52 protein-coding genes and 2 pseudogenes (2 of these 54 running past the window's edge) are annotated in these 57,211 nt (G+C 61.1%); 27 read left to right on the top strand and 27 right to left on the bottom strand.

All coding sequences use genetic code 11. The features are described 5' to 3' along the window. A protein-coding gene (locus BFQ03_RS00610; RefSeq protein WP_032856725.1) for a DUF3299 domain-containing protein crosses the window boundary here: on the top strand, positions 1–382 show its 3' portion. Its footprint begins 155 nt before the window's first position; only the last 382 of its 537 coding nucleotides appear in the window; the start codon falls outside the window, past its left edge; its stop codon occupies positions 380–382. Positions 383–414: 32 nt separating this feature from the next. Here BFQ03_RS00610 and BFQ03_RS00615 read toward each other — a convergent pair whose 3' ends face one another. After that, positions 415–1,302, bottom strand: a complete 888-nt coding sequence (locus tag BFQ03_RS00615) for a D-hexose-6-phosphate mutarotase (protein WP_065942309.1) — start codon at positions 1,300–1,302, stop codon at positions 415–417. Between the two features lie 57 nt (positions 1,303–1,359). Then, positions 1,360–1,764 carry an acyl-CoA thioesterase gene (locus BFQ03_RS00620; RefSeq protein WP_003176975.1) on the bottom strand — a complete coding sequence of 135 codons (405 nt, stop codon included), beginning with the start codon at positions 1,762–1,764 and terminating at the stop codon, positions 1,360–1,362. Between the two features lie 562 nt (positions 1,765–2,326). Between BFQ03_RS00620 and BFQ03_RS00625 the strand changes: the two genes are divergently transcribed. The 10 genes from BFQ03_RS00625 (at position 2,327) to BFQ03_RS00670 (ending at position 13,547) form a co-directional block, all read left to right on the top strand. After that, the gene (locus tag BFQ03_RS00625) at positions 2,327–3,607 is read left to right on the top strand and encodes an MFS transporter (protein WP_175403868.1); all 1,281 of its coding nucleotides are present in this window, start codon (positions 2,327–2,329) and stop codon (positions 3,605–3,607) included. Positions 3,608–3,851: 244 nt separating this feature from the next. Then, a complete protein-coding gene (locus BFQ03_RS00630; protein ID WP_032856729.1) occupies positions 3,852–4,838 on the top strand; it encodes a phosphate ABC transporter substrate-binding protein PstS in 987 nt (328 codons plus the stop codon). 486 nt (positions 4,839–5,324) lie between these two features. Next, complete coding sequence (locus BFQ03_RS00635; protein WP_175403869.1) at positions 5,325–7,358, top strand: ABC transporter permease subunit; 2,034 nt, start codon at positions 5,325–5,327, stop codon at positions 7,356–7,358. 15 nt (positions 7,359–7,373) lie between these two features. Next, positions 7,374–9,044: a phosphate ABC transporter permease PstA gene (pstA, locus tag BFQ03_RS00640; protein ID WP_065942311.1), complete on the top strand. Its 1,671-nt coding sequence runs from the start codon at positions 7,374–7,376 to the stop codon at positions 9,042–9,044. A 204-nt stretch (positions 9,045–9,248) separates the two neighbouring features. Then, entirely contained in the window at positions 9,249–10,082 is an 834-nt protein-coding gene (pstB, locus tag BFQ03_RS00645) for a phosphate ABC transporter ATP-binding protein PstB (RefSeq protein WP_029289934.1), read from the top strand. 70 nt (positions 10,083–10,152) lie between these two features. Beyond that, complete coding sequence (phoU, locus tag BFQ03_RS00650) at positions 10,153–10,914, top strand: phosphate signaling complex protein PhoU (RefSeq protein ID WP_029289933.1); 762 nt, start codon at positions 10,153–10,155, stop codon at positions 10,912–10,914. Positions 10,915–11,084: 170 nt separating this feature from the next. Then, on the top strand, positions 11,085–11,984 hold the full coding sequence (locus BFQ03_RS00655) for a response regulator (protein WP_032856733.1): 900 nt from the start codon (positions 11,085–11,087) through the stop codon (positions 11,982–11,984). A 190-nt stretch (positions 11,985–12,174) separates the two neighbouring features. Continuing rightward, positions 12,175–12,498 carry a type II toxin-antitoxin system RelE/ParE family toxin gene (locus BFQ03_RS00660; protein ID WP_032856735.1) on the top strand — a complete coding sequence of 108 codons (324 nt, stop codon included), beginning with the start codon at positions 12,175–12,177 and terminating at the stop codon, positions 12,496–12,498. Between the two features lie 3 nt (positions 12,499–12,501). Continuing rightward, entirely contained in the window at positions 12,502–12,801 is a 300-nt protein-coding gene (locus BFQ03_RS00665) for a helix-turn-helix domain-containing protein (RefSeq protein ID WP_032856736.1), read from the top strand. A 65-nt stretch (positions 12,802–12,866) separates the two neighbouring features. Further along, positions 12,867–13,547, top strand: coding sequence for a M23 family metallopeptidase (locus BFQ03_RS00670; RefSeq protein ID WP_032856738.1), 681 nt, complete (start codon positions 12,867–12,869; stop codon positions 13,545–13,547). Between the two features lie 6 nt (positions 13,548–13,553). Here the strand turns inward: BFQ03_RS00670 and BFQ03_RS30440 are convergent. The 4 genes and pseudogenes from BFQ03_RS30440 to phoB form a co-directional block, all read right to left on the bottom strand. Beyond that, a pseudogene (locus BFQ03_RS30440) lies at positions 13,554–13,640 on the bottom strand (outer membrane lipoprotein carrier protein LolA); the annotation flags it as partial. 24 nt (positions 13,641–13,664) lie between these two features. Continuing rightward, the gene (locus BFQ03_RS00675; protein ID WP_032856740.1) at positions 13,665–15,005 is read right to left on the bottom strand and encodes a hemolysin family protein; all 1,341 of its coding nucleotides are present in this window, start codon (positions 15,003–15,005) and stop codon (positions 13,665–13,667) included. Between the two features lie 258 nt (positions 15,006–15,263). Next, positions 15,264–16,550 (bottom strand): phosphate regulon sensor histidine kinase PhoR, encoded by a 1,287-nt coding sequence (gene phoR / locus BFQ03_RS00680; protein WP_229689200.1) that lies wholly within the window; start codon positions 16,548–16,550, stop codon positions 15,264–15,266. A gap of 81 nt (positions 16,551–16,631) precedes the next feature. After that, on the bottom strand, positions 16,632–17,321 hold the full coding sequence (gene phoB, locus BFQ03_RS00685) for a phosphate regulon transcriptional regulator PhoB (RefSeq protein ID WP_003176964.1): 690 nt from the start codon (positions 17,319–17,321) through the stop codon (positions 16,632–16,634). Between the two features lie 152 nt (positions 17,322–17,473). On the opposite strand from phoB, the gene BFQ03_RS00690 reads away from it, so the two are divergent. Continuing rightward, a complete protein-coding gene (locus BFQ03_RS00690) occupies positions 17,474–17,854 on the top strand; it encodes a COG4315 family predicted lipoprotein (RefSeq protein ID WP_032856744.1) in 381 nt (126 codons plus the stop codon). 31 nt (positions 17,855–17,885) lie between these two features. Here BFQ03_RS00690 and ubiA read toward each other — a convergent pair whose 3' ends face one another. Both ubiA and BFQ03_RS00700 read right to left on the bottom strand, forming a co-directional pair. After that, complete coding sequence (ubiA, locus tag BFQ03_RS00695; protein ID WP_032856746.1) at positions 17,886–18,776, bottom strand: 4-hydroxybenzoate octaprenyltransferase; 891 nt, start codon at positions 18,774–18,776, stop codon at positions 17,886–17,888. Next, the gene (locus tag BFQ03_RS00700; RefSeq protein WP_032856747.1) at positions 18,776–19,339 is read right to left on the bottom strand and encodes a chorismate--pyruvate lyase family protein; all 564 of its coding nucleotides are present in this window, start codon (positions 19,337–19,339) and stop codon (positions 18,776–18,778) included. The genes ubiA and BFQ03_RS00700 overlap by 1 nt, the downstream gene beginning before the upstream one ends. A gap of 196 nt (positions 19,340–19,535) precedes the next feature. Here BFQ03_RS00700 and BFQ03_RS00705 point away from each other — a divergent pair, with 196 nt between their 5' ends. From BFQ03_RS00705 to BFQ03_RS00715, 3 genes are all read left to right on the top strand, one after another. Next, a complete protein-coding gene (locus BFQ03_RS00705; RefSeq protein WP_032856748.1) occupies positions 19,536–19,703 on the top strand; it encodes a rubredoxin in 168 nt (55 codons plus the stop codon). Between the two features lie 38 nt (positions 19,704–19,741). Next, the gene (locus BFQ03_RS00710; protein WP_032856749.1) at positions 19,742–20,890 is read left to right on the top strand and encodes an NAD(P)/FAD-dependent oxidoreductase; all 1,149 of its coding nucleotides are present in this window, start codon (positions 19,742–19,744) and stop codon (positions 20,888–20,890) included. Between the two features lie 190 nt (positions 20,891–21,080). Then, complete coding sequence (locus BFQ03_RS00715) at positions 21,081–21,356, top strand: HU family DNA-binding protein (RefSeq protein ID WP_003213368.1); 276 nt, start codon at positions 21,081–21,083, stop codon at positions 21,354–21,356. 220 nt (positions 21,357–21,576) lie between these two features. Here BFQ03_RS00715 and BFQ03_RS00720 read toward each other — a convergent pair whose 3' ends face one another. The 16 genes from BFQ03_RS00720 to BFQ03_RS00795 form a co-directional block, all read right to left on the bottom strand. Next, positions 21,577–21,891, bottom strand: a complete 315-nt coding sequence (locus tag BFQ03_RS00720; RefSeq protein WP_032856750.1) for a hypothetical protein — start codon at positions 21,889–21,891, stop codon at positions 21,577–21,579. Between the two features lie 41 nt (positions 21,892–21,932). After that, entirely contained in the window at positions 21,933–22,619 is a 687-nt protein-coding gene (locus tag BFQ03_RS00725) for a hypothetical protein (protein WP_065942312.1), read from the bottom strand. Between the two features lie 126 nt (positions 22,620–22,745). Then, positions 22,746–23,393 (bottom strand): hypothetical protein, encoded by a 648-nt coding sequence (locus BFQ03_RS00730; protein ID WP_032856754.1) that lies wholly within the window; start codon positions 23,391–23,393, stop codon positions 22,746–22,748. 21 nt (positions 23,394–23,414) lie between these two features. Then, positions 23,415–27,812: an RHS repeat-associated core domain-containing protein gene (locus tag BFQ03_RS00735; RefSeq protein WP_083204781.1), complete on the bottom strand. Its 4,398-nt coding sequence runs from the start codon at positions 27,810–27,812 to the stop codon at positions 23,415–23,417. A gap of 12 nt (positions 27,813–27,824) precedes the next feature. Continuing rightward, positions 27,825–28,259, bottom strand: coding sequence for a DcrB-related protein (locus tag BFQ03_RS00740; RefSeq protein WP_065942313.1), 435 nt, complete (start codon positions 28,257–28,259; stop codon positions 27,825–27,827). Positions 28,260–28,274: 15 nt separating this feature from the next. After that, positions 28,275–30,215: a type VI secretion system Vgr family protein gene (locus BFQ03_RS00745; protein WP_065942314.1), complete on the bottom strand. Its 1,941-nt coding sequence runs from the start codon at positions 30,213–30,215 to the stop codon at positions 28,275–28,277. Positions 30,216–30,373: 158 nt separating this feature from the next. Then, positions 30,374–33,037 (bottom strand): type VI secretion system ATPase TssH, encoded by a 2,664-nt coding sequence (gene tssH / locus BFQ03_RS00750; RefSeq protein ID WP_065942315.1) that lies wholly within the window; start codon positions 33,035–33,037, stop codon positions 30,374–30,376. Further along, positions 33,030–34,073 (bottom strand): type VI secretion system baseplate subunit TssG, encoded by a 1,044-nt coding sequence (gene tssG / locus BFQ03_RS00755; protein ID WP_032856760.1) that lies wholly within the window; start codon positions 34,071–34,073, stop codon positions 33,030–33,032. The genes tssH and tssG overlap by 8 nt, the downstream gene beginning before the upstream one ends. Beyond that, a complete protein-coding gene (tssF, locus tag BFQ03_RS00760) occupies positions 34,037–35,893 on the bottom strand; it encodes a type VI secretion system baseplate subunit TssF (RefSeq protein ID WP_065942316.1) in 1,857 nt (618 codons plus the stop codon). The genes tssG and tssF overlap by 37 nt, the downstream gene beginning before the upstream one ends. Further along, the gene (gene tssE / locus BFQ03_RS00765; protein ID WP_032856764.1) at positions 35,890–36,405 is read right to left on the bottom strand and encodes a type VI secretion system baseplate subunit TssE; all 516 of its coding nucleotides are present in this window, start codon (positions 36,403–36,405) and stop codon (positions 35,890–35,892) included. The genes tssF and tssE overlap by 4 nt, the downstream gene beginning before the upstream one ends. Further along, positions 36,399–36,833: a hypothetical protein gene (locus tag BFQ03_RS00770; protein WP_065942317.1), complete on the bottom strand. Its 435-nt coding sequence runs from the start codon at positions 36,831–36,833 to the stop codon at positions 36,399–36,401. Before BFQ03_RS00770 ends, tssE begins: the two co-directional genes overlap by 7 nt. After that, positions 36,833–37,282: a type VI secretion system amidase effector protein Tae4 gene (locus tag BFQ03_RS00775; protein WP_032856767.1), complete on the bottom strand. Its 450-nt coding sequence runs from the start codon at positions 37,280–37,282 to the stop codon at positions 36,833–36,835. Before BFQ03_RS00775 ends, BFQ03_RS00770 begins: the two co-directional genes overlap by 1 nt. 3 nt (positions 37,283–37,285) lie before the next feature. Beyond that, entirely contained in the window at positions 37,286–37,573 is a 288-nt protein-coding gene (locus BFQ03_RS00780; RefSeq protein WP_065942318.1) for a hypothetical protein, read from the bottom strand. After that, entirely contained in the window at positions 37,567–38,016 is a 450-nt protein-coding gene (locus BFQ03_RS00785; RefSeq protein WP_032856771.1) for a hypothetical protein, read from the bottom strand. The genes BFQ03_RS00780 and BFQ03_RS00785 overlap by 7 nt, the downstream gene beginning before the upstream one ends. Beyond that, positions 38,013–38,471 carry a type VI secretion system amidase effector protein Tae4 gene (locus BFQ03_RS00790; protein ID WP_032856772.1) on the bottom strand — a complete coding sequence of 153 codons (459 nt, stop codon included), beginning with the start codon at positions 38,469–38,471 and terminating at the stop codon, positions 38,013–38,015. Before BFQ03_RS00790 ends, BFQ03_RS00785 begins: the two co-directional genes overlap by 4 nt. An 81-nt stretch (positions 38,472–38,552) precedes the next feature. Further along, on the bottom strand, positions 38,553–39,041 hold the full coding sequence (locus tag BFQ03_RS00795) for an Hcp family type VI secretion system effector (protein ID WP_029289879.1): 489 nt from the start codon (positions 39,039–39,041) through the stop codon (positions 38,553–38,555). Positions 39,042–39,073: 32 nt separating this feature from the next. On the opposite strand from BFQ03_RS00795, the pseudogene BFQ03_RS30445 reads away from it, so the two are divergent. Then, positions 39,074–39,193, top strand: a pseudogene (locus BFQ03_RS30445) (outer membrane lipoprotein carrier protein LolA); the annotation flags it as partial. A 23-nt stretch (positions 39,194–39,216) separates the two neighbouring features. Here the strand turns inward: BFQ03_RS30445 and tssC are convergent. From tssC to tssA, 3 genes are read right to left on the bottom strand one after another with little or no spacing between them, the layout of a single operon-like run. Beyond that, positions 39,217–40,713: a type VI secretion system contractile sheath large subunit gene (gene tssC / locus BFQ03_RS00800; protein ID WP_032856774.1), complete on the bottom strand. Its 1,497-nt coding sequence runs from the start codon at positions 40,711–40,713 to the stop codon at positions 39,217–39,219. 2 nt (positions 40,714–40,715) lie between these two features. Then, on the bottom strand, positions 40,716–41,222 hold the full coding sequence (tssB, locus tag BFQ03_RS00805) for a type VI secretion system contractile sheath small subunit (protein ID WP_010207547.1): 507 nt from the start codon (positions 41,220–41,222) through the stop codon (positions 40,716–40,718). 54 nt (positions 41,223–41,276) lie between these two features. After that, a complete protein-coding gene (tssA, locus tag BFQ03_RS00810) occupies positions 41,277–42,296 on the bottom strand; it encodes a type VI secretion system protein TssA (RefSeq protein ID WP_032856776.1) in 1,020 nt (339 codons plus the stop codon). A 402-nt stretch (positions 42,297–42,698) separates the two neighbouring features. Between tssA and tagH the strand changes: the two genes are divergently transcribed. The 11 genes in view from tagH to BFQ03_RS00865 are tightly spaced (at most 43 nt apart) and all read left to right on the top strand, a layout consistent with a single transcriptional unit that may run on beyond the window. Next, the gene (gene tagH, locus BFQ03_RS00815; RefSeq protein WP_065942319.1) at positions 42,699–44,030 is read left to right on the top strand and encodes a type VI secretion system-associated FHA domain protein TagH; all 1,332 of its coding nucleotides are present in this window, start codon (positions 42,699–42,701) and stop codon (positions 44,028–44,030) included. A gap of 43 nt (positions 44,031–44,073) precedes the next feature. Continuing rightward, positions 44,074–44,580 carry a type VI secretion system lipoprotein TssJ gene (gene tssJ, locus BFQ03_RS00820; protein WP_032856780.1) on the top strand — a complete coding sequence of 169 codons (507 nt, stop codon included), beginning with the start codon at positions 44,074–44,076 and terminating at the stop codon, positions 44,578–44,580. Positions 44,581–44,598: 18 nt separating this feature from the next. Then, positions 44,599–45,933, top strand: a complete 1,335-nt coding sequence (gene tssK / locus BFQ03_RS00825; protein ID WP_032856782.1) for a type VI secretion system baseplate subunit TssK — start codon at positions 44,599–44,601, stop codon at positions 45,931–45,933. Between the two features lie 6 nt (positions 45,934–45,939). Next, positions 45,940–47,229 (top strand): DotU family type VI secretion system protein, encoded by a 1,290-nt coding sequence (locus tag BFQ03_RS00830; RefSeq protein ID WP_032856783.1) that lies wholly within the window; start codon positions 45,940–45,942, stop codon positions 47,227–47,229. Then, positions 47,226–50,726, top strand: a complete 3,501-nt coding sequence (gene tssM, locus BFQ03_RS00835) for a type VI secretion system membrane subunit TssM (protein WP_032856785.1) — start codon at positions 47,226–47,228, stop codon at positions 50,724–50,726. The genes BFQ03_RS00830 and tssM overlap by 4 nt, the downstream gene beginning before the upstream one ends. After that, entirely contained in the window at positions 50,723–51,376 is a 654-nt protein-coding gene (gene tagF / locus BFQ03_RS00840; protein ID WP_032856786.1) for a type VI secretion system-associated protein TagF, read from the top strand. The genes tssM and tagF overlap by 4 nt, the downstream gene beginning before the upstream one ends. Further along, the gene (locus BFQ03_RS00845) at positions 51,377–52,096 is read left to right on the top strand and encodes a PP2C family protein-serine/threonine phosphatase (protein ID WP_032856788.1); all 720 of its coding nucleotides are present in this window, start codon (positions 51,377–51,379) and stop codon (positions 52,094–52,096) included. Continuing rightward, positions 52,093–55,068: a serine/threonine-protein kinase gene (locus BFQ03_RS00850; protein ID WP_032856789.1), complete on the top strand. Its 2,976-nt coding sequence runs from the start codon at positions 52,093–52,095 to the stop codon at positions 55,066–55,068. The genes BFQ03_RS00845 and BFQ03_RS00850 overlap by 4 nt, the downstream gene beginning before the upstream one ends. Further along, entirely contained in the window at positions 55,068–55,772 is a 705-nt protein-coding gene (locus tag BFQ03_RS00855; protein WP_032856791.1) for an ABC transporter ATP-binding protein, read from the top strand. Before BFQ03_RS00850 ends, BFQ03_RS00855 begins: the two co-directional genes overlap by 1 nt. Next, complete coding sequence (locus BFQ03_RS00860; protein ID WP_032856792.1) at positions 55,772–56,956, top strand: ABC transporter permease family protein; 1,185 nt, start codon at positions 55,772–55,774, stop codon at positions 56,954–56,956. The genes BFQ03_RS00855 and BFQ03_RS00860 overlap by 1 nt, the downstream gene beginning before the upstream one ends. Further along, positions 56,949–57,211, top strand: partial view of a formylglycine-generating enzyme family protein gene (locus BFQ03_RS00865; protein ID WP_032856794.1) — the beginning only. The gene runs 1,450 nt beyond the window's last position; the window shows 263 of its 1,713 coding nt (coding positions 1–263); it begins with the start codon at positions 56,949–56,951; its stop codon lies beyond the right edge, outside the window. The genes BFQ03_RS00860 and BFQ03_RS00865 overlap by 8 nt, the downstream gene beginning before the upstream one ends.

A 57,211-nucleotide genomic window follows, 5' to 3' on the forward strand; every position in this document is an offset into this window, starting at 1 on the left:
GGGCACCTTTACCGAAAAGGGTGGCCTGAAGCAGAGCAAGGGGTTGCCGGCGGTAATGTATTCGACCAAGACCGTGGCTGCCATGAATGGCAAGCACATCCGCCTGGGTGGCTACCCGGTGCCGCTGGAAACCGATGCCAAGGGGCGCAGCACCCTGTTCTTCCTGGTGCCTTACCCGGGCGCCTGCATCCACGTGCCACCGCCGCCGCCCAACCAGTTGGTGCTGGTGCGCTATCCCAAGGGCTTGAAGCTGGACGATATCTATACGCCGCTGTGGGTGACGGGCACGTTGAAGGTGGAGACGGTCAACAACGACCTGGCGGATGCGGCGTATGCGCTGGATGCGGGGGTGGTGCGGGTGGTGCAGGAGTCAGACCTGTAACCAGCGCCACAAATCCCCCTGTGGGAGCAGGTCTACAGGGGCAGGCTGGCGATACTCACGCCCATGGTGTGGCTCGCGCCAGGTGCCAGCACCACTACATCGTCCAGCACATTGGCCGTCTCGATGCACAGCATGCCCTGCCAGCCATCGTCGGCCATGTCATCGAGCGCCTTGGCGCGTTCAGTCCAGGGGTTCCAGATCACCGTCGATTTCGACCCTTCGCTGGTGAGCTGGATACGGCGCTGCCAGTCTTTATCAACGATGTTCAATTGTGCCGGGGTGTCGAGGTAGATGCGGTCGGTCTCGGCGCTGAAGTTCAGCGCTCCAGACTGTTGTTTGGTCTGCCAGCCGTCGGCGGTATCGATATAGTCCAGCCCGTCCAGGCCTTCGACCTGCACAGTGCGCACATCGCTGACGGCGAAGTAGCTGTGCAGCGCCTGGCTGATGGTCACGGTATCGCTGCCACGGTTGTGGCTGCTCAGGCGGATCTGCAGTTGATCATCCAGCAGGATGCTCATTTTCAGGTCGACCTGGTGTGGCCAGCCCGGGAACCCGCCCGCCGGCGCCGGTAGCACCAGCTCAACCCGGTTGTCTTCGACGCCGGCCAAGGTCCAGAGGGCGGTGCGCGCAAAACCATGGGCACCCGCTGGCTGATCACTCTGGCGCATCGCTTTCACGCTCTGCGGGTTGCGGTCGAACACGCCAAACCACGGCCAGCACACCGGCACGCCAGTACGGATGCCTTTGCCTTGCTTGAACAGCGCCTTGTCATTGGGCCAGATCACCGGTTTTGCGCCAGCAGGCTGGTAACTGAAGAGGTGCGCACCCTGTTGGGCCACCAGCACTTGGGCGCCGTTGTGGCGGATGCGCCAGCAGTCCAGCTCATCCATTTTCACGGTTTCAATGTGGGGCATAGGCATACAAGGCTCTCTCAATCACAGGCAATGGGGCAATGGACCGTCAAACCGCCGCGAGGTTTAACGCGCCCGCGATGGAACCGACCGGGTGCGACCGCTACCATCAATGGCAACGAACACAAACACCGCTTCGGTGACTTTTCGCCATTCGCTGGACAGCGGGTCATCGCTCCACACTTCGACCATCATCTGGATCGAGCTGCGGCCGATTTCCAGGGCCTGGGTGTAGAAGGACAACTGCGCGCCCACCGCCACCGGCACCAGGAAAGCCATGCGATCGATCGCCACGGTAGCCACGCGGCCACCCGCGACCTTGCTGGCCATTGCCGTGCCGGCCAGGTCCATCTGTGCGACCAGCCAACCGCCGAAAATATCGCCGAAACCGTTGGTTTCACGGGGCAGTGCGGTGATTTGCAGGGCGAGATCGCCTTGCGGGATAGGATCTTCTTGTTCGAGTTCGATCATGCCGGGGGTGCCTCTGACCCGTGACTCTTGGACTATGTAATCGGTGAATAGCCGTCTTGGAAAAACGATTCAGCCCCGAACATACTACGTTCGTCACGTTTTTCGAAAGGCGCCTTGAGGGAAACTCTGCGAAATCGGCTGGTCGGTGCCAACGACGTTTTCGCGCAACTTCCACTATAAGCAGGTGCAAGCTGGGCAGTATATCGGTCGGTAGCCTGTACGACGACTGTCGGTTCCTGATTTTGTACATCTATCTACATGGCTTTACAGGCGTCAAGAAAATGGCCAAAACAGTCAGGCAACTTGAGGGGTTTGACCATTGTTTCTTTTTAACGCTGGCCGCCAGTATTTGCAGGCGTTTTCGGGCCCCGACAATAATTCGAAGAGGGAACAGGCGGGCCTCGCAAGGGGGTGACTTTGCGAGTCGGCGCTAACCGCGGTGCAGGTGTTTAGACTGTGCTTTTCCAGGCAATTTGTTATCTTGCCGGACCTGCCTGGCGCAAACCCACGCTGTTGCGGATTCCTGATCTGACCTAATAAGAGAAGCCTTGCCATGACCACAGTGCCTTCAAGCATTGCGCCTCCCGCACGACCGCTGAACCGCAACGATTATAAAACCCTGTCGCTGTCTGCCTTGGGCGGGGCGCTGGAGTTCTACGACTTCATCATTTTTGTGTTCTTCGCCACGGTGGTCGGGAAGCTGTTCTTCCCCGCCGACATGCCTGAATGGCTGCGCATGATGCAGACCTTCGGTATCTTCGCTGCCGGCTACCTGGCCCGGCCGCTGGGCGGGATCATCATGGCGCACTTCGGTGACCTGCTGGGCCGTAAGAAGATGTTCACCCTGAGCATCTTCATGATGGCCGTACCGACCCTGATCATGGGCCTGCTGCCAACCTACGCGCAGATCGGCCTGTGGGCGCCGATCCTGTTGCTGCTGATGCGCGTGATCCAGGGCGCGGCGATTGGTGGCGAGGTGCCCGGCGCGTGGGTCTTCGTTTCCGAACACGTACCGCCACGCCATATCGGCTACGCCTGCGGCACCCTGACCAGCGGCCTGACCGGCGGGATTTTGCTGGGTTCGCTGGTCGCCACCGCGATCAATACGGCCTATACCCCGGAGCAGGTCTCCGATTACGCCTGGCGGATCCCGTTCCTGCTGGGCGGTGTATTCGGCCTGTTTTCGGTGTACCTGCGCCGCTGGCTGCACGAAACGCCGATCTTCGCCGAGATGCAGCAGCGCAAGACCCTGGCGGCCGAGTTGCCGTTGCGTGCGGTATTGCGCGACCACCGTGGCGCCATCGTGCTGTCGATGTTGCTGACGTGGCTGCTGTCGGCCGGCATCGTCGTCGTCATCCTGATGACCCCGACGGTGCTGCAGACCATTTACCACTTCAGCCCGACGGTGTCGTTGCAGGCCAACAGCCTGGCGATCGTCACCCTGAGTTTGGGTTGCATCGCGTCCGGCGCCCTGGCTGATCGTTTTGGTGCGGGCCGCGTGCTGGTCGCCGGTTGCGCGTTGCTGCTCGCGACCTCGTGGACGCTGTATCACAGCCTGCTGGATCACCCGGACTGGCTGTTCCCGCTGTACGCCTTGACCGGTTTGTTTGTCGGCACCATCGGCGTGGTGCCCTACGTGATGGTCAAGGCCTTCCCGCCAGTGGTGCGCTTCAGCGGCCTGTCGTTCTCCTACAACGTGGCCTACGCCGTGTTCGGTGGCCTGACGCCGCTGGTGGTGTCGCTACTGATGAAAGAAAGCCCGATGGGCCCGTCTTACTACGTTGCCATCCTTTGTGTGATGGGGATGGTGGTGGGCGGGTACCTGTGGAAGCGCGGGCGCTGAGCCCCCTGTAGGAGCCGGCAAGCCGGCTCCTACAAGGTTTTGTAGGCAATCAACGTTTACAGGGTGTTTCTGAATTACCGCAATCCCGCGCTTCACCCCCGCATTTACTCAGCCTCTCCCCGCGCCTGCCTGTTCTTCCAATACTGGCCTTTCATCTAATTGTCATATTCCAGACATAGAGTGTTCACACGGCCTACCGATACTTGGCCCCGATCCAACTATCCCTATCTGCTAGGAGTAAGGCATGAAACTGAAGCGTTTGATGGCGGCAATGACCTTTGTCGCTGCTGGCGTTGCGACTGCCCACGCGGTGGCCGCTGGTGTTGACCCGGCAATTGCGGCCTATACCAAAACCACTGGTGTATCGGGCAACTTGTCCAGCGTCGGTTCCGATACCCTGGCCAACCTGATGACCTTGTGGGCCGAGAACTACAAGAAAGAATACCCGAACGTAAACATCCAGATTCAAGCCGCCGGTTCCTCTACCGCGCCGCCTGCACTCACCGAAGGCACCGCCAACCTGGGCCCGATGAGCCGCAAGATGAAGGACAACGAACTGCAGGCTTTCGAGCAGAAGTACGGCTACAAGCCGACTGCAATCCCGGTGGCCGTGGACGCCCTGGCGGTGTTCGTACACAAAGACAACCCGATCAAGCACCTGACCATGGCCCAGGTCGACGCAGTGTTCTCGTCGACTCGCCTGTGCGGCGCCAAGGCTGATGCCAAGACCTGGGGCGACCTGGGCGTGACCGGTGACCTGGCCAACAAGCCAGTGCAACTGTTCGGTCGTAACTCGGTATCCGGCACCTACGGCTACTTCAAGGAAGAAGCCCTGTGCAAAGGTGACTTCAAGCCAAACGTCAACGAACAACCAGGCTCGGCTTCGGTCGTGCAGTCGATCAGCTCTTCGCTCAACGGCATTGGTTACTCGGGCATCGGCTACAAGACCGCCAGCGTGAAAACCGTGGCCCTGGCCAAGAAAGAAGGCGGCGAGTTCGTCGAAGACACCGAAGAGAACGCCCTGAACGGCAAGTACCCGCTGTCGCGCTTCCTCTACGTGTACATCAACAAAGCCCCGAACAAGCCTCTGGCCCCGCTGGAAGCCGAGTTCGTGAAACTGGTTCTGTCCAAGCAGGGCCAGGAAGTTGTAGTCAAGGACGGCTACATCCCACTGCCAGCCAAAGTTGTCGCAAAGGCACTGGCTGACCTGGGTCTGAAAGAAGGTAAATAAGCTACGGGGCCGGGTAAAACCGGCCTTTTCTGTAGGAGCGAGCTTGCTCGCGAAAAGCGTTAACGATAACGCGCCGTATCTGAGTCAACGCGGTGCCTTGACGTTTTTCGCGAGCAAGCTCGCTCCTACAGAAACTCCTAATTTTTCGGTCCGCTGCCAGCCCTGCTACGCGGCGGATTTCTTGCGTCACTGCATTGTCATCTTTCTGTCATACAGGATCGCTAGGGTGTGCGCATGAATGATCTGGCCAATTCCACCATGACGACGACTTCTCCCCCCAAGCGCATTGATTTCAATACGCCTGAGCTGCAACGCAAGCGCCGCATCCGCGCGCTCAAGGATCGCCTGACCCGCTGGTACGTGCTGGTCGGCGGCCTCGCCGTTCTCGGCGCTATCACGCTGATTTTCTTCTTCCTGGCCTACGTGGTCGCGCCGCTGTTCCAGGGTGCCAGCCTGACCAAGGACGACGCCCTGAGCCCGGCCTGGATGCAGGATGCCGGCAAGCCGTTGCTGATCTCGCTGGAAGAGCAGAACCAGGTCGCCATGCGGGTTTCCGACAAAGGCCAGGCATTGTTCTTCACGGTTGATACCGGCGCTGAACTCAAGCGTGTCGACCTGGCCCTGCCAGCCGGCGCCAGCGTGGTGTCCATCGGTAAAGATCAGCCGGGCAGCCCGTTGGTGATCCTCGGTCTGTCCAATGGCCAGTCCCTGGTGTTCCGCCACTCCTATAAAGTGACCTACCCGGACGGCAAGAAGACCATCTCGCCCGAGATCGAATACCCCTACGGCGAAGCGCCGATGGTGCTCGATGAAGCCGGTCGTCCGTTGGAACACGTTGCCCTCAACGCCACTGACACCTCGCTGATCATTGCCGGCTCCGCAGGTTCGCACCTGAACGTGCTGTCGGTGAGCCGCGAAGAAAACATGATGACCGGCGAAGTGGTCAGCGAGCAGAAGCGCATCGAACTGCCACAAATGACTGAGCCGGTGAAAGCGATCTTCGTCGATCCGCGCCAGCAATGGCTGTACGTGATCAACGGTCGCGCCCTGGCCGATGTGTTCAGCCTGCGGGACAACAGCCTCAACGGTCGCTACAAATTGCTGGAAGATGGCAGCGCCGAAATCACCGCCAGCACCCAGTTGGTGGGCGGTATCTCGCTGATCGTCGGTGACTCCAAGGGCGGCCTGGCCCAGTGGTTCATGGCCCGCGACCCGGATGGCGAGCAACACCTCAAGCAGATCCGCACCTTCCAGATGGGCACCACGCCTATCGTTGAAATCACCGCCGAAGAGCGTCGCAAAGGCTTCGTCGCCCTCGATGCCTCCGGTAAGTTCGGTGTGTTCCACAGCACCGCGCACCGTACCTTGCTGGTGGACCCGGTGGTCGAAGGCCAGGGCATCTTCGGCATGTCGCCACGGGCCAACCGTGTGATCGTCGAGGCCGGCGGCAAGCTGCAGCCGTTGGCGCTGGACAACCCGCACCCGGAAGTGTCCTGGAGCGCGTTGTGGAGCAAGGTCTGGTACGAAAACTACGACGAGCCTAAATACGTCTGGCAATCGACCGCCGCCAACAGCGACTTCGAACCCAAGATGAGCCTGGCGCCACTGACCTTCGGTACGCTCAAGGCCGCGTTCTACGCCATGCTGCTGGCCGCACCCCTGGCCATCGCCGCCGCAATCTACACCGCCTACTTCATGGCTCCGAGCCTGCGCCGCAAGGTCAAGCCGGTGATCGAGTTGATGGAAGCGATGCCGACGGTGATCCTCGGTTTCTTCGCCGGCCTGTTCCTGGCGCCGTATGTCGAAGGGCATCTGCCGGGGATTTTCAGCCTGCTGATGTTGTTGCCGATTGGCATTCTGCTGGCGGGCTTCATTTTCAGCCGCCTGCCTGAGTCGATCCGCCTGCGGGTGCCGGATGGCTGGGAAAGCGCGATCCTGATCCCGGTGATCCTGTTTGTGGGCTGGCTCTCGCTGTACATGAGCCCGTACCTGGAAACCTGGTTCTTCGGTGGCGACATGCGCATGTGGATCTCCCATGACCTGGGAATTACCTACGACCAGCGCAACGCCCTGGTAGTCGGCCTGGCCATGGGTTTTGCGGTGATCCCGAACATCTACTCCATCGCCGAAGACGCCGTGTTCAGCGTGCCACGCGGCCTGACCCTGGGCTCCCTGGCATTGGGCGCCACGCCATGGCAGACCATGACGCGGGTTGTGTTGCTCACCGCAAGCCCGGGGATTTTCTCGGCGCTGATGATCGGCATGGGCCGTGCGGTCGGGGAAACCATGATCGTGTTGATGGCCACCGGTAACACCCCGGTCATGGAAATGAACCTGTTCGAAGGCCTGCGCACCCTGGCAGCCAACGTCGCGGTGGAAATGCCCGAGTCGGAAGTGGGCGGCAGTCACTACCGGGTGCTGTTCCTCTCGGCACTGGTGCTGCTGTTGTTCACCTTCATCATGAACACCCTCGCCGAGCTGATCCGTCAGCGTCTGCGCAAGAAATACTCGTCGCTTTAAGAAAGGTAGAAGTCTGTGAAACAGAACTCCCTGAATGGATGGTTCAAGAGCGGCGCCCCAGGCGTCTGGATCAGCGGTGGCGCGGTGGCCATCGCGGTCATCATGACCATTGGCCTGCTGGCTGTGATCGCCGTGCGCGGCTTGGGTCACTTCTGGCCGGCCGACCTGATCCAGGCCAACTACAACGTGCCGGGCCAGGCCAACCACATCGTCATCGGCGAAGTGGTGCAGAAAGAACAAGTGCCACGCGAGCGCCTGAAAAGCGCGGGCTTGCCGGTACCGGACGAAGGTCCGGAGTTCATGACCCGTGAGCTGATCAAGGTCGGCAACCGCGATTTGAACGGCAACGACTTCACCTGGATCGTCGGCGAGTGGCTGACCGACCAGACCACGCCTGCCGAGTTGATGGCTATCGAGCGTCGTGAGTGGGGCAACTTCTACGGCACCCTGGTCAACGTCAAGCAAGACGGCAAGGTGATCGCTGAAGGCCAGGCTGCATGGCCCGAGCTGCAAGCGCGGGTTGACCGGGTGAACCGGTTGGCCGCTGATCTCAAGAGCCTTGAGAAGAGCGACATCGGTGCGATCAACGCAGGTCTTGAGCGTATCCGCCTGCACGGTCGCAAACTGGAACTCAGCGGCAAGCTCGACGCCGCCGCCCAGGCCGACATGGATGCCGATCGCGCTGAACTGAATGCGCGTTACCAGGCTGTGGAAGCGCGCCTGACCGACCTGCATGCCCAGTTCAACCGCGACAGCCTGACGGCCCGCGATGCCAACGGCAAAGAGCTTGAAATCAATATCGGTCATGTGGTGCATGCGTTCCAGCCGAACGCCATGGGCACCATGACCAAGATCGGCTTCTACATCAGTAAGGTCTGGGAGTTCTTGAGCGACGACCCACGGGAAGCCAACACCGAAGGCGGGATCTTCCCGGCGATCTTCGGCACCGTGATGATGACCCTGATCATGGCGATGATCGTGACCCCGTTCGGCGTGCTGGCGGCGGTCTACCTGCGTGAATACGCCAAGCAGAACACCTTGACCCGCATCATCCGCATCGCGGTGAACAACCTGGCGGGCGTCCCGGCGATTGTCTACGGTGTGTTCGGCCTGGGCTTCTTCGTCTACGTGCTGGGTGGTTCGGTGGACCGGTTGTTCTTCCCCGAAGCCCTGCCGGCGCCGACCTTCGGTACACCGGGCCTATTGTGGGCCTCGTTGACCCTGGCGCTGCTGGCGGTACCGGTGGTGATCGTGGCCACCGAAGAAGGCCTGGCGCGGATCCCTCGCACCGTGCGTGAAGGTTCCCTGGCACTGGGTGCGACCAAGGCGGAAACGCTGTGGAAAATCGTCCTGCCCATGGCCAGCCCGGCGATGATGACCGGCATGATCCTCGCCGTGGCCCGCGCCGCTGGTGAAGTGGCACCGCTGATGCTGGTGGGTGTGGTGAAGCTGGCACCGTCGCTGCCGCTGGACGGCAACTACCCGTACTTGCACCTGGACCAGAAGATCATGCACCTGGGCTTCCATATCTACGACGTCGGCTTCCAGAGCCCCAACGTTGAAGCAGCACGTCCGCTGGTGTACGCCACCGCGTTCCTGCTGGTGCTGGTGATCGCCACGCTGAACCTGTCGGCGGTATGGATTCGTAACCACCTGCGCGAGAAGTACAAGGCGCTGGATAGCTGATTGAATTGAACGCGGACCCAATGTGGGAGCGGGCTTGCTCGCGAATGCGGTGTATCAGTAACAGATGGGTCGACTGACCTGACGCTTTCGCGAGCAAGCCCGCTCCCACAGGGAACCGGGTTGGAAACAGATTTGAGGTAAACCGCAAGGCCCACTATGAAGCCGCGGTTCAACGAAACGAATTGGTAGCACAGGGAGCATCCCATGCAACATGAAACCCATTCCCACGGCATCAACATGTCAGCCCTGGGTCGCGACAAGCAGAGCCTGAGCCTGGCCGAAGAAACCGTAGCCATCGAAGTCCCGGGCCTGAGCCTGTACTACGGTGAGAAGCAGGCGCTGTTCGACGTCAGCATGAACATCCCCAAGCAGCGCGTGACCGCCTTTATCGGCCCGTCGGGCTGCGGCAAGTCCACGCTGCTGCGTACCTTCAACCGCATGAACGACCTGGTGGACGGTTGCCGTGTGGAGGGTGCAATCAACCTCTACGGCAGCAACATCTACCGCAAGGGCGAAGACGTGGCCGAGCTGCGTCGCCGTGTGGGCATGGTGTTCCAGAAGCCCAACCCGTTCCCCAAGACCATCTACGAAAACGTGGTCTACGGCTTGCGCATCCAGGGCATCAACAAAAAACGCATCCTCGACGAAGCCGTCGAGTGGGCCCTTAAAGGCGCGGCGCTGTGGGACGAGGTCAAGGACCGCCTGCACGAATCGGCCCTCGGCCTGTCTGGCGGCCAACAGCAGCGTCTGGTGATTGCCCGTACCATCGCCGTGGAGCCGGAAGTGCTGTTGCTCGACGAACCGTGCTCGGCACTCGACCCGATTTCGACGCTGAAGGTCGAAGAGCTGATCTACGAGCTCAAGTCCAAGTTCACCATCGTCATCGTGACCCACAACATGCAGCAGGCGGCACGGGTTTCGGACTACACCGCGTTCATGTACATGGGCAAACTGGTGGAATTCGGCGATACCGATACCCTGTTCACCAATCCGGCGAAGAAGCAGACCGAAGACTACATCACCGGTCGCTACGGCTAGGAAGCTGTGGTTCTGATTGCACTGACGCTGCGGTTCTCCGCACCTTACCGGACGCTCCAAGGACGCCAACATGATTAGCAAAGAAGGCCTTACCCACCACATCTCCGCGCAGTTCAACGCCGAGCTTGAGGAAGTGCGCAGCCACCTCCTGGCCATGGGCGGGCTGGTGGAGAAGCAAGTCAACGATGCAGTGACCGCGCTGATCGAGGCTGACTCGGGCCTTGCCCAGCAAGTGCGCGAGATCGATGACCAGATCAACCAGATGGAACGCAATATCGACGAGGAATGCCTGCGCATCCTCGCTCGTCGCCAGCCGGCGGCTTCCGACCTGCGCTTGATCATCAGCATCTCCAAGTCGGTGATCGATCTGGAGCGTATCGGCGACGAAGCCACCAAGATCGCCCGTCGTGCCATCCAGTTGTGCGAAGAAGGCGAAGCGCCGCGGGGTTACGTCGAAGTGCGCCACATCGGCGACCAGGTGCGCAACATGGTCCGCGATGCGCTGGATGCGTTTGCCCGCTTCGACGCCGACCTGGCGTTGTCGGTGGCCCAGTACGACAAGATCATCGACCGCGAATACAAGACCGCGCTGCGTGAGCTGGCGACCTACATGATGGAAGACCCGCGCTCTATCTCGCGGGTGTTGAGCATCATCTGGGTACTGCGCTCCCTGGAACGGATCGGCGACCACGCGCGCAATATCTCGGAATTGGTCATTTACCTGGTGCGCGGCACCGACGTACGGCACATGGGCCTCAAGCGCATGAAAGCCGAAGTTGAAGGCACGGCCGATCAAATCCCTAATGTTCCGGACGAATCTGACGATAAGTAAGATTGCCCGAGAAATAAACGCCCGGCCTCTGGTCGGGCGTTTTCGTTTGTGGCGTATGAGTTTTGCGCTGCGGGCAGCCATAAAGTCCCGGCGTGACTGATGAGTTTTTGGCAAAATGCCATCATTGTGAAGCGTTTTGCTTGCCGGGGTTTTGAGAGGATGAAGGGTCGATGAGTAAAGTCAGTGTGTTGGTGGTGGATGACGCCTCGTTTATTCGCGACTTGGTAAAGAAGTGCCTGCGTAACTACTTCCCCGGCATCAAGATTGAAGATGCGGTAAACGGCAAAAAGGCCCAGGCCATCCTGATGCGCGAAACCTTCGACATGGTTTTGTGCGACTGGGAAATGCCGGAAATGTCCGGCCTGGAACTGTTGACCTGGTGCCGCGAGCAGCCGCAGCTCAAGGCCATGCCATTTGTCATGGTCACCAGCCGTGGCGACAAGGAAAACGTGGTCCAGGCGATCCAGGCCGGGGTCTCCGGCTACGTCAGCAAGCCATTCACCAACGAGCAGTTGCTGAACAAGGTCAAGCAGGCCCTGAACAAGATCGGTCGCCTCGACGCCTTGCTGGCCAGTGCACCGACCAAGATGAACTCGGCCTTTGGCAACGACTCCCTCAGCGCCCTGACCGGCGGCAAGCCCGAAGCCGTCAAGCCAGCCCCGGTGGCCGCGCCGAGCAAAGGCCTGCTCAACAGTCCGCCTGTGCAAGCCGCCGTCGCCCCCTCGGCCGCCAGCGGTCGTGGCCAGGGCCAGTTGCGCCTGTCCAGTGGCACCCAGCAATGTGTGATCAAGGCCCTGAGCATCAAGGAGGCGCTGCTGGTGGTGCGCCGTGGCGACGTCCTGCCCCAAGTGCTGGAAAGTGCGGTGCTCGACCTGGAGCAAGGCGAGAACGCTGAAACCGCGCGCCTCAATGGCTACCTGCATGCAATCGTCGCCTACGAACCGCGCCCCGACAGCGACTGGCTGCAACTGACCTTCCGCTTTATCGACCAGGACGCGCAGAAGCTCGACTACATCTCCCGGCTGATCGCCCGGGGTACGGCGCAGAAGCATTTTGTGCCGGGTGCATAACCTGGGCAAAAATGCCGTGGATCGACCAATTGTCTGATTCTCGGCGCCCGTCTTGATTTATATCTGTTTCGATATAATCTCTCGATAGCGCTTCGGTGCTGTCGAGTGCCCGCCATGCCTTGAAACACACCGCTGCTGCTGTTGACTGAATCGTCGATTACGCTTTTTCTTTCCAGGAAAGGAGAAGTGAATGCCCAGGCACAAGGATGTGGTGTTTGTGGGAAGTGCACTCAAGGATCTCAGGTCGTTCCCGATTGAGGCGCGAAGAGCCGCTGGTTTTCAATTGGATCTTTTGCAGCAGGGCGAACAGCCTTTTGACTGCAAGCCGATGAAAACCATTGGGCGCGGGGTCAATGAGATTCGTATCACCGATGAGTCAGGAGCGTTTCGGGTGTTCTATGTGGTCAATCGGCCCGAGGCGGTTTATGTGTTGCATGCGTTTCGCAAAACCACGCAAAAAGCTGAAACGCGGGATATCGAACTGGCTCGCGCCAGATTGCAGGAGTTAGGTTAAGCCATGACTGACCAAAAGCTTCATACCGAACGCTTCGCCAGTGTTTGGGACGCCCTGGAAGACGCTCCCCAAGAGGCCGCAAACATGCGTTTGCGCTCAAAGTTGCTGCTGGAATTGTGCAAAGCCATTCGTGGCTGGAAGCTCTCCCAGAAGGACGCGGCCCAGCGGCTTCATATAAGCCAGCCACGACTCAACGATGTACTCAGTGGCAAGATCGACAAGTTCTCCCTCGATGCCTTGGTCAATCTGTCCGCCGCCGCCGATATGAACGTAGATATTTGCTTCTCGACGCAACCGGCCTGATCCACACAACACTGTCATGAACCCTTGCTAGCCTGCCGTTCGGTCATACCCGGCAGGTTTACCCCATGCTTGTGCGTTTTATGTTGTTTTGTGGCCTGTGCGCGGTCGCTTCATCGTCCCTGGCCATGACCCTCTATCGTTCCACCGATGCCCGTGGCGTGGTGTTTTTCAGCGACCAGAAAACCCCTGGCGCCCAGGCGTTTGTGTTCCAGGAGCGCCGGGTCGTGCCGGTGAAGCGCCAGGTGCTTGATCCCCTGCCGCCGCGTAACCTGCGGCCAGCGCAGTTTCAGCGCTACCCGTTGCCCTGGCGCGGTGGCCCCTTCCGCCTGACCCAGGGGCCTGGCGGCACGTTCAGTCACTCTGACGTCAAGAGTCGCTACGCCATGGATATCGCCATGCCTGAAGGCACGCCGATCATCGCTGCGCGAGGCGGGGTGGTGGTGAAGACCGAGAACAGCCAATCGGGGCGGGGCAGTGACCCGTCGGGCAACTTCGTGCGGGTGTTACACGATGACGGCACCCAGAGTGTGTATCTGCACCTCAAGCTGGGGTCGGTCAGTGTCAGGGAAGGGCAGCGGGTGGCGGTGGGCAGCCCATTGGCGCTGTCGGGCAATACCGGCAACAGCAGTGGGCCACACCTGCACTTTGTGGTGCAGCGCGATACGGGGGCGGGGTGGGTGTCGATTCCGTATGAGTTCACGCAGCCGGTACAGGCGTTGCCCAACTTTGCGTCGGGCACGCGGTAAGGCTTTTGTAGGAGCGAGCTTGCTCGCGAAAAACCTGAGGGCGCTGCCGGGTGTCAGGATCCCAGCGTTATCGTTAACGTCCTTCGCGAGCAAGCTCGCTCCTACAGGGGGTGTGCCCTAGTCGAGCATCAAGACCTTGGCCAGCACGATTTTCGGGCCTTTCATCTTCTTGATGATGATCCGCAGGCCTTCCACTTCCAGCACTTCTTCCTCTTCCGGCACCCGGTTCAGGGTTTCGTAGATCAAGCCAGCGAGGGTTTCGGCTTCGATGTGATCCAGGTCGATACCCAGCAGGCGTTCGATCTTGAACAGCGGCGTATCGCCACGTACCAACAGCTTGCCCGGCTGATAGGCGAGGATGCCGCGTTCGGCCTTGCGGTGTTCGTCCTGGATATCGCCCACCAGCACTTCGAGCACGTCTTCCATGGTCAGGTAGCCGATGATGTTGCCGTCGGCTTCTTCAACCAGCGCAAAGTGCGCGCCGCCCTTGCGAAATTGCTCCAGCAGTTGCGATAGCGGCATGTGCCGCGAAACGCGCTCCAGCGGGCGGGTCAGCTCGGCCAGGTTGAACGACTCGGGAATATGGTCCAGGGCCGCCAGTTCCAGCAGCAGGTCCTTGATGTGCAGCAGGCCGACAAACTCACCGCGCACGGCGTCGTACACCGGATAGCGACTGAATTTGTGGCGGCGGAACAGCGCGAGGATTTCCTTGAGTGGCGCGTTGAAGTCCAGCGTCACCAGGTCTTCTCGGGAGTTGGCCCAATCCACTACTTCCAGCTCGCCCATTTCCACGGCCGAGGCCAGTACACGCATGCCCTGGTCGCTCGGGTCCTGGCCGCGGCTGGAGTGCAGGATCAGCTTGAGTTCTTCACGGCTGTAATGGTGCTCGTGGTGCGGGCCTGGCTCGCCTTGGCCGGCAATACGCAGGATCGCGTTGGCGCTGGCGTTGAGCAGGTAGATCGCCGGGTACATCGCCCAGTAGAACAGGTACAGCGGCACGGCGGTCCACAGCGACAGCAACTCGGGCTTGCGAATGGCCCAGGACTTGGGGGCCAGCTCACCGACCACGATGTGCAGGTACGAAATCACAAAGAAGGCGGCAAAGAACGACACGCCCTTGATCACTTCAGGCGATTCGACGCCCATCGCGCCCAGCAGCGGCTCCAGGATGTGCGCGAAAGCCGGCTCGCCGACCCAGCCCAGGCCCAGGGACGCCAGGGTGATACCCAGTTGGCAGGCCGACAGGTAAGCGTCGAGCTGGCTGTGTACGGTGCGCAGGATCTGCCCGCGCCAGCCATTGGTATGGGCGATTGCCTCGACCCGGGTGGCGCGCAGTTTGACCATAGCAAATTCCGCCGCAACGAAGAAACCGTTGAGCAGTACCAGGATCAGTGCAAAAAGAATCATGCCGAAATCGGCGAAGAGTGTCGCGAGGGTGATACCAGGGGAAGGGTCCATGATGGGGTTTTGCGAGTTCCGTGTGTTCAAAAAGGGGTGATGGCTGTGCCTCAAGGGCGGGCACAAGTCAGGCAATGTAGCGGCTGAAGGAGCGCTTGCCTAGTGGCGGCTGCCGGGTGGGCGCGCGAATGCATGCTGCATAGGGCTTATGTGGGAGCTGGCTTGCCTGCGATGCAGACGCCTCGGTCTTACAGAAGCACCGAGGTGATGCTATCGCCGGCAAGCCAGCTCCTACATGGGATGGAGGGGATTTTCAGATTAATCCTTCGCCGCGATTGCCGGCGAGCGGCTGACCTGTGCTGGCGCAAAGTGGCAGGTAAAGGTACTGCCGTGGCCCAGTACGCTGCTGATTTCCAGGCGGGCCCGATGGCGCAACAGCACATGCTTGACGATCGCCAGGCCCAGCCCGGTGCCGCCGGTGTTGGAGTTGCGGCTGGAGTCGACACGGTAGAAGCGCTCGGTCAGGCGTGGCAAATGCTTGCTGTCGATACCGATCCCCGAATCCTGCACGCTCAGGTGCGCGCCGTGCTGATCGGCCCACCAGCGGATGCGGATCGTGCCTGTGTCCTGGGTGTATTTCACGGCGTTGAACACCAGGTTGGAAAAGGCGCTGCGCAACTCGCCCTCGCTGCCTTTGAGCAGCACCGACGGGTCGGCCTCCAGGGTGATGTACTGGCCGCGTTCGCCGGACAGGGCCTGGGCATCGTTCTTGATGGTCTGCAGCAGGCTCTGTACGGCCACGGGATGGTTGTCCGAGGGGTAGTCGGTGGCTTCCAGCTTGGCCAGCAGCAGTAGGTCGTTGAGCAGAGTCTGCATGCGCGAGCCTTGTTGCTGCATTTGCTGCAAGGCACGGCTCCAGCGCGGGTTGACCTCTTCGACGTTGTCCAGCAGCGTCTCCAGGTAGCCGCAGATCACCGTCAGCGGGGTACGCAGCTCATGGGAGACGTTGGCGACGAAATCCTTGCGCATCTGTTCCAGCTGATGGATACGGGTCACGTCGCGCACCAGCATCAAGTGTTCGTTGTTGCCGTAGCGCGTGAGGTACAGCTGGATACGCACCCGGTCGTTGGTGGGCGACGGGATTTCCAGGGCTTCTTCGTAGTTATCCTGTTCGAAGTATTCCTTGAAGCGCGGGTGGCGCACCAGGTTGGTCACCGGCTGGCCGCTGTCCTGGGGCGTCTTGAGGCCCAGCAGAGTCTCGGCGGCGCGGTTCCACCATTCCAGGTTGCCGTCGCTGTCGAGCATGATCACCGCGTCCTTGAGCGCGGCGGTCGACTCCTGGACCCGGTCGATCACCGCTTGCAGGCGGCCACGTACCCGTTGGTCGCGGCGTTGCAGGTGGTAGATGCTGTCGAACACCTCACCCCACAGGCCGTAGCCGTCGGGTGGTGCCTCATCGGGTTTGTGCTGGCGCAGCCACTCGTGCAGGCGCAGCAATTGCTTGAGGGTCCAGCCCAGGTAGAGGCCCAGGCCGATGGCCAGGCTCCAGCCGTAGTAGCCGCTGATAAGGCCGACCAACAGGCAGCCGGTGACCAGCAGGAGCATGTGGCGGATCAGGGTGCCATGCCAGTTTTGATTCACTTGAACATGCGTCCTTGTCGGCTGTTAAGTCTGGATAGGGCTGGCTCAGCCTTTGGTTGAAAACCTATAACCGGTACCGCGCACGGTTTGTACCAGATTCTCGTAGGCATCGCCCAAGGCTTTGCGCAGGCGGCGGATATGCACGTCAACGGTGCGCTCCTCGACATACACGTTGCCGCCCCACACCTGGTCGAGCAATTGCCCACGGGTATAGGCGCGTTCCTGGTGGGTCATGAAGAACTGCAACAGGCGGTATTCGGTGGGGCCCATCTCGGCCGGCTTGCCATCGATGGTTACGCGGTGGCTGATCGGGTCCAGCAGCAGGCCGCCGACTTCAATCGGCGCCTCGCCATCGGTCGGACCGGCGCGGCGCAGTACGGCCTTCAGACGTGCGACCAATTCCCGTGGGGAAAATGGCTTGGTGATGTAGTCATCGGCACCGACTTCCAGGCCCTGGATCTTGTTGTCCTCTTCGCCCTTGGCGGTGAGCATGATGATCGGGATATCCCCGGTCAGCTCATCGCGCTTGAGACGCCGGGCCAATTCGATGCCGGAGGTGCCGGGCAGCATCCAGTCCAGCAGGATCAGGTCCGGCTTGCGGTCGACGATAATGGCGTGGGCCTGCTGGGAGTTCTCTGCCTCCAGGCAGTCATAGCCGGCCATTTCCAACGCAACGGCGATCATTTCGCGAATGGGCGCTTCGTCGTCAACGATCAGAATGCTCCTGCCAACCATGCTAAGTCCTCTTGTCATTTAACTGTCTTGCGCCGCATTAGATAACGGAATTATTGCAGTCGTGTGACAGTATTTTACTGGCCTGCGCAATCGGACTGGTCCTGAACTACGCTTTGAGTCCGAATCCTGACAACCGCAAAAGGAAGGTTCCGATGACTCAACGTACTTTTTCCTGGAAAGCCCTGCTGGTCACGGCGGTGCTGACGCTGCCGACACTGGCATTTGCGGCAGAGCCAGCCATGACTAAAGACGGGATGTTGGTAGATCACAAGGGCATGACGCTCTATACCTTCGCCAAGGATGCTGGCGGCAAATCCATGTGCAATGACAAGTGCGCGACCAACTGGCCGCCGTTGAAGGCCGAGTCCACCGATAAGTCGATGGGCGAATGGACCGTCATCACCCGTGACGACAACACCAGCCAATGGGCTTACGACGGCAAGCCGTTGTACACCTTCATTGCCGACAAGAAGGCTGGCGATGCGACCGGCGACGGCAAAATGGAGGGCGCCTGGAAGATCGCCAAGCCCTGACCTTCCTTGTAGGAGCCGGCAAGCCGGCTCCTTATCGAAAGGCGTAGTCCGCCACAATCCCGAGAAAAATCGCCAGTCCCGCCCAATGGTTGTGCAAGAACGCCTTGAAGCACTTCATCCGGTCCCGATCCCGGGTGTACCAGAACTCCCAGGCAAAACACCCCGCCGCTGCCAGCAGGCCCAGGTGGAACCAGCCTCCCAGCTCAAAGCGCGAGCCTGCCAGCAGCAGGCAAACTAGCGCCAGCCCCTGCAAGGTGAGGATGATGATGCGGTCGGCATCGCCAAACAGAATGGCGGTGGATTTGACGCCGATTTTCAAATCGTCATCGCGGTCGGTCATCGCGTAATACGTGTCGTAGGCCACCGTCCACAGCAGATTGGCGATGTACAGCAACCACGCAATGGCCGGCAGGCTGCCGGTCTCGGCGGTGAACGCCATGGGCATGCCCCAGGAAAACGCCGCGCCCAGCACCACTTGCGGGTAATAGGTGTAGCGCTTCATGAACGGGTAGCTGACAGCCAGGGCCAGACCGCCCAGCGACAGCCAGATGGTCGCGGCGTTGGTCAGCAGCACCAGCAGGAAGCTGATGCTCATCAGCACTGCAAAGAACACCAGCGCTTCCTTGGAACTGATCTTGCCGCTCGCCAACGGACGTTGCGCCGTGCGCTTCACGTGGCCGTCGACCTTGCGGTCAGCCCAGTCATTGATCACACAACCGGCGGCCCGGGTCAGTGTCACGCCGAGGACAAAAATCACGATATTGCTCAGCGACGGCGAACCCTTGCCGGCGATCCACAGCGCCCACAGGGTGGGCCACAGCAGCAGGTAGATGCCGATGGGCTTGTCCATGCGCGTCAGTTGAACGAAGTCCCAGGCCCGAGGGTTCAGGCGGTTCAAAGATTGGAGCAGGCGCTGGTACATCAGCAATTCTCCGCAGATTCGTGCACCGCTTGCCACAGGCTTGGCAGGAAGACTTCCGCCACCAACACGCTCAACGCGCCGCGATCAAAGCGCGAGCGCCGGGCCCACAAACCGTTGGTCTGATCTGCCGTCGGCAGCCAGGCACGTGGGTAGTGGCAAACCTCGATAGCCTGGCGGGCGAAGGCCTGGTCACAAAACAGCAGTTCACCCAACGAGCGACTGCCCAACTCATCCATATGCAGGCCGTCGCCCTGCAAGGCACTACGGGCCGCCACGCTGCGGGCGAACACCCAGGCCTGGCCGTGACCGCGCAAATACACCTCGCGCACCCAGCCAATACTGGCCGCTGGCAGGTCGAGGGCGGCGCATTCGTCGTCTCGCAGGGGCTGCCAGCCTTCGAACAGTGGCGTGACACTGAAGCCATCGTTGGACAGGTGCGTCAGGCGGCGAGTCAGCGAGCCCTCATCGAACAGCCAGTCGAGGGCAAGGGGTGCGGGCAGAGGGTGCAGAAGGCTCTGGTTCAGCCATTGGCAGGCATCGGGAACGGCAATCGAATGCGGCACGGGGAGTCATTATTGGCAGTTAATGAGGCGCCGAGCTTACCATGCTCACCCGAATTTTTGCCGGGCTGCGCCGGGACATTGGGCCGAACGTGCTTGCATCTGGGCGCCCCGATCAGTACAAAACGCCCTGAGCCGGACGGCAATGCTGGATCTATCGACTGTCGGCCAGTAAGCCTGGACCCTGAGGAAGCAAGTAATGAAGAAGTGGCAATGTGTAGTCTGCGGCCTGATCTACAACGAAGCAGACGGTTGGCCGGATGATGGGATCGCCCCAGGCACCCTGTGGCAGGACGTCCCTGAAGACTGGCTGTGCCCGGACTGCGGCGTCGGCAAAATGGATTTCGAAATGATCGAAATCGGTTGATTCGCTGAATTTAAGAAACGAACTACAAGGAGAAAGGAATGAGCGCACCTGTCGTGATCATCGGTACGGGCTTGGCCGGTTACAACCTGGCTCGGGAGTTTCGTAAGCTCGACAGCGAAACCCCGCTGTTGCTGATCACTGCAGATGACGGGCGTTCCTACTCCAAACCCATGCTCTCCACCGGTTTTGGCAAAAACAAGGATGCTGATGGCCTGAGCATGGCGACCCCGGGCACCATGGCCGAGCAACTGAAGGCCGAAGTGCGCACCCATACGCGAATCAGCGGGATCGACCCTGGGCACAAGCGCCTGTGGATCGGCGAGGAGGCGGTGGCCTACCGCGACCTGATCCTGGCCTGGGGCGCCCAGACCGTGCAGGTACCGGTCGAGGGCGATGCCGCTGAACTGATTTTCCCGATCAACGACCTGGAAGACTACGCACGCTTTCGCCACGCCGCCGCCGGCAAGCGCCGCGTGCTGCTGTTGGGCGCGGGCCTGATCGGCTGTGAATTTGCCAACGACCTGATCCTCGGCGGCTATGCAATCGACTTGGTGGCACCGTGCGAGCAAGTCATGCCGACCCTGCTGCACCCGGCTGCGGCTGCAGCGGTGCAGGCCGGGCTCGAAGGCCTCGGTGCGCGCTTCCACCTGGGGCCGGTGCTCAACCGCCTGCAACGCACGGCTGACGGCCTGGAAGCCCATCTGTCCGATGGCACGGTGATCGAATGCGACCTGGTGGTCTCCGCCATCGGCCTGCGCCCCCGGGTGGACCTGGCGGCTGCGGCTGGCCTGCAAATCAACCGTGGGATCATGGTCGACCGCCACCTCAAGACCTCCCACGCCAATATCTACGCCCTGGGCGACTGCGCCGAGGTCGATGGCCTGAACCTGCTGTACGTCATGCCCCTGATGAGCTGCGCCCGCGCCCTGGCCCAGACCCTGGCGGGCAACGCCACGGCGGTCAACTACGGGCCGATGCCGGTCACAGTGAAAACCCCGGCCTGCCCGCTGGTGGTCTCGCCACCGCCACGGGGCACTGAAGGCGTGTGGAGCGTCGAAGGGCAGGGTGGTGACATCAAGGCTTTGTGCCGCGATTCCTCCGGGCGCCTGCTGGGCTATGCCCTGACCGGCACGGCGGTCATGGAAAAACTGGCCCTGAATAAGGAACTTCCGCCACTGCTGGCGTAAATGCTGGTCGTTCTGTCGGAATAACCACCTTTTTCCCCCTAGAAAGGTCGCCGTGAGACTGGCGCAGGCACCAATGGCATGCCATCCTCACTCCCGTCTGCCGCAGAGTAGAGCCTGCGGCGCCTTGGCGCTGCTCCAGCAGAGAGCAGCACGGACATAACAACAAAAAACCGTCAAAGAGGCTTCACCTATGCGTAAACCAGAACTCGCAGCCGCCATTGCAGAAAAAGCAGACCTGACCAAAGAACAGGCCAACCGCGTCCTCAACGCCGTACTTGAAGAAATCACCGGCGCCCTGCACCGCAAGGACAGCGTCACCCTGGTTGGTTTCGGCACCTTCCTGCAACGCCACCGTGGCGCCCGCACCGGCAAAAACCCGCAAACCGGCGAGCCGGTGAAAATCAAGGCGAGCAACACCGTAGCGTTCAAACCGGGCAAGTCGCTCAAAGACAGCGTCAACCCGTAAGCGCGGCACCGTCTCGAAGGGAGGCGGGGTGGTATGAAAAATGGGCACGCCGACTGGGTCGGGTGCCCATTTTTGTTGGGGTGTATCATCAGGCTCTGTTGAACCGCGTCAGCAGGCGTTGTGCGGTCCTGTTTACTAGGGCAAGTACAACGCTAATATCCGTTTGTGAGTTCAGTCATGAGCTCTTCAAATGACGCGCAAACAAATACCAGTGATAGGGTTAGTCGCAATAAATAAAAATATTTAGTTTTTTGCTATAGGCACTTTGAAGAAACTTGACTAGGTCTTTTAATTCGCTGGAATTTAAGTTTTTTGATTTTATCGCTTTTTCGATTTCAGTCACTAAAGGTAGAATTTCGCCGAACAAAATACTTGTGTCGGCGTAATAAACAGAAAATTTATGCGTCTTTGGGAAATCTTTTCTTGGTGCTGATGCGTCCATAAGAACGCCATGGATAGATTCACTCAAGCAAAAAATCGGAGTGTTCTCATTAACGTCTTTTTGATTTTCTGCTGCCATAAAGTCAAGAGGCATAAAAATTTCCATGTCAGGACGGAAAGGCAGGCATAGTTAGTTTAGCTTTCTGGATATACTGGGGTTTTTATATTATCCGGAAGTATTTCAAGAATCGTCAAGTCATCATTCGTGTTCTTTATTTTATAGTGTCTCGTTGTGAAGGTTTCTCGCCATATGTTTTCAGTGATTGAAGATATTGTGTCGGTATCGTATTTATAGAGCGTTTCGACGTACTCGCCTGTATTGAGTAAGCTATAGCGCGCTGTTGGATGAAAGCTTGTAAGCGTAGTAATAGAAGCTGAGTCAAGATTGGCATCTGTGCTGTCTTCAAAGTTGCTGCCGAATGCCAGTTCTATAATGCGGTTCGGTTCGTTAATAAAAAATCTCCTGTATACAATCCATTGGCTTTTAAGTTTTACATATTTGGCGTATTGTATTTCGGCTATAAAGTTGTCGTTTCCGTCTAAGAAGTAGCACTGCCTGTCTTTAGCCGGCTCCGAATTTTTAAGTAAGCACCCGGGTTTACACCCTTGTAATTCGCAGGTGTACGGTGCCGGATTATATGAGGGCATGACTCCCATATCCCATTTTTTGGTTTTGTGTGTATGTTCTGCCAATGATATTAGTTCAGGGTATTTGTCGTTGTATTCATTTGGCAATTTGAGTAAAAGGACTTTCATAGCGGTCCCCCATTTGGCCAGCGGGAAAGTTTTTCCGCCGCTGAGTTCAAGGATGAGTGTCTTCAAACCTTGCTCGAATTCGGATTTTGTTTTAACCCCTTTTAGAGTTCCCCATACAAGGTAAAGGGAACAGATTTAGTTTTATTAAAAAGCCTATTAAATATATCTGTGCCCTTTTGTTTATTTTGCTTTTTAGAACGGAAGTTCAAAAACGATTTTACCTAGCCTGTTTTTGATTAGGTAACTGTTTTCACCGAACTCAGCAGTTTTGAAAAGATCAGTTCGGTCAATAAAACCAGGAGGCTCATGCATCCAGATTTTATTTTCTGGAAAGAGCTGATCTTGGCAATACCAACTTTCACCTACCTCTGCATTAAGAACTCTAAAAACATTGATTTTGTGCTTTTTGTTTTTGCTTGTTTTTGAAAGTTTTTTAATTGAGCTCTCCAGTTGAAAATTAGTTATTAAGACTTTTTCAGCAGTTTGATTTATTAGTTCTACGATCACATCGTTACTTTCTTTTGTTGTGGCGATTACAATTAGCGCGCGACGTAACTCTTCCAACAACTCTATATCTTGGCTGAGACGGCTCAAAGATAGAAAATTCTTGAAGTCAAAGCTTTCTACAAAAATATTTGTTGACCCTAGTACGTTGTCGAACAAGTCCTCATCGCCACGTGGACCTAGTGAAACAACTATTTTACTGCTGCCATTTATATCAATTTTAGGCAGAAACTCCATGAATATCTGGGTGATGTGGTGGCTTAAATGACGGATGCGAATGCCCATTGTTAGAGCGGCTTCGTCACTTTCTTGTAGAGTAAGTATCTTCAGACTCATTGCTATACTCGCTTGGAAAAACTAGCGGTTATCAGGCGTGCCGTATAATTTAAGGTAGCCATCTCTCGTGTCAACCTGTGGCAAAGGATTTTTGTGAATCGGTGAAGGCATATTCCCGTTGTTTCTTGCTGCATGTTTATCTGTAATTTTTTGCTCGGTAGCCTTGGCTTGAAGTCGAGTTTTATTTTTCTCTACTATCACTGCCTTATAACGCCCAGCTTGAGGCTTGTTAAGCGCGTTGACCTGTTGGTTTGCGCGGGGAGAAGTGCCATTTTTGTTCAGCGGACGTCCGCTGATGCCAGGCTTCATCATTCGCCCGGTTTTCGTATCAACGATGACATAGACATGGTTAGGGTTTTTGCTTGCATGGCTGTTGCCGTGGACTTTTCCGCTGCCACCGCAGGGAGTGAGTCCTAATGGATCGACCCAGCCAAAAGGATTATCGGCGTAGGTGTAAGTATTGATCCCACCCGCCAACCCAATCGGATCCGGCGTCGTAAACCTTCCCACATCCGGATCATAAAACCTGAACGTATTAAAATGCAGCCCCGTCTCCCGGTCCAGGTACTGCCCCTGAAACCGCAGGTTCTGCTCTTCAATGAAGTACGGTTCCCGCACCTCTTCCACTGTATTGCCCCACACCCGATATGTTGCCTGCCACAGGGTGTGTCCGTCAGCCTCGGTGACCTGTTCCGGCAAGCCGTTGAGATCGTTGTGGTAATAACGAATTTTTTGCAGCGCCCCGATGCCGTCAACGCGGGCCAGGGGTTGGTAGCCTTCGTCTTCATAGACGTAAAGGCTGGTTTGGCTGTGTTTATGCTCCTGCAATAGACGCAAGCCGTCCCACATGAATTGGGTTTCGCTTAGCGGATAGCCATTGCTGCCGTGTTCGGTCTTGCCGATGCGTCGGCCCAGTGGGTCGTAGGCCATCCGCACCACGCTGCCGCCTTCATTGCGCACTTCGATCAGTCGGCTTTCGGCGTCGTACGCAAAGTGTTGTACGCCACGAGCGCCGCTGCGTTTTTCGATCATTCGGCCAAAGGCATCGTAGCGGTAGCGTTTGTCCTGATAGGTCAGCAGTTTGTTGTGTACCACCAGCCCGGCCCCGGACTGTGGGCCGTCCAGCAGGTTTGCCGCCGCGTCGTAGGCGAAGGTTTCGCGCTGGCCATGCAGGCTGTCCTGGCTTGCGATAATGCGGCCGGTGGCGTCGTAGTGCAGGAGTTGGCGATGTTGCGCGCTGGGTTGTTGATCGAGTTTGCCGATCAGGTTGTCGGCGGGGTCGTATTCAAAGTGCTTTTGCACCGCCGCCGGCATCAACGCCGGCTGGCTGGTGTGACGGCGTTGGCGGGCGCGCAGGCGGCCGCTGCGGTCGTACTCGCTGCGGGTGCTGATCTGGCCTTGGGTGCGCAGCACTTCGCGGTGCAGGCGGTCACGCTCGAAGTCGCTGATGACCTGGCCGTCGAGGTTGATCTGATGCAGATGGCCACTGCCGTAATACAAGCGATTGAGCCAGCGGCCGTCGGGCAGTTGGGTCTGGATCAGGTTGCCGAGTTCGTCGTAGTGGTGTTGCAACTCGCCGGCCGAACTGCGCTCGGCGAGCAATTGGCCAACCGCGTCATAGGCAAAGCTCAAAGCTTGGGCATTGCCCTGCAGGTCGGTGAAGGACACGTCCGTAAGCTGGTCCAATGGATCGTAGGTGTAGTCCGTGCGGCCATCGTCAGTGGTTTTGGCAATCAAGCGGCCAATGGCATCGCGCTCCAGTCGATGCACGATAGGGGCGGGCGGTGTCTCGGGGACCACGGCCAGGCCCGTGCCATAAGGCGCCGCAAGGGCGGTCACAGTGGTGACGTTGTCCAGGCGGTCGTAGCTGTAACGCTTGGCGCTGCCGTCCAGGTCTTGCTGCTCCGTCAACCGATCCCCATCATCCCAGGCAAACCGATAACGTTCCCCGTTCTCGTTGATCAGCGCTTGCAGCCGACCAAAGCTGTCATAGCTGAATTGCACTTGCCGACCATGGGCATCGGTGCGCTGACGGACCTGGCCGCGACGGTTGTGTTGATAGCACGTGGTGTGGCCGGCCGGATCGGTGTAAGCCGTCAGTTGGCCGCTGATATCACGCTGGTACTGCTCGCTACGCCCGTCGGGTAATTGGCTGCTGAGCAAGCGCCCCAGGGCGTCATAGTGGAACTGGGTCCGTTCGCCGAGGGCATCGGTGATGACCTGCAAAAAACCCTGCTCGTTATAGCCGAACCGCGTCGGGTAACCCGAGCAATCGGTGTGTTCGACCAGTTGCCCGAACGGGTTCCAGCGCAGTTTTTTGCTTTTGCCCGTGGCGTCGATAATCTCGACGACCTGGCCATGGGCGTCATAGCGGTAGCGGGTGACATGGCCCAGCGGGTCGATGGCGACGGTGCAGTTGCCGCGTTGATCATAGCGGTAGCGCCAACTGTTGCCGGCAGCGTCGGTTTGCACCAGCGGCAGCGCCCAGTGTTCCAGCCACAACGTCGAGTCGCTGCGCCCCAGGGGGTCGGTTTCGCCGATGAGGTTGCCGGCCTCGTCGTAGCTGTATTCATATCGGCCACCCTGTGGGTCGGTGGCGTTGAGCAATTGGCGCTCGTCGTTCCATTCGAACAGCCAGGTCTGGCCGAGGTTGTCGCTGTAGTGAGTGATCTGGTGCTGGCTGTTCCAGTGGCGGATGCTGACACGCTGCAAACTGTCGGTAATACGTGTGGTGCCGGCCTGCACGTCATAGTCGAACTGGTAAGCGTCGCCTTCGTTGGTCCAATGCTTGACCACGCGCCATTCCAGGCCATCAATCAAGGCCCACTCATAAAAGCAGTGCAAGCCGCTGGGCAACTGGTGTTCCACCATGCGTTGCCCGCTGTCGTAGGCAAAGCGCCGCTGCACCTGGCCGCTGGCATCGCGCACCTCGGTCAGGCTGCCGATGGCGTCGTAACCGTAGCTTGCGAGCACTTCTCGGCGTTGATCGGGGTACACGCGCTCGATGCAGGTCACGTGGGCCGGGTCGCGGATCAGTTCGACCTGCACCAGATCAAACGTGTCGCGCAGCCGCACCAGGCGTCCTGCGTCGTCATAATCAAGGTAGATGCGGTTGTCGTTGCGGTCACCCAGTTGGCTCGGGCGCAGCAGCGACGGGGTTGCGGGGGTGGGTTCAAACAAGCGGTACGTGCCGTCGTCGCTTTCAATCAACAATTGGCCGTTGCGGTTGCGCCGTACGGCAAGCCCTTCACCGGCGCTGAACACCGCGCCGCCCAACGGGATGGAACCCATGTCGATAGGCCGGCCCTGTTCATCGGTGTAGACAAGCGTTTCGCCGCCTTCGGGATGGGGTTGGATCTCGACGCACACCTCATACGGCACACTCCAGCCAGCGCCGAACAGATTGCCACGGCGTTCGTCGCGACTGTTGTAGACGCGCTGCCAATCGAGCGGAAACAGGCCGGGCAGGACGAAATCCAGTTCCTGGTCATCGCCCAGCACCTTGGCGCCGGTTGCCGCATGCACCGGGTTCGAGGAACCCATGGCCGCGTTGGCCGCTGCGCCCATGGCGCTGCTGACGGCCATCGACGCGGCCCCGCCCACCAGCATGCAGGGTAGTTTGCTGAAAAACTTGCCCTTGCCACCTTTGAGCATCAGCAGCGCCGTGACGGCCAGCCCGACGCCTGGGGTCTTGCCGCTACGAATCTCGCGCACCACCACCGAACCGCCGCCAATGGTGACGTTGGAGGAGATCAGCCCGGAGGACACCACCTTCGCATCGCAGGTGCTGCGGTCACCGCTACGTACGGCAGGCTGGCCGTTGATGGTTACCTTGTCCGAGCCTTCGGCCATGAATTGCGGTGGCATCGGAGGGTGCTTCATGCAAAGCACCAGGTCTTCCGGTTTGGTCTCCGTGCCTGGTGCAGGCGAAGCGACGGTGGGGCGCCACATCTGTGAGAAGAACTCGCCGGCCATGTCCAGGTAGCTGGCTTCTTCTTCCGGCGCCGGCATTTCCAACTCGGTGCCGGCCGGTGCGACATGTGAAACAACCGCCCCTGCCGCGCGGGCGGCGGGGATGTTATTGGTGAGCGTGTCGAGGGAGCCGGTGAGGATGTTGGCCTGCACCGTGGGCGGAAACAGCGCGTTGCCGATGCCCTCGCATAAATTGCTCAGGCCCTTGTCGGCCCCGCTCTTGCTCATCACAAGGCCCACGACCACGCCGACGACCGCGCCCAGGAGAAAGCAACCCAGCCCGCCCGTGACCACGGTAATCCCGGTGGCAGCTACTACCGCCGCCGTGGCCAGCGCGGTAATCGCGATGTTAGCCGCCACCTCCAGCACTCCGCCGAGAATGTCGGCCATCATCGAGGTGTGTTCCATCGCATCGCCCAGGCGGGCGGCCCATAACGCGTCAGACATGCAGGTCGCTCATCAGGAAACAGCGTCAAACGACAACGAGTTTTTAATCGTCGCCCAGTGCGCCGCTTCGGCATCGCCGAGTTTGTCGGCCTTCACATAACTCAGCGCGAGCATCTTGCGTGTGCCCGGCAACACCAGGGCGAGTTGATACTGAAACACCTTGTCGCTGCCCTTGCTGAACTGGCTGCGCAGCTCGATCCCTTCGACCTCCTGGGCGGCCCCCAGGCGCACCGGCACGCTGGGTAGGCAACGCAGGTCCTGTACTTGTTTTTCCAGGCGCTTGAGTTGGTCGTCGAAGTTGCTGTGCAAGGTTTCGCCTTCAGCCAGCAAGCTGCGGCTGACGATCAGTGAAGTCCCCAGCGCCGGGAACTTGAGGATATTGATGGTCGCGTCCTGCAACTCACTGACGGGCAGTTGAAACTGGAATTCGTTGATGCGGTACGTCATGGCAGGCAGGTCTCGTCAGGAGCTTTTGGGCGCGGGGAACGCGGCTTTGATATTGGCGTCGATGCTGGCTTTTATGCCCTGGCCATCCGGTGTGGCGCCAGGCCCGCCGCCATTGTTGAGGTGCAGCACGCCGCCAGTGTTGAACTCGGCATCGCCACTGGCGTAGAAGCTGATCTGCACGCCGGTAAGGTTGATTTGCCCGCTGGCGTTGAGCTCCAGGATGCTTTCACCGCAGACCAGGCGCAGGTTTTCGCCGACCTCGATGACATAGCTCTGGCTGATGCTGTCGGTCTTCTTCTGGCCAACGGAAAGGATGTCTTCCTGTTTGACGATGCGCAGGCGGTTGTTGCCAATGGTCACCGTCTCGTTGTGCCCAATGCTCTTGTTGCGGTCATGCCCCACCGAGTGGCTTTCATCCACTTCCACCACAATGTCCTGATTACGCTCGGCATGGATGTACAACTGCTCCAGGCCCTTCTTGTCCTCCATGCGGATTTCATTGAAGTTCGCCGGGCTGCCGCCCTTGCTGGAACGGCTTTTCATGCCGCTCTGGGTGGCGTTTTCCGGCAGGTCGTAGGGCACCGTTTGTTCGGCGTTGTACACCCGGCCGGTAATGATCGGGCGATCCGGGTCGCCTTCGAGGAAGCTGACAATCACTTCCTGGCCGATGCGCGGGATCTGCATCGAACCCCAGTTTTTCCCGGCCCAGGATTGCGACACGCGAATCCAGCAGGAGCTGTTTTCGTTGGATTGGTCGTGGCGGTCCCAATAGAAATGCACTTTCACCCGGCCATATTGGTCGGTCCAGATTTCCTCGCCCTTGGGCCCGACCACCAGCGCGGTCTGCGGGCCTTTGACGATAGGGCGATGGGTGTTGGCCTGCGGGCGGAAGCTCTGTTGCGCGTCGATGCAGGTCAGGCTGCTGTCGAACTGCGCCGACGCGCCGCCGCCGCCGGACTCCAGGCGTTCCTGAGTGATGCGGTAATGCGCAATGAGGATCAGGTATTCGCGGTTCTGGTCGCGTCGACTGAAGCCGGTAAGGCTGAACAGGTGGCCTGCGCCCAGGCCGCGTGCATTGCCGCTGAACTCCACTTGTTCATGCAGGGCTTGCAGGGCTTCGATGCGGGTACGTGCGTAGTGTTCGCCGTCCTCGCTTTTGACGTAGGTGCCGGGGTAATCGTACAGCGGGTAGTCGCCGGCAGTGTGCGGGCGTGGCATGGCCGAGCGTACGTCGATGCTCGCGCTGGGGCGCTGGAAATCGTAGTCGTTGAGCTCAAGGGAGCCGGATTGAACTTGCTGCGCCAATTGCCAGTTGTGCATATGGTCGCGCTCGCGCTGCTGTTCGTCCTTGGGGTAGTAAGGCACTGAGGTGTAGCCGGGCACCGTGGCGTGGGCGCCATAGGCATCGGCCAACACCAGCACATGGCGGTCCTGTTCGTGGCGGAAGAAGTAGTAGATACCTTCCTGTTCCATCAGGCGGCTGACGAAATCGAAGCTGGTCTCGCGGTACTGCACGCAGTATTCCCACTCGCGATACGGCCGGCTCAGGGCGTCTTCGAAGTCGGAAAACCCCAGGTCGCGGAACACCTGCTTGATGATCTGCGGGATGCTCAGGTTCTGGAAAATCCGGCAGTCGGAGGTGCGGCTCAACAGCCACAGCCACGGGCGCAGCGTCACCTGGTAACTGGCGAACTGGCCCTGGTCGATGTTCTGGCTGCAGCGCGCGACAATGCCATGGAAATACCGCTCGCCGCCGTCCGCCAGTTGCAGGCTGACGTTCATCGGCTTGCCCAGCAACTGGTTGAGGTCGATGTTGGCGTCCAGCGAGTTCAGTTGCAGGTCGTAGTAGAACAGCCGCCCCAGCTCTTCGCCGCCGCCCATTTCATTGAGCAGCAGCACATCCGGCCCCAGGGGACTGGTGATCTTGGCCAGGCGTGAGGCTTGGTTGAATAGCATTGGTGGTCCCGTAAATACCGTAATGACTGAAGAAACCGACTCAGAAATGTGGGAGCGGGCTTGCTCGCGAATGCGGTGAATCAGTCACCGGATGCATCAACTGACACACCGTTTTCGCGAGCAAGCCCGCTCCCACATTTGGATTGCATTGCGTCAGGTCAATCGGCGTCGCTGAAGTCGTAGTGCAATTCGTTGTCCCGGCTGCTGATCCGCACCCCCGCCAGCGCCTTGCCTTCAAGCATGCGGGTGAGGAACTCGCGGCTCATGTCCGGCAGCAGGCTGTTGGTCAGGATGGTGTCGATCATCCGCCCGCCGCTTTCGGTTTCGGTGCAGCGCGAGACGATCAGGTCGATCACCGCGTCGTCGTAGTCGAACGCGACTTTGTGGGTGTTTTCCACGCGCTTCTTGATGCGGTCCAGTTGCAGGCGGGTGATCGCCTTGAGCATCACGTCGCTGAGCGGGTAATACGGAATCGTCACCAGGCGCCCGAGCAGGGCCGGCGGGAAAATCTCCAGCAGCGGCTGGCGCAGGGCCTTGGCGATTGCCTCCGGGTCGGGCACGTTTGCCGGGTCTTTGCAGACGTGGGAAATCAGCTCGGTGCCGGCGTTGGTGGTCAGCAGGATCAAGGTGTTCTTGAAGTCGATCACCCGGCCTTCGCCGTCCTCCATCACGCCCTTGTCGAAGACCTGGAAGAAGATCTCATGCACGTCCGGGTGGGCTTTTTCCACCTCGTCCAGCAGCACCACGCTGTAGGGTTTGCGCCGCACGGCTTCGGTCAGCACGCCGCCTTCGCCATAGCCGATATAACCCGGTGGCGCGCCCTTGAGCGTCGACACGGTGTGGGCTTCCTGGAACTCGCTCATGTTGATGGTGATCACGTTCTGCTCGCCGCCGTACATGGCTTCGGCCAGGGCCAGGGCGGTTTCGGTCTTGCCCACGCCCGAGGTGCCGGCCAGCATGAACACGCCAATCGGCTTGCTCGGGTTGTCGAGGCCGGCGCGGGAGGTCTGGATGCGCTTGGCGATCATCTGCAAGGCGTGGTCCTGGCCGATGATGCGTTTTTTCAGGTGCTGGTCGAGGTTGAGCACCGTCTCCAGCTCATTGCGCGCCATGCGGCCCACCGGAATGCCGGTCCAGTCGGCGACCACCGAGGCCACGGCCTGGTAATCCACGGTCGGCAAGATCAGCGGGGTTTCACCTTGCAGGGCGCTGAGGCGCTGTTGCAGGTCCACCAGTTGTGCGCGCAATTGGTCGTTGCCGCTGTCGACAACGCCCGCTTTCTCGCGCAGGGTCGCGCGGGTGGCGAGCAACTCGTCGACCAGGGCTTTCTCTTCGGCCCAGCGGTTTTCCAGGGTTGCCAGGCGCTCGCGCTCGGCAGTCAGCAAGGCTTCGCTGTTGCTCTGGCGTGTGCCAATGGCGATGCCGATGGCATGCTCGCGGGCGATGATTTGCAGTTCGGTTTCCAGCGCTTCGATGCGGCGACGGCTGTCGTCCACCTCGGCCGGCACCGCGTGCAGGCTGATGGCGACGCGGGCGCAGGCGGTGTCCAGCAGGCTCACGGATTTATCTGGCAACTGGCGTGCCGGAATATAGCGGTGGGACAGCTTCACCGAGGCTTCCAGGGCTTCATCGAGGATCTGCACCTGATGGTGCTTTTCCATGGTCGAGGCCACGCCACGCATCATCAGCAGCGCCTTGTCTTCCGACGGCTCGGCCACTTGCACCACCTGGAAGCGCCGAGTCAGCGCCGGGTCTTTCTCGATGTGCTTCTTGTACTCGGCCCAGGTCGTGGCAGCCACGGTGCGCAAGGTGCCACGGGCCAGGGCCGGCTTGAGCAGGTTGGCCGCATCACCGGTGCCGGCGGCGCCACCGGCACCGACCAGGGTGTGGGCCTCGTCGATAAACAAGATGATCGGTTTTGGCGAGGCCTGGACGTCTTCGATGACTTGGCGCAGGCGCTGTTCGAATTCGCCTTTCATGCTGGCGCCGGCTTGCAGCAGGCCCACATCGAGGCTGCGCAGCTCCACGTCCTTCAACGCCGGCGGCACGTCGCCGGCGACGATGCGCAGGGCAAAACCTTCGACCACGGCGGTCTTGCCCACCCCGGCTTCACCGGTGAGGATTGGGTTGTTCTGGCGCCGACGCATCAGGATGTCCACCAGTTGGCGGATCTCTTCGTCACGCCCCACGATCGGGTCGAGCTTGCCGCTGCGTGCCTGTTCGGTCAGGTCCACGGTAAAACGCTTGAGGGCTTCCTGTTTGCCCATGGCACTCGGCGCCATGGCACCACTGGCCTCGCCCGGCACACTGCCGGCGTTGAAACCATCACTGGCGCTCAGGGCGTTTTCCGGCGAATCACCGACATATTCATCAAAGCGTTCGCTCAGGGCCTCGGCCTTGATCTTGTCGAATTCCGCAGACAAGCCCAGCAGCGCATGCCGCAGGCTTGGCGTCTTCAGGATTCCCAGCACCAGGTAGCCGGTGCGCACCTGGCTTTCGCCAAACATCAGGCTGCCGTACACCCAGCCGCGTTCCACGGCTTCTTCCACATGGGAGGACAGGTCGGTGATCGACGTTGAGCCACGGGGCAGGCGGTCCAGGGCTTCGGTAAGGTCACGGGCCAGGCGCGCCGGCTCGACGTTGAACTGGCGGATGATGCGATGCAGGTCCGAATCCTGCAGTTGCAGCAACTGGTGGAACCAATGGGCCAGCTCCACGTAGGGGTTACCGCGCAATTTGCAGAACACCGTGGCGGCTTCGATGGCCTTGTAGGCCACGCTGTTGAGTTTGCCGAACAGCGCGGCGCGACTGATTTCACCCATGCTCTGGATTCCTTGAGGTGGTGGCCTGATCGGCGTAATGCCGGGCCAGGATTAGGTCGTTGGCGTCCTGCCCGGGTTGGCCGAGCCAGGTGTTGAAACCCAACCGAAACTGCCCGTTGAGCTGCAACGGTGGCACTTGCGGTTGTTGGAGAATCAGGTTCAGGTCCCAGTCCAGTTCATGGCCCAGGTATTCGGCGACCCAGGCCACCAGCTCATTGAACGGCTGGCTGCCGGGCAGCATGCCCATGTAGTCGTCGAGCGTCAGGGGCCCGAGACGGATGCGGAATTTGTGCTGGCGATCCCACACATGGCTGCCCAGGCAGAAGTCCACGCCCAGCTGATTGGCACTGACGCTGACCCGGCTGCGCTCGGGCAGCTCCAGCCATTGGCCGACGTACTCTTCAATTTCGACCGGCAGGCCGAAATACTCGCCGAGAATCGCCTTCAAGCCGTCCGGGTAGCGGGTTTGCGCCGAGAGGTGGCCGCTGTAGTGCAGCTTTGCCGTGTCGGGGATCAGGCCCTGGCCGAGCAGGCTGGGCATGCCGCGGCCACTGAGCGCCGCGAGGCGGGCGGACCAGTAGTCATCGTCGGGCCGATCATGGCTGACGGTCGGCCGCGCCTCGGCCCAGGCCCGATAGAACAGAGTCAGCAGGCGATGGTGGAACACATCCAGGAAACGTTTGCTGGTGCTGTCGGCGCTGTTGCGCTGGCGTTCGCGCACGTACTCGGTGATGTGCAGCGGCAGCGGGCCGTTGGGGCCGCCGAGGCCGAAAAAGAACTGCTCCAGGCGCGCAGGTGTGCCGTCGCCGCCGGGATCCACCGACGCCAGGGTGGCCGGCGCGAAGGTGCAGTCAGCCCGTTGCCCGAGGCGCAGCGGATCATCGGCCAGGCGCAGGGAATGCCCCAGGCGCGGCAGGTGGGGCGATTCGCACTCGATACGGCGCAGGGCCTGGAAGAAGTCATATTCCCAGGGCTCCTGATGCATCGCATCCAGGGTACTCACAGGGTCGGACGCCGTCCGGGCTTGGCTTTCCATCGCATGATCTCGCCGCGTTCGGTGGTACGGATCACCGTCTCGGTAAAACTGTTGATCGACACGTAACGCGCCAGGAAGCGTTCCAGCACTGCGCCGAGCAGGAACACGCCGGTGCCGCGGAACGCGTTTTCATCAAATTCCAGGGTGATTTCCAGGCCCCGGCCAAACACGATCGGGCCGGGCATCGGCAGGCGCCGGGTCACCGCTTTGCTAGTGACCTCGCGCAGGCCTTCGATCTGCAATTGCAGGGCCGCGTCGTTGCTGTCGCCATACAAGCGCAACAGCTCACGCAACGCGGCGGCGCCCTGGCCCTCGCTGAGGGACAGGTAGTTGAGCGACAACTGGCTGATCAGGCGCCAGGCCTTGGCATCGTGGGCGTGGCTGGCGCGCGGCCGGCTGGGGCCGGCCACGCAGCGCACCGCCATTACCGGGGCACTATCGGCCAGGGTGAAGTCGGTCTTGCCGTTGCCCACGCTCATGAACAACGGCAGGTCGCGGTTGGTGCACAGCGCGGTCACGCCCAATTGACGCAGGTCGTGGCGGTAGGGCGCCTGCTGGCTGTCCACCAGGCTGACAAAGGTCTCGCTGCCCACGTAAGTGGAGCGCGGACCATTGCGCCGCTGGTCGCTGGACAGCACGCGCGGCTCGCGGCGCACGCTGTAGTAAGTCTGGTCGCGGCCGTAGCGCGACGGATCACGCACGGCGTAGAACGGCAAGAAGGGTTGCTCCGGCCCGGTGCCGTGGCCGGTGATGCCGCTCAGGGAGTGAATTTCAAAATCCATGGGCCGGGTGCGGTCGGCAATCACATGGTGTTCGTTGACCCGTTCGGACAAGTGAATGCGGTCTACCCGCTTGGGGAACAGGTTGATCGCCGGGGTGCAGAAGGGCACGAACTGCGCGGCGCCAACACTGCCTTCCAGGCTCGGATCGTGGCGGTCGAACAGCACGATCAGCTCCAGCTCCTGGCCATCGCAGCGTTGTACGGCGCGGCTCAGTTCGGTGAACTCGACGAACAGGTAACGATGGGGCAGGGCGAAGTATTCCTGCAGCAGGCGGTAACCCTGGAAGGCTCGCGATACCACCGGCATCGCCGCATCGGCGTCGTCGAACCCGCGCGAGCGCAACGCGTCCTGCGGTAGGCGTTCCACCCAGTCACTGTCGGGCTGGCGCGCAAACACCGCGCAGACATTGCCCAGCAATTGCTCGTAGAGGCGGAACGGCTGCTCATCGGCGCCGCTCAGGTACAGCGGCAGATTGTCCAGGGCCAGGCTGTTGAAGGGCAGCTCGGCGCCGGTGCGCAGGGTCAGGCGCAGCCCGGCCTTGGCCTTGGGCTCGCTGGCGGCCAGGCGCCCGAGTACGGCGGACGGGTTGCCGAAGTAATCGGCCTGGCTGACCTGTAACGGCCACAGCATCACCGGGTGGGCGGTGCGGTACTCGCAGCAGGTCTGGGTTTCGCGGCCAAGGGCTGCGCGCAGCACGGTGTCGCGGGGCAGTGGAAAACCGCTGGCCAGCGAACCTTCATCGGGATCGGCCTGCAACTGCACCACGGTCATCGACGGGGTCGGCGCCAGGTAGTGCGGGTAGGCGATTTCCAGCAGGTTATGGGTGAAGGTCGGGTACTCGGCATCGAGTTTGAGTTGCACCCGGGCGGTGAGATACGCGAAGCCTTCGAGCAGGCGCTCGACGTACGGGTCGGCGCAGTCCATGCCGGACAGGGTCAGCCGACTGGCGATCTTCGGGTATTCCTTGGCGAACTCCGCGGCGCTCTCGCGCACGTGGTGCAGCTCCTGGTTATACAGCTCCAGCAGGCGCGGGTTCATGGGCGCCTCCGCTGGTCGGCGTTGACCACGCGCACGTGGCCGGACTCCAGGTCCAGGTCGGTCTGCAGCAGCAGGCGCAAGGGCACGGGCTGGGCCCACAGGTCGCCTTCGATCTCGAAACTCAAGGCGTTGTGGTTCATCTCGCCATGGGCCACACGCGCCTTGACCCGCAGGGTGTGGCGCAGGATGCGCGGCTCAAAGGTGGCAATTGCCTGGTAGATCAAGGCCTCCAGGGCATTGATATCGACGCTCGACGCACTGTTGCCCGCCAGCGCCGGCAGGCCGTAATTGACCACGGATGTACCGGCCGGGGTGTGCAGCGTGGCATCGGCATTGAGCAGCGACGTGGTATTGAGCAGCCACGCCAGGTCCCGCAGCACCGAGGCTTTGAGCTGGGTTAGGGACAGCACGCGCTTGTCCGCGCTTTCCTTGGGATTGCTCGGCTCGTCGTCGGTCAACCGGTCCAGCAGGGACGGTTGCAGACGGTCGCGGGTGGCGATTTCGGTTACCACGTGAAGGGCGCTACATACATTTTTTGGTCGCCACCCGAGCCGCAGGCCGCAAAGGTGCTAACTGCCCCCGCCTCAAAAATCCCTTGATACTGGCGAACAGCTTGCATCTTGCTGAGGCAGTCATGGCTGGGCGCGGGCATATGCTCGCTACGCCAAACTGCAAAAATCGGGGTGTTGTTGAACGTCTCTACGCGTAGCTTCTGCTGTGCATCCAGGCTGAAGCTGCAAGGCCACTCCATGTCTAACTGCATGCGAGTCTGGTCGGGCTTGACCAGCGTGCAGCGACCTTGATCATCTACCAGGCTCAGGGGCTGGTCGACAAACATCGCTTGTGTGGCAGCGGTTGGTGTTGGTACGTCTTCCGCCGCGCACGCACTCAGGCTTACGAGGCTCGCGGCCAGGGCCGCAAAAACAAAAGGCCTACGCATTACAAAAGCTCCCAGAACCAGATTTCCTTGGCACTTGAGGACAGGTCACCGCTCTTGGTCAGGCCACGGTTCCACAGGTCGATATGGTCGCCAGTGGGCTGGCCAGCCCGATCAGTATTGGTCTGGTAGCAGTCCTTGAAGAAGATGATGCCGGTCTTGCCCCGCAACGTGGCGCGGTCGGCCACGCTGTTGGTATAGGTTTTTGGTGGGCTGAGCTGGCGCTTTTTCGACAGCCAGTGCGCCAGCGACTCTGCACCCCGGGCGTGTCCATGCGCACAGAGTGGGCCGAGGTTATAGGTCGACGAGTTGACTGGTAGCGTGCGTTCGCCACACAGCGCAATGCTCACGCGAATGGCGCACTGGTTCGCCCAGGGACCGCTGCAGGCGGGGTCGGTATGGGTGTAGCGCGGATAGCTGTTCCACAAATTGATAAACGAAGGTTTGGCCATGACTCAGATACCGAAAAGGAGAAGGTCGAAATTCGAGCAAGCACCAAAAAAACCGGCGCGCGGCGCCATGGGGCTTCGTATCAATGCTGGGTGTTGGAACGGATATTCCAGCCGTGGCGGCATCCACAGGTCGCCCTCGATCTCGAACCTCAAGGTGCTGTGATTCATCTCGCCCTGGGCCACGCGCGCCTTGGCCCGCCGAGTGTGGCGCAGGATGCTCGGCTCGTCGTCGGTCAACCGGTCCAAAAGGGACGGTTGCAGGCGGTCGCGGGTGGCGATTTCGGTTACCAAATGAATAGGCCCGTATAATTTTTCTGATCACCTGTGCCAACCATGCAACTACCGCCACGAGCGATTATTGAGGGTTCGAGTTGGCCATTGATCTGGCGTATGGCGCGGTACTCAGAGCGACACCTGTCACTGTTCTCAGGGTCTGCCGCCGTATGAATAACGATCACAATGGGAACCTTACCGAAGGTCTCGACATGCGATTTGCCTTGTTGGTCAACCGTAAATTGGCAGGGCCACGGCATGTCGAGTGGCAATATGCTTTGGTCTGGTTTGCGTAATACGCAGCGCTGTTGGTCGTTTTCCAGGGTCAGTAGTTGCCCATTTATTGAGACGATCTGGGCCGCGGCAACGGATGGCGTCGCTATTTGATCTTGAGGCTCGGCACACGCAGAAAGGCTTGATAACAAGCAGCCAATAAACGCGAAATGATGGACTCTGATCATACGAGCTCCCAGAACCAGATGGCTCTTGATCGGTAGGCGGGATCGTCATACCGGCTAGCGGTAATGCCACGGTTCCAAAGATCGATATGGTCACCGGTACGGCTATCGGGAGACTCTCCCAGTTGTTGGAAACAATCCTTGAAGAAAACCAGGCCTTTTTTATCCATCAACTTGCGGCGCTCTTCTGAGCTGCCTCCAAGAATAGTTGGGCGCCCCAAGTGATGCTTCCACAACCAATTTGCCAGGGACTCAGCACCTCGCGCGTGCCCATGGGAACATTTGGGCTCGGTATAGGTGGATTTGTTGACCTTGATAGTCAGTTCTGCGTTGAGGGTAATACTCATGCGGATGGCGCATTGATTGTCCCAAGGGCCATCACAGGGTTTTGCGTTTGGGTGCGTAACCAAAAGATCGGAATACGCCTTCCACAAATTGATAAACGAAGGTTTGGCCATGACTCAGATACCGAAAAGAGGAAGGTCGAAATTCGAGCAAGCACCAAAAAACCCCGGCGCGTGGCGCCAGGGGTCTTCGTATCAACGCTTGGTGTTGGAACGGATATTCCAGCCGAACTTGATCGGGCCGCCGTCCTTGGTGCCGTCGGCTTTCTGCGGCTGGTAGTCGACCATCACCTGGGCAAAGTTCAGGGTGACGTTTTCGGTCAGGCGATCATCGCTGCCCGAACCGCCGGTGCTCAGGGAGGTGATCAGCACTTCTTCAAGGTTGATGATCATGTACTCGACCTGGCTCTCGCCGCCGGCCTTGCGCACGGTCAGCTTGACCTTGTCGATGTGCTTGCCGCTGGCGCAATGCATCATCAGGTTGGGCGAAGCCTTGTCGACGTACTTGGTCAGCGACAGGTCCTGGATGTTCACCTTGCCCGCGCCGCCGCCGCTGCCAACGTGCATGTTGCCGGACTGGGCCATGCCCCAGCTCCAGTTCAGCACGTCGATTTCGTCCTTGTGGGCCTTGTCCATGGACTCGCCCTTGATGTCGCCGATCTTGATGAAAATATCAACAGCCATGTTTTCTCCCTGTGTGGTCTGAGCCACGATATTTGTTTACGCCGCCGACCCCTGTAGGAGCGAGCTTGCTCGCGAAGGTCGTCAACGGTGACGCGGGCATCCTGAATGAACGCAGCGCCTTCAAGTTTTTCGCGAGCAAGCTCGCTCCTACAGGGAGCGAGCCAGTCCCGATTTTTTACGCGCTTTTTGCCGAAGGCAGTTTCGATACCAGGCGCAGTGACACGGTCAGCCCTTCGAGCTGGTAGTGCGGACGCAGGTAGAACTTGGAGTTGTAGTACCCCGGGTTGCCTTCGACGTCTTCCACGATCACCTCGGCGGCAGCCAATGGGTGCTGGGCCTTGGTGGTTTCGGTGGAGTGCGCAGGATCCCCGTCGACGTAGTTGAGGATCCAGTCCTGCAACCAGCGCTGCATCTCGTCCTTCTCTTTGAAGGAACCGATCTTGTCGCGCACGATGCACTTCAAGTAGTGGGCGAAACGGCAGGTGGCGAACAGGTACGGCAGGCGCGCGGCCAGGTTGGCGTTGGCGGTGGCGTCCGGGTCGTCGTATTCGGCCGGTTTCTGCAACGACTGGGCGCCGATGAACGCGGCGAAGTCGGTGTTTTTCTTGTGCAGCAGCGGCATGAAACCGTTCTTCGCCAGCTCCGCTTCACGGCGGTCGCTGATGGCGATTTCGGTCGGGCACTTCATGTCCACGCCACCGTCATCGGTCGGGAACGTATGGGCTGGCAGGTTTTCCACCTCGCCGCCAGACTCCACGCCACGAATGCGCGAGCACCAGCCGAAGTGTTTGAACGAACGGTTGATGTTCACCGCCATCGCGTACGCGGCGTTGGCCCAGGTGTACTTGGAGCTGTCGGCGCCGTCGGTGTTTTCTTCGAAGGCGAAGGCTTCCACCGGATCGGTCTTGGCGCCATACGGCAGACGTGCCAGGAAGCGCGGCATGGTCAGGCCGATGTAGCGCGAGTCTTCCGACTCACGCAGCGAGCGCCAGCCGGCGTATTCCGGGGTGGTGAAGATCTTGGTCAGGTCGCGCGGGTTCGACAGTTCCTGCCACGAGCCCATGCCCATCACGGTCGGCGAAGCGGCGGCAATGAATGGCGAGTGCATGGCGGCGCAGACCTTCGACAGCTCGCCCAGCAGCTCCACATCCGGAGGCGACTGGTCGAAGTAGTAATCGCCCACCAGGCAACCGTAAGGTTCACCACCGAACTGGCCGTACTCTTCCTCGTACATCTTCTTGAAGATCGGGCTTTGGTCCCACGCGGTGCCCTTGAATTTTTTCAAGGTCTTGTGCAGGTCATTTTTCGAGATGTTGAGCACGCGAATCTTCAGCTGCTCATCGCTCTCGGTGTTGTTGACCAGGTAGTGCAGGCCGCGCCAGGCGCTTTCCAACTGCTGGAAATCCGGGTGGTGGATGACCTGGTTGACCTGGGCGGTGAGCTTGGCGTCGATGGCGGCGATGATCGATTCGATCGACTTGATCGCGTCGTTGGACACCAGGTCCGTCTGCGCCAGGGCCTGCTCGGCCAGGGTGCGCACGGCGGTCTCGACGGCTTCGCGGGCACGCTCGGTCTTGGGCTTGAATTCTTGCAGCAGCAGGTTTGCAAACTCGCTGGCTTCTTGGGTGGCACCCAGGTTCTGAGCGCCTTCGCGGGCGGTATTGTCGGTCATGATTACTGGTCCCCAGCAGGTTTCGGCGCGCTCGCAAGGGCCTGCAGCAATGCCGGGTCCTTGATTGCCTTCATGATGATTTCTTCAGCGCCGGTCTTGCCGTCCATGTAGGTCAGCAGGTTCGCCAGCTGGGTGCGGGCTTCGAGCAACTGGTTCAGCGAGTCGACCTTGCGTGCCACGGCTGCCGGGCTGAAGTCGTCCATGCTTTCGAAGGTGATATCCAGGCTCAGGTTGCCTTCGCCTGTCAGCTCGTTGGGTACGTGGAAGGCCACGCGCGGCTGCATGGCCTTGAGGCGCGAGTCGAAGTTGTCGACGTCCACTTCAAGGAACTTGCGATCAGCCACCGGCGCCAGAGGCTCGGCAGGTTTGCCGGCGAGGTCGGCCATCACACCCATCACGAAGGGCAGTTGGACCTTTTTCTCGGCGCCGTAAAGCTCGACGTCGTACTCGATCTGCACCCGAGGCGCGCGGTTGCGCGCGATGAATTTCTGAGAACTTTGCTTCGCCACGTTGCTGCTCCTGGTCGCTTGAGCGACGGTGTTGTTACTGCAAAGCCTGGCGACTTACTCGCCGTCCGGGCCGCGCAGGTTTTCAAATTGGGACATGCCATCGGGAATCAGATTGCGCACGATGGCTGCAAAATCGGCGTGCACCAGGTTTTTTGCCCGGCTCAACAGCACCGGCAGCGGGCTCGAAGGCTCGTGCCGGGTGTAGTACGCAAGGATTCGGTCGAGGTCGCGCAGCACTTCTTCGCGGCTGGCGATCTCGCCCGTGTTGCGGGGTACGGCAGGGGCGCCAGCGTGTTCGACCGAGGCGTGGCTGTCGTCACTGACAACCTCGGGTTCACGGCTGTCGCCGCTCTGCGCAGCGAACTGGCTGAAAATCTGCAGGGCCTGCTTGAGCGGATGCTTCAGCGCGCCGAGGTCCACGCCCTGGGCGGAACCGACTTGCTCGCTGACGTATTGCTCAATGGTTTCACAGGCCGCACGGGCCTCGACGAGGGCGGCGTGGGTGGCTTGCAGCTGTTCTGGATCGCTGTCGAGGAAGGCTGCGGCCAGTTGTTCAGTACCGAGATTTTCCCCGGGAAAGCTTTGCAGGCCGCTGGCATTCAGGGCGCCACGCAGGCTCACGGGGCCGAAGGCGCGCGAGCGTGCGAGGACGCTTTCGCGCAGCAGGCGGATGTTCGTGTCGCAGGTCAATCCGGTGAGGGCGTTGATGCGTACGGTGGGGTCGTTGTCATCATCGGCATCCAGGCGCGGATGCAGGTCGGCCCAGTATTGCTGGAGCAGTTCGCTGATCAGGGTCAGGGCACTGGCCAACCCACCAACGCCTTGCAGGGCGAGGGAACTTTGCAGCAGGAAATGGCTGATGCGCAGGTCTTTGCTGCGTTGCAGCAGGTCCAGGCTTTGTTGCTGGATGCTGCGCCACTCGGGCGGTTCGGCGGGCAAAATAGCGTCGCCCATGCTGCGCTCGGGTTGACCCTGGGCAGCACGTTCCAAGTGCAGGAAATCCGCGTCATATTCCAAGTCTTCGCCACACGGCGAAGTCGCGGAAACAGCGGTGAGCAGCAACGGCACATCCACTAAATTCGATCTCCATATCGGCCCTTTAGTCTCGGGCGGTTCATGCGTTAGTTGCGCAGCTAGTTGCGCATTTCATCGGCATGTTTTCTTGGTTCAGCTGGCGCATTGATTTCAATGTGCCACTACTTATCTTCAAGAAGTTGTGCATTTTTGGTGTAGTAGTTAGGCGTTGTCAAGGTAAGCTATTCGTCCCGTGTGACAGATGTGCGGTGCTTAACAACCTGTGCGACCCATGAGTCAAAGCAGGCACCGCTGGAAGATTTTTGTCACAAGAGCCGGTTAAGATCAGCGATCATGCTGGTAAAAGTGGCTTTTCAAGGTTGTTTAAAGGATTTTGCGGGTGACGCTTGGGAAGGGTTTTCCCTTGGGTCGGCCGTGCGCGAGGTTCAGCAAGGAGGCAAGATGTCGCTGTGTTTGACTATCACTAGTTATCACAAGATCACCCCAGGTCAATGTCCGGAAAAGTCCATGGATAGTGGAGTGATGGCAATTGGCCGCTCTAACGAAAATGACTGGATATTGCCTGATCCAGAACGTTTGGTCTCCGCGCAACATTGCGTAATTCAATACAAGGATGGCCGTTACTATCTAACCGATAACAGCACTAATGGTGTGGAATTGGTTAACGCCGGCATTCGCCTGCGCCGGGGAAACAGTGAGCCACTACAGGATGGCGAGTTGATCCGTATTGGTGATTACGAGATCCAGGCCCGTATCGACTCTGGCGTGAAAGTGACAGACAGCTCTCCGTTTGCCGGCGGGGACTCCAACAGTTTCGAAGCCCTGATGGGGCGCCAGGGTGCCGTCGTGAATGCGCCACTGCCCACTCCGGTAATCGCGCCGCAGTTCCAGGGCGCGTCGGCGATGGACACCCTGCCGGACCTGTTCGACTTTCTCACCCCAACCGCTGTTCCACCGCCGACCCAGCCCGATCATGTGCCGGCCGAGCAGCATGACTTTCGCCCGCCGACACCCGTGGCCGAGCCGCCCGCACCGGTGATGTCGGGCTCGGTGATTCCAGAAGACTGGGACCTGTTTGGTGAAGCGCCGGCGCCGGTGATCAGCCCGCCGACACCTGTTGTCGTGCCTGAGCCACCCAGTGCACTGCCTGTGGTTGAGCCGCCGCTCGCCGTGGCAGATGCCGCCCAACCCGATTTGCTGCAAGCCTTCCTGCGCGGTGCCGGCCTGGATCAACTGCGCCTGGACAAGGCCCAGGCCGAGGCACAGATGGAAAGCATCGGCCGCAGCTACCGGCTGATGGTTGAAGGCTTGATCGACGTATTGCGTGCACGCAGCAGCCTCAAGGGCGAGTTCCGCATGCAGCAGACGACGATCCAGCCGGTGGAAAACAATCCGTTGAAATTCGCCCCCAATGCCGACGAAGCGTTACTGCTGCTGCTTCGCCACGGCAACCAGGCGTTTATGGCGCCGGATCTGGCTGTGCGCGACAGTTTCGACGATCTGCGTGCCCATCAACTGGCGGTGATGGCCGGCGTCGAGGCGGCTATCAAACACCTGCTGACGCGTTTTGAACCTGCGCAGTTGGAAGAGCGCATGGGCAAGCCCGGCGGGTTGTCGAGCCTGTTCAACGGTTCGCGCCAGGCCCAGTACTGGCAACAGTTCACCGAGCTCTACAACAGTATTTCCCGCGAGGCCCAGGAGGATTTCCAGGACCTGTTCGGCCGTGAGTTCAGCCGGGCCTATGAAGCACACAGCGCACGACAGCGGCGCTGAAACTGGAACAACGGACAGCCACATACGTCATTGAGGACGCAGGATGATTTCCAGGTTTTTACTCGCTACCGCCAGCCTGTTGCTGCTGACGGCTTGTGCCAAGGATACCGCGCCACCCCAGGCGCCAGAGACACCCATCGACTCTACCCGCGTCGAGTTGCACTTCCATGCCATCAGCGGCCTCAACCCTGGCACCACGGGCCAGCCAGCACCGGTGCGGGTGCGGATTTTCGAGCTGAAAAACGCCGCGACCTTCAGCCGTGCCGATTACTTCGCCCTGGCGGATCGCGCCCAGCCGACCCTCGGCCTGGACCTGCTGGACCAGGATGAAGTAGTGATCCAGCCCGGCCAGCAAGTGAGCATCCAGCGCGATCTCGACCCGGCCACCCGGCAGATCGGCCTGCTGGTGGGCTATCGCGAATTGGACCGCGCGCAATGGCGCACGGTCCTCAGCGTGCCGCCACGCCAGGCCAGCGAATACCAGATCAGCCTTGATGTGCGCTCCGTACGTGCGCACCTCAGTGTTGCCCCATCCAGCCCTGCCCAATAAGAAGCAATCGGAGCCCCCATGTCCTGGAACAATCGCGTGGTCTGGTCGGAAGGCATGTTCATCGGAACGCAGCACTTCCAGCAGCATGACCGTTACCTGGAAAACCTGATCGATGCCCGCAGTCGCCCACTGTCGGCCGGTGCCTGGGGGGTTTCCGAGTTGCTGATCGACCAGGGCCTGCTGGCCCAGGGCAAGCTGGCCATTGTCTCGGCGCGGGGCCTGTTGCCCGATGGCACGCCGTTCAACATTCCCCAGGACGACCTGGCACCAAGCCCGCTGAATATCGATGACAACCTGCGTGATGGCCTGGTGTACCTGGCCTTGCCCCTCAAGCGCGCTGGTGCCCGCGACACTGTAGATGAAGGCGAGGCCCTGGGCGCCGCGCGTTACCTGAGCCAGGTGCGCGAGGTGCGCGATGACAACGCACCTTTCGAAAATCGCGCCCCGGTGGCCGTTGGCTCGCGCGCCTTGCGCTTGCTGACCGCCGCCGATGGCATCAGTGACTACGCCGCCATCGGCCTGGTCCGCATCAAGGAAAAACGCGCCGACCGTGCCCTGGTGTTGGATGACAGTTACATCCCGCCGGTACTGGACGTGGCCGCGAGCAAGCCGCTGACGGCGTTTCGCAGCGAATTGCTGGGCCTGTTGCACCAGCGGGGTGAAGCCCTGGCCGGACGCGTGGTGGCTTCGGGTGCCGGTGGTGCTTCGGAGATTGCCGATTTCATGCTGCTGCAACTGGTCAACCGCGCCCAGCCGCTGATCCAGCATCTGAGCCAGTTGAGCCCGCTGCACCCGGAGCGTTTCTTCAGTGAACTGGTGAGCCTGGCTGGCGAATTCTCGACCTTTTCCACCTCTGGCCGCCGCCCGCAGGAGTACCCGCGTTACCAGCATGACGACCTGGCGCTGAGCTTCGCTCCGGTGATGCAGGCCTTGCGCGAAGCGCTGTCGATGCTGATCGACAGCAAGGCCACACCGATCCCGATTGTCGAGAAAGCCTACGGCGTGCACGTGGCGATGCTGGCGGATAAAACCCTGATCGACAGCGCCAGTTTCATCCTCGTGGTACGTGCCGATGTACCGGGCGAAACCCTGCGCGCGCGCTTCGGCCAGCAGAGCAAGGTTGGTTCGGTGGAACACATCCGTGACCTGGTCAACCTGCAACTGCCAGGCATCGGCCTGCTGCCGCTGCCGGTGGCGCCACGGCAGATCCCGTACCACGCGGGCTCCACCTACTACGAACTGGATCGCGGCAGCGAGCACTGGCAGCAACTGATCCACTCCGGCGGTTTTGCCTTCCACATTGCCGGGCAATTCCCGGGCTTGAACCTGGCCTTCTGGGCGATCCGAGGATAATCCGCGATGCATCCCAATGATGACGACCGCACCCAGTTCATGCCGCGCCCGGGTGGCCGTGCGCCGGAGCCTGCGCGTGCAGAGCCGGCGCCTTTGTCGATGCCGGCGGCGCCGATCCTCACCGGCAAGAGCCAGGGCCTCAACCCTCTGGAAAGTGCCGCCGGCCCATTGCTGGCGCTGCTGACACGCCTGCGTAACACCATCGCCCATCCCGCGCCGTCGAGCCTGCGCGCGCAATTGCTGGCCTACCTGCGCCAGTTCGAAGAGCGCGCCGAGGCGGCCGGAGTGGCCCGCAACGAGGTGCTGCTGGCCCGTTACGCGCTGTGTACCGCCCTTGATGAAGCGGTGCTGAGCACGCCCTGGGGCAGTGCCAGTGACTGGGGCAAGCAGAGCCTGTTGATCACCGTGCACAACGAAGCCTGGGGCGGAGAAAAGGTCTTCCAACTGCTGGATCATTGCCTGCAAAGCCCGCGCGAGCGCCTGTATCTGTTGGAACTGTTGTACCTATGTATGTGCCTGGGTTTTGAAGGCCGCTACCGCGTCATGAACGACGGGCGTAGCCAGTTGGAAGCATTGCGCGAACGCACCGCAGCGGCGATTCGCAGCGCCCGTGGCGAACATGAGCGTGAGCTGTCGCCCCATTGGCGCGGCGTCACCGTGGCCCGTGATCGCCTGGCGCAATTCATGCCGCCATGGATTGCGGTCGCCATCGGCCTGGCCTTGTTGCTGGCCTTGCTGTTTGGCCTGCGCCTGAAACTGGCGTCGGATGCCGAGCCGGTCTTCAAGAATATCCATGCCCTGGGCGAAATTCCGGTGCAGGCCATCGACCGTCCGGTGGCGCAGCCAAAGATCATCGAACGCCCGCGCCTGGCTGGCTTTCTGGTCGAAGACATCAAGGCGGGCCGGGTGGCGGTGGAAGATGCCGTCGACCGTTCCGTGGTGACGATCCGTGGCGATGAGCTGTTCGCCTCGGCCAGCTCCAGCATTGTCGATGACTACCAGCCGCTGATGCTGCGCATCGCCGACGCCATCCGCAAGGTCAAGGGCCAGGTGCGGGTGACCGGGCACAGCGATAACCGCCCGATTGCCACCCTGCGTTTCCCGTCCAACTGGGCCTTGTCCGAAGCACGGGCCAAGTCGGTGCTGGAGATCCTCGCGGCCAAGACCGGCCAGGGCGAGCGCTTCAGTGCCGAAGGTCGCAGCGACACCGAACCGGTGGCGACCAACGCCACAGCCGAAGGCCGTGCCCGCAATCGCCGGGTTGAAATCACCGTATTGGCGGAGGGCGTCGAGTGAAGGCGTTTTTCAGTTTTATGATTCGCTGGGTGATCCCCGTGCTGGGCCTGATTGCCCTGGGCCTGATCATCTGGTTTGTCGGGCCGTTGCTCGACGTGCTGGTGCCTGAAGGCCGACGCTGGGCGTTGATCATCCTGATATTCGTGGTGTGGATCGCCTACCGCGTGTTTCGCATCATCCAGGCCCGCCGCCAGGCCGCCGAAGTGATGCGCAGCCTGGCCGCCGAAACCCCGGCCGATCCCAATAGCGTCGCCACTGCTGAAGAACTCGCGACCCTGCGCCAGCGCATGGACGAAGCCCTGGCGCTGCTGAAAAAGGCCAAGCTGGGCGGCGACGAGCGGCGCAATCTCTATGAGCTGCCGTGGTACGTGATCATCGGTCCACCGGGCTCGGGCAAGACCACGGCGCTGGTCAATTCCGGGCTGCATTTCCCACTGGCCGCCCAGTTGGGCGCCGGCGCGGTGCGTGGCGTAGGCGGTACGCGCAATTGCGATTGGTGGTTCACCGATCAAGCCGTGCTGCTGGACACGGCAGGCCGCTACACCACCCAGGACAGCAACTCGACAGTGGATAAAGCCGCCTGGCTGGGCTTTCTCGACCTGCTGAAAAAGCAGCGCGCACGTCGCCCGATTGACGGCGCATTTATCGCCATCAGCCTTTCGGACCTGCTGCTGGGCAGCGACGCCGAGCGCGGCGCCCATGCTGCGGCGATCCGCCTGCGGATCCAGGAGCTGTACACCCAACTGGGCGTGCGCTTCCCGATCTACCTGATGCTGACCAAGCTCGACCTGGTGCCGGGCTTCATGGAGTTTTTCGACAACCTGAGCAAGGAAGACCGCGCCCAGGTGTGGGGCATGACCTTTGCCCTGGACGACGGCAAGCACAGCGACAGCCCGTTGGCCCATTTGCAAAGCGAATTCGCCGGCCTGGAACAGCGCCTCAACGAACGCTTGGTGGAGCGCCTGCAACAGGAGCGCGACCCGGCGCGGCGTGACCTGATCTACGGTTTCCCGCAGCAGTTCGGTGCGTTGAAGGACTGCCTGCAAAGTTTCCTTGAGGGTGTGTTCAAACCCAATGCCTTTGAAGAGCGCGTACTGCTGCGCGGGGTGTATTTCACCAGTGGCACCCAGGAAGGCAGCCCGATCGACCGACTGATCGGCGCCATGGCCCAGAGCATGAACCTGGACCGCCAGCACCTGGCGCGCCAGAGCGGCACCGGGCGCAGTTACTTCATCGAAAAACTGTTCAGCGCCGTGGCCTTTGCCGAGCGCGGATTGGTCGGAGTCAACCCGAAGGTCGAACGCCGCCGCAAATGGCTGGCCCGTGGCGTCCTGGCCGCAACCGTGGCGGTGGTGCTGGTGGTCAGTACGCTGTGGTGGGTGAGTTATCGCGCCAACCAGGCGTATATCGCCCAGGTCGACCAGAAAGTCGCGCCATTGGGCCAGGCCGTGCAGACCCTGAGCCCGGCACAGCGCGAGGTGTTGGCCGTGCTGCCGCTGCTCAATGCGGTGAAAAACCTGGCGGGCGACTCGCCAAGCTGGTCCGAGGGCCTGGGCCTGTACCAGGGCGACATGCTGGAAGCCGAGTCCGCTAGCGTCTACCGCAAGCTGTTGATTGCAGTCTTTGCGCCACGCCTGGTCACGCGTATCGAAGAGCAACTGCACGGCGGTGGCAATTCCGACTTCCTCTATGAAGGCTTGAAGGCCTACCTGATGCTGGCTGACAGCGAGCATTACGACCCGGACTTCATCAAGGCCTGGATCGCCCTGGACTGGGACCGCAACCTGCCGCGCGACCTGCCCGCCGACCAGCGCCAGGCACTGACCGGGCACTTGCAGGCGCTGTTCGACCGCCACCCACCGAATGCGCGCCTCGACCCACGGCTGATCGATGACTTGCGTCGGCAGCTGCAACAACTGCCGGTGGCCCAGCGCGTATACGACCGGGTCAAGCGCCAGAAGCTGCCTGAAGGCGTGACGGATTTTCGCATCAACGAAGCGGCTGGCCGCGATGCCGCGCTGGTATTCAGCCGTAAAAGTGGCAAGCCGCTGGGTGAGCCGTTGAGTGGATTGTTTACCGCCAAGGGCTATCGCCAGGGCTTTTTGCTGACCAGCCTGAACCAGGCCGGCACCCTGGCTGAAGAGCAGTGGGTATTGGGTCATGCACCCGCAGATCAACAGAATGTCGCCAGCCTTGCCGCTGATGTGCGGCGCCTGTATTTCCAGGATTATCAGCGCCAGTGGGACGCCTTGCTGGCCGATATCGACTTTGTGCCCATCACCAGCGTGGCCCAGGCGGCCGACGTGTTGCGAGTGATCTCCGGCCCGAGTTCGCCGCTGAAGAAGCTGCTGGTGGCGGTGGCCAAGGAAACCGACCTGCAGGCTGAAGAGCGTCAACTGGCTGCCAAGGGCGTGCCGGTGGAGGGGGGTGTCGACAAACTCAAGGAGCGTCTCGGCAGCCTGCTCGGCGAGGCCCAACCAACGGCCAGCGCGCCGGCCCTGACGGAAGACCCGGTGACCGCGCATTTTGCCGAGCTCAATAGCATCGTCGCCAAGAACGAAGGTGAGCCGGCCGCCATCGACGGCCTGCTGGCGGACATGAATGCGTTGTATGTGCAGGTCAGCGCCATGGTCGGCGCCAGTGGCGATGCATTGCTCGGCGAAGCCAAGAACCAGGCCGCCGCCGCCGCCACGCGGGTCAGCCTGAATGCCGAACGCCAGCCGCCGCTGGTACAGGGCATGGTCAAGTCGGTGGTCAACTCAACCACCAACAGCATGATGGGCGGGGTGCGCAATCAACTGAACGCGGCCTGGGTTAGCGAAGTGGTCAATGTCTATCGCCAGTCCCTGGCCGGGCGTTACCCGATGTCTCCTGGCAGTGCCCGCGATGCCACCCTGGACGACTTCGGCCAGTTCTTCGGGGTGGGAGGGGTGATGGACAACTACTTCCGCAAATACCTGCAACCTTATGTCGACACCTCGGCGCAAACCTGGCGCTGGCAGCCGGGGGCGGCGCAGAAGCTCGGGATCGCGCCGGGCGTGCTGCAAACCTTCCAGCGCGCGGCGACCATTCGCGATGCGTTTTTCCGCACTGGCGGCACCCAGCCCATCGTGCGCTTCGAACTCAAGCCGGTGGCGATGGACGCGACCATCACCCAGTTCCTGCTCGACCTCGACGGCCAGCAACTGAGCTACGACCACGGCCCGAGCCGGGCGGTGGCGATGCAGTGGCCGAATCCCGGCAACAGTGGCGGGGTGCGGATCTCGATCATGCCGCCAGCCGCCAGTGGGCGTTCGGGCGTGACCCTGGATGGCCCGTGGGCGTGGTTTCGCCTGCTGGAGCAATCGGACCTGTCTGCCGGCAATTCGCCGGATCGCTTCAACCTGCGCCTGCGGGTCGATGGCGCAAGCATCGCCTATGAGTTGCGTGCCAACAGCGCCTTCAACCCGTTCAAGAGCCGCGTGCTGGGCGGGTTCAGCCTGCCGGAGCGGTTATGACCACGTTGGGCTTCTACGGCAAGTTGGCCAGCCGCGGGGACTTTGTCAGCCGCGCCTTGCCCCAGAGTTTTATCGGCCCCTGGGACAGTTGGCTGGCCGCCGGTTTGCTCGCCAGTCAACACAGCCTGGGCGGCGACTGGCTCAACGTGTACCTGGTCAGCCCGCTGTGGCGATTTGTGCTGGCACCGGGGGTGTGCGGGCCGGATGCGGCGGCGGGTGTGGTGATGCCAAGCATTGATCGGGTTGGCCGGTACTTCCCGCTGGCGGTGGTGACGTTGTTGGATCACGACACCAATCCGGCGTCCCTGGTGGGTGGCCCGGACACCTGGTTCGAGCAGGCCGAGGAGTTGTTGCTGCACACCTTGGATGCTGGCGCCACGTTCGAAGGGTTCAACGATGGCCTTGACCGCCTGGGTTTGCCGCTGAGTGAGCCGCGTGCGCTGGACAGTCGCTTCGCCGGTCTGCAGCGGGTGGCCGCCACCGTGCCCGATGGCCGCATGGCCGCGCTTGCCGAACAGGCCTGCGAAGGCGCGAGCCTCTGGTGGGGCCGTGGCTCGCAACGTATTTCCCCTGGTTTGCTGCGGTGCCAGGGCTTGCCGGCTGCCGGTGATTTTGCGCAATTTCTGCTCGGACAAGAAGGTGTGATGTAGATGGGGTCGACGTACAAATCCGCGAGCAAAAGCCATGTGGGCATGGTGCGCCAGGTCAATGAAGACGCGTGCCTGGACCTGCCGGAAAACCGCCTGTGGGTGGTGGCCGATGGCATGGGCGGGCATGCGGCGGGCGACTATGTCAGCAGCTTGATTGTCGACAGCCTGCGCAGCCTGCCCGTGGGGCGGTCCCTGGACGAATACACGGCCGCACTGCGCACCGAGCTGACCCGGGTCAACGCGGCCGTACGTGAAGAAACCGCCAACCGTGGCGTGACCATGATGGGCAGCACCGTGGTTGTGCTGGCTGCGCGCGGCCTGCGCGGCGTGTGCCTGTGGGCCGGTGACAGCCGCTTGTATCGCCTGCGCGATGGCGAGCTGGAACGCATCTCCCGCGATCACAGCTACGTGCAGGATTTGCAGGACAGCGGCCTGCTCAGTGAGGCCGATGCGCGGGTGCATCCACGGGCCAATATCGTGACCCGCGCCATTGGCGTGGAGGCGCAATTGGAGCTGTCGGTGGTCGACCTGTTGATCGCCCCCGGCGACAGTTACCTGCTGTGCAGCGATGGCCTGAACAAGACCGTCGAAGACCACGAGATCCACGAAGTACTGAGCCATGCCGAGCCTGACGAAATTGCCCGCAGTCTGGTGCACCTGGGGCTTAACCGCGGTGCGCCCGACAACATCACCACCCTCGTCGTGAAGGTGTCGCCATGACCCTGATTATTCCCGGCTACGACATCGACGGCGAAATCGGTGAAGGCGCCATGGCCAGTGTCTACCTGGCCACCCAGCGCTCCCTGGAGCGCAAGGTGGCGTTGAAGGTCATGGCCGCTGCGCTGGCCGCCGACCCGAGCTTCTGTGAACGTTTCCTGCGTGAGGGCAAGACCCTGGCGCGGCTGTCGCACCCGCACACGGTGACCATCCATGACATCGGCAATGTTGGCGAACTGTATTACATGGCCATGGAATACCTGCCCAACGGCACGCTCAAGGAGCGCATCGCCGCCGGCCTGACGCCGGAGCAGGGGCTGGTGTATATCCGCCAGATCGCCTCGGCGCTGGGTTATGCCCATGCCCAGGGCCTGGTGCACCGCGACGTCAAGCCGGCGAACATCCTGTTTCGCGCCGATGGCACGGCGGTGCTGTCGGACTTTGGGATTGCCAAGTCCCTGGATGACCGGACCCAGTTCACCCAGGCCGGGTTTGCCGTAGGTACCCCCAGTTACATGAGCCCGGAACAGGCGCGGGGCCAGGAAATCGATGGCCGCGCCGATCTCTACGCCCTGGGTGTGGTGCTCTATGAAATCCTTGTCGGCAAGCTGCCTTACAACGGCACCGATGCACTCTCCACGGCCCTGGCGCACCTGACCGAGCCCTTGCCGGAATTGCCGCTGCACCATGGCCGTTATCAACAGGTGCTGAAAAAGCTCCTGGCCAAAGATCCGGCAGAGCGCTACCCGGATGCGACGGCGTTGTTGCTGGCGCTGGATCAACTGCCAGCCGAAGCACCCCAAGAAGTGCTGGAGGCAACGCTGATTCGACCGGTCAGCCGCGATCTGGCCGGCATGACTCCAGTCTCCATCGACATTCCCAGCGACCCGCCGCAGCCGCAAGTGCTACGCCAGCCAGTGGTGACGCCCACCCAGCATCGCGCCGTTGCCGAACAACGGCGTGGCCCGGTCCTGGCATTGGCTGGCCTGGCGGTGGCTGTTGCGCTGGCCATGGGTGGCGCCAGTTACTGGTGGTTGAGTGCCGACGCACCGGCATCGCCACCTGCTGCGCCAGTGCCCGCTACGCCTGCAGCCGTCACACCGTTGGCCGCCGATATCGACGGCGGTCAACGCCCCTTGCTGATGGCTGGCAAGAAAACCCTGTTCCAACGGGTCCTGAGCAAGCCCGGCGCCAAGCTCTCCAGCGAGGCGGGTGGCGCACCGGGCAAGACCTTGCCGGCGTTTTCCGTGCTTTACGTGTACCAACGCAAGGACATCGACGCCAGCCCGTGGCTGCGTGTTGGCACCGCCACCGACGGGCGCAGCGACGGCTGGTTGCCGGCCGCGCAAGTCAGCGACTGGAAGCAGAGCCTGGTACTCAAGTTCACCGAGCGTTCGGGGCGTGCGCCGGTGATGTTCCTGCGCCAGGCTGGCGAGGTGGAAAAACTCCTGGCGGATCCCGCTTCGGCAAAAAACCTGCTGCTCAAGGCGCAGAAAAACCCCGAGGACAATCAGCAGGTCCTGGCCCTGGAGCCTGCCGCCAGCGCCGTGCCGCAGAACCAGTTCTACCTGTTGCCGATCTTCGATGCCAAAGAGAGCTTCGACGAGAATGGCCAGCCGGTGCAGTTGCTCAATGTGGCGTCCATCGATCCCGGTAGTGCCGCCGCCAAGCCGGCCACTCCGGTGCTCAGTGCGAATGCCGATGCCTTCCGCACCGCCGTGGTGCTGGTGGTGGACACCACCGTGTCGATGCAGCCCTACATCGACCAAGTGCGCGACGTGGTCCACGAGTTGCAGACGCGCATTGCCGAGCGTGGCGAGTTGGACAGCGTCAGCTTTGGCATGGTTGGCTTTCGCAGCAGCGTGAAGAAAACCCCGGGCCTGGAATATGTGGCCAAGACCCTGATCACCCTCGATCAGGGACGCGACCCCCAGCGTTTTCTCGACATGGCGCGGCAGGTCAAGGCCTCGAGCGTTTCCAGCCACTCCTTCAACGAAGACGCGTTCGCCGGAGTGATGCAGGCGGTCGAAGGCATGGACTGGTCGGGCTACGGCGGACGCCTGATCCTGCTGGTGACCGATGCCGGCGCCTTGCGCAAGAACGACCCGTTCGCCGCGACCCAGATGAACGAAGCCGAAGTGCGCCAGGCTGCGCTGGGCAAGCAGATCAAGATCTATGCCCTGCACCTGCGCACCGATGCCGGCAAGAAAACCCATGGCGGCGCCGAATCCCAGTACCGCACCCTGACCGCCGACGCCAACCCGCGGATCGGTGATCTGTACACCGCGGTGCCGGGCGGCGATGTGCGCAAACTGGGCGAGCGTGTCGATGAGATCGGTACGGTGTTCGCCAATCTGGTGCATCAAGTGCGCAGCAACACCCCGCAGCCGGTACCGTTGCTCAGCAGTGCGCCGAGCCTGGCGGACAAATCCGCCGCCGTCGGCTATGCCATGCATATGGATTTCCTCGGCCACAAAGGCGCCAGCCAGGCGCCGCAACTGGTCAGTGCCTGGACCGCCGACCGTGACCTGACCAACCCCGCACTGCCGGCGTTCCAGGTCTGTGTGATGCTCACCAAATTGCAGCTCAACGACTTGCAGCAGTCGCTCAAATTGATCGTCGATGCGGCCCGCAAGACCCAGACCTCACCCAAGGATTTCTTCCAGGAAATCGCCAGTGCCTCGGCCTACATGAGCCGTGACCCGCAGGCTTTGCGCAAGGGCGGCAACCTCGCCGCCGGCGGCATCCTCGGCGAATACCTGGAGGGCCTGCCGTACCGCAGCAAGTCCTTGAACATGACCCAGGACCTGTGGCTGTCGTTGAGCGTGGCCGAACAGGAAGACTTTATCGACGAACTGGATTCGAAAATCCGCCTCTTTGAGACCTTCCATAACGATGTGGCCAACTGGGTCCGTTTCGGTGATGCCGAACCGGGCGATGCGTTGTACCGCGTGCCATTGTCGACGCTGCCTTGATGCTGAACCTGAGCGCGGTGCACAAGAGCCGGGGCGTCGGTAGCCAGCGCTATAGCCTGGTGATTCCAGCGTTGCACCTGTGTGCCGGGGAGCAATTGGCGATTGTCGGGCCGAGCGGCTGCGGCAAAAGCACCTTGCTGGATCTGCTGGCGTTGGTATTGGCACCGGATCAGGTGGGCCGGTTTGAATTCAACCAACTGGATATTGGTGGTTTATGGCGCGCCAATCAGCAATCCATGTTGGCCGGGTTACGCAGCCGGCACCTCGGTTATGTGTTGCAGACCGGCGGCCTGCTGGGCTTTCTCGATGTGCGCGGCAATATTGCCCTGTCCCGGCAACTGTTGGGGCTCAAGGACGATGGCAGCGTGGCGCGCCTGGCGGAGCAGTTGCAAATCAGTGACCAGTTGGCCAAGAAACCCGCTGCGTTATCGGTGGGCCAACGCCAACGCGTCAGTTGCGCCCGAGCCTTGGCCCATGCCCCGCAATTGGTGCTGGCGGATGAGCCGACCGCGTCCCTTGACCCGCTTAACGCCGAGCGTGTCATGCAGGCGCTGCTGGCCCAGGCCCGCGAGCACCGCGCCGCCTGCGTGATCGCCACCCATGACGAGCCCCTGGCCCGCGCCAGCGGCTTGCAGGTGCGGCGTATCAGTTGCCAGCGCGACCCTGACGGTGGCGTCACCGCGACCCTCGGGGAGGCGTGCTGATGCGTATCCCTCTGGTGGCCTCCCTTGCTTGGCAGGATTACCGCAACGATGGGTGGCTGTCGGCCTGTTCGGTGCTGGCGCTGGTGGCCGTGATCGCGCCGTTGCTGGTGTTGTTCGGCCTCAAATTCGGGCTGGTCAGCAGCCTGACCGAGCGCCTGGAGAATGATCCGGCGACCCGGGAAATCATCCCGTTGGGCGGTGGTCGATTCAGCCGCACCTTTGTCGAGCAGCTTGGCCTACGCCGCGATGTAGCGTTTGCCATCCCGCGCACGCGGCAGATTGCGGCCACGGCGCAGGTGGGGACGTTGACCCTGGAAATGCTGCCAACCGCGCCAGGTGATCCGTTGCTGGGCGGTCTGCCGATACCGGTGGGCCTGGACCAGATCGTGCTGAGCCACACCGCCGCCGAGAAGCTGGCGGCGCGGCCGGGGGATTGGTTGCAAACCCAGTTTGCGCGGCAAGTGGCCGGGCGCGTCGAGGCCCAGCACACACGGCTGCAGGTGCTGGCGGTGCTGCCCCTGGAGGCGTTCGCACGGGACGGATTATTTGCCGGGTTGAGCCTGCTGGAAGCGGCGGAAGATTACCGCGATGGCCGGGCTGTACCGGCGCTGGGTTGGGACGGTGACGCGGCGGGAGTGAGCGAGCAGCGGGTGTATCCGGCGTTTCGTTTGTATGCGCGCAGCCTCACTGATGTAGAGCCGCTGCGGGTGTATTTCGCCGCACAGGACCTGTTGGTCTCGACCCAGGCGCTGAGCATCGCCCAAGTGCAGTCGTTGAGCCGCAACTTGTCGATTGTGTTTTGGATCATCGCCGGGCTGGCCTTGGCGGGTGCATTTGCGGCGATCTTCGCCGGGGCGTTGGCCGCCGTGGCGCGCAAGCGTCGGGAATTGTCGGTGTTGCGCCTGCTGGGATTTTCCACCGGCGCGCTGTTGCTGTTTGTGGTGATGCAGGCGCTCTACAGCGCGGGTTTCGCTGCCGTGCTCAGTGCCGGCCTGTATGGCCTGGCCGAGGCGGGTTTGAATCAATTATTCGTGCAGGTGCCGGGCGAATACGCCAGCCACCTGCTGGCGCGGCATTACCTGCTGGCCCTGCTCGCGGTGCTCGGCGTCAGCGCCGTGGCGGCTGCGTGTGGGGGGTGGCGTGTGGTGCGTATCCAGGCTTCTGAGGGCATCCGAGATGTATAAGTTATTGGCCGCCGCTGTGGCGCTGAGCCTGGCCTCTGTGGCCTGGGCCGATGAGGCAAGCGATAAGCTGGACAACCCCAAGCCGTTGGCCGATGACGTCAGCCTGCCGCTGCCGTGCGAAGGCAATATGGTGTTCCGCTACGCCTATGTCCTGGCCCAGGGCACCCTGGACGACCGTGAGGTCAGCCTCGGCTACCCGTTCAGCGAAGGTGAGGCGGGCTACAAGCAGTCGTTTATCTCCGGCTATCGCCGAGA

The sequence above is a fragment of the Pseudomonas sp. 25 R 14 genome (genome assembly GCF_900004755.1).
Taxonomy (GTDB): domain Bacteria; phylum Pseudomonadota; class Gammaproteobacteria; order Pseudomonadales; family Pseudomonadaceae; genus Aquipseudomonas; species Aquipseudomonas brenneri.

Coding starts and splice junctions, on each gene's coding strand:
- phoB (WP_003176964.1), bottom strand. CDS start 17,321: ATGGTTGGCAGGAGCATTCTGATCGTTGACGACGAAGCGCCCATTCGC.
- BFQ03_RS00655 (WP_032856733.1), top strand. CDS start 11,085: ATGAGTAAAGTCAGTGTGTTGGTGGTGGATGACGCCTCGTTTATTCGC.
- tagF (WP_032856786.1), top strand. CDS start 50,723: ATGACCACGTTGGGCTTCTACGGCAAGTTGGCCAGCCGCGGGGACTTT.
- BFQ03_RS00745 (WP_065942314.1), bottom strand. CDS start 30,215: ATGCTATTCAACCAAGCCTCACGCCTGGCCAAGATCACCAGTCCCCTG.
- BFQ03_RS00845 (WP_032856788.1), top strand. CDS start 51,377: ATGGGGTCGACGTACAAATCCGCGAGCAAAAGCCATGTGGGCATGGTG.
- BFQ03_RS00690 (WP_032856744.1), top strand. CDS start 17,474: ATGACTCAACGTACTTTTTCCTGGAAAGCCCTGCTGGTCACGGCGGTG.
- BFQ03_RS00830 (WP_032856783.1), top strand. CDS start 45,940: ATGCATCCCAATGATGACGACCGCACCCAGTTCATGCCGCGCCCGGGT.
- tssG (WP_032856760.1), bottom strand. CDS start 34,073: ATGGAAAGCCAAGCCCGGACGGCGTCCGACCCTGTGAGTACCCTGGAT.
- BFQ03_RS00615 (WP_065942309.1), bottom strand. CDS start 1,302: ATGCCTATGCCCCACATTGAAACCGTGAAAATGGATGAGCTGGACTGC.
- BFQ03_RS00735 (WP_083204781.1), bottom strand. CDS start 27,812: ATGTCTGACGCGTTATGGGCCGCCCGCCTGGGCGATGCGATGGAACAC.
- BFQ03_RS00715 (WP_003213368.1), top strand. CDS start 21,081: ATGCGTAAACCAGAACTCGCAGCCGCCATTGCAGAAAAAGCAGACCTG.
- BFQ03_RS00665 (WP_032856736.1), top strand. CDS start 12,502: ATGACTGACCAAAAGCTTCATACCGAACGCTTCGCCAGTGTTTGGGAC.
- BFQ03_RS00620 (WP_003176975.1), bottom strand. CDS start 1,764: ATGATCGAACTCGAACAAGAAGATCCTATCCCGCAAGGCGATCTCGCC.
- BFQ03_RS00720 (WP_032856750.1), bottom strand. CDS start 21,891: ATGCCTCTTGACTTTATGGCAGCAGAAAATCAAAAAGACGTTAATGAG.
- BFQ03_RS00710 (WP_032856749.1), top strand. CDS start 19,742: ATGAGCGCACCTGTCGTGATCATCGGTACGGGCTTGGCCGGTTACAAC.
- tssJ (WP_032856780.1), top strand. CDS start 44,074: ATGATTTCCAGGTTTTTACTCGCTACCGCCAGCCTGTTGCTGCTGACG.
- BFQ03_RS00785 (WP_032856771.1), bottom strand. CDS start 38,016: ATGATCAGAGTCCATCATTTCGCGTTTATTGGCTGCTTGTTATCAAGC.
- tagH (WP_065942319.1), top strand. CDS start 42,699: ATGTCGCTGTGTTTGACTATCACTAGTTATCACAAGATCACCCCAGGT.
- BFQ03_RS00860 (WP_032856792.1), top strand. CDS start 55,772: ATGCGTATCCCTCTGGTGGCCTCCCTTGCTTGGCAGGATTACCGCAAC.
- phoR (WP_229689200.1), bottom strand. CDS start 16,550: ATGCTCCTGCTGGTCACCGGCTGCCTGTTGGTCGGCCTTATCAGCGGC.
- pstB (WP_029289934.1), top strand. CDS start 9,249: ATGCAACATGAAACCCATTCCCACGGCATCAACATGTCAGCCCTGGGT.
- BFQ03_RS00705 (WP_032856748.1), top strand. CDS start 19,536: ATGAAGAAGTGGCAATGTGTAGTCTGCGGCCTGATCTACAACGAAGCA.
- BFQ03_RS00675 (WP_032856740.1), bottom strand. CDS start 15,005: ATGGACCCTTCCCCTGGTATCACCCTCGCGACACTCTTCGCCGATTTC.
- BFQ03_RS00770 (WP_065942317.1), bottom strand. CDS start 36,833: ATGCGTAGGCCTTTTGTTTTTGCGGCCCTGGCCGCGAGCCTCGTAAGC.
- BFQ03_RS00775 (WP_032856767.1), bottom strand. CDS start 37,282: ATGGCCAAACCTTCGTTTATCAATTTGTGGAACAGCTATCCGCGCTAC.
- tssH (WP_065942315.1), bottom strand. CDS start 33,037: ATGGGTGAAATCAGTCGCGCCGCGCTGTTCGGCAAACTCAACAGCGTG.
- BFQ03_RS00790 (WP_032856772.1), bottom strand. CDS start 38,471: ATGGCCAAACCTTCGTTTATCAATTTGTGGAAGGCGTATTCCGATCTT.
- BFQ03_RS00670 (WP_032856738.1), top strand. CDS start 12,867: ATGCTTGTGCGTTTTATGTTGTTTTGTGGCCTGTGCGCGGTCGCTTCA.
- BFQ03_RS00740 (WP_065942313.1), bottom strand. CDS start 28,259: ATGACGTACCGCATCAACGAATTCCAGTTTCAACTGCCCGTCAGTGAG.
- BFQ03_RS00630 (WP_032856729.1), top strand. CDS start 3,852: ATGAAACTGAAGCGTTTGATGGCGGCAATGACCTTTGTCGCTGCTGGC.
- tssC (WP_032856774.1), bottom strand. CDS start 40,713: ATGACCGACAATACCGCCCGCGAAGGCGCTCAGAACCTGGGTGCCACC.
- BFQ03_RS00660 (WP_032856735.1), top strand. CDS start 12,175: ATGCCCAGGCACAAGGATGTGGTGTTTGTGGGAAGTGCACTCAAGGAT.
- BFQ03_RS00795 (WP_029289879.1), bottom strand. CDS start 39,041: ATGGCTGTTGATATTTTCATCAAGATCGGCGACATCAAGGGCGAGTCC.
- BFQ03_RS00635 (WP_175403869.1), top strand. CDS start 5,325: ATGCAGGATGCCGGCAAGCCGTTGCTGATCTCGCTGGAAGAGCAGAAC.
- phoU (WP_029289933.1), top strand. CDS start 10,153: ATGATTAGCAAAGAAGGCCTTACCCACCACATCTCCGCGCAGTTCAAC.
- tssF (WP_065942316.1), bottom strand. CDS start 35,893: ATGAACCCGCGCCTGCTGGAGCTGTATAACCAGGAGCTGCACCACGTG.
- BFQ03_RS00850 (WP_032856789.1), top strand. CDS start 52,093: ATGACCCTGATTATTCCCGGCTACGACATCGACGGCGAAATCGGTGAA.
- BFQ03_RS00730 (WP_032856754.1), bottom strand. CDS start 23,393: ATGAGTCTGAAGATACTTACTCTACAAGAAAGTGACGAAGCCGCTCTA.
- ubiA (WP_032856746.1), bottom strand. CDS start 18,776: ATGTACCAGCGCCTGCTCCAATCTTTGAACCGCCTGAACCCTCGGGCC.
- tssK (WP_032856782.1), top strand. CDS start 44,599: ATGTCCTGGAACAATCGCGTGGTCTGGTCGGAAGGCATGTTCATCGGA.
- BFQ03_RS00855 (WP_032856791.1), top strand. CDS start 55,068: ATGCTGAACCTGAGCGCGGTGCACAAGAGCCGGGGCGTCGGTAGCCAG.